47 protein-coding genes (1 of these 47 only partly in view) are annotated in these 57,671 nt (G+C 64.1%); 34 read left to right on the plus strand and 13 right to left on the minus strand.

All coding sequences use genetic code 11. The annotated features are described in order from the left end of the window. The 3 genes from JKL45_RS00505 to JKL45_RS00515 all read left to right on the plus strand — a co-directional run. Positions 1-33, plus strand: partial view of a Gfo/Idh/MocA family protein gene (locus tag JKL45_RS00505; RefSeq protein ID WP_201859157.1) — the 3' portion only. It extends 1,143 nt beyond the left edge of the window; only the last 33 of its 1,176 coding nucleotides appear in the window; its start codon lies beyond the left edge, outside the window; it ends in the stop codon at positions 31-33. A 118-nt stretch (positions 34-151) separates the two neighbouring features. Next, entirely contained in the window at positions 152-559 is a 408-nt protein-coding gene (locus JKL45_RS00510) for a Fur family transcriptional regulator (protein WP_201859158.1), read from the plus strand. A 195-nt stretch (positions 560-754) separates the two neighbouring features. Continuing rightward, a complete protein-coding gene (locus JKL45_RS00515) occupies positions 755-1,207 on the plus strand; it encodes a Fur family transcriptional regulator (RefSeq protein ID WP_196263625.1) in 453 nt (150 codons plus the stop codon). Between the two features lie 82 nt (positions 1,208-1,289). On the opposite strand, the gene JKL45_RS00520 is transcribed toward JKL45_RS00515, so the two are convergent. Both JKL45_RS00520 and JKL45_RS00525 read right to left on the minus strand, forming a co-directional pair. Then, positions 1,290-4,382 carry an efflux RND transporter permease subunit gene (locus JKL45_RS00520; RefSeq protein ID WP_201859159.1) on the minus strand — a complete coding sequence of 1,031 codons (3,093 nt, stop codon included), beginning with the start codon at positions 4,380-4,382 and terminating at the stop codon, positions 1,290-1,292. Between the two features lie 9 nt (positions 4,383-4,391). After that, positions 4,392-5,525, minus strand: a complete 1,134-nt coding sequence (locus JKL45_RS00525) for an efflux RND transporter periplasmic adaptor subunit (RefSeq protein WP_201859160.1) — start codon at positions 5,523-5,525, stop codon at positions 4,392-4,394. A 163-nt stretch (positions 5,526-5,688) separates the two neighbouring features. Here JKL45_RS00525 and JKL45_RS00530 point away from each other — a divergent pair, with 163 nt between their 5' ends. Next, positions 5,689-6,261, plus strand: a complete 573-nt coding sequence (locus JKL45_RS00530; protein WP_201859161.1) for a TetR/AcrR family transcriptional regulator — start codon at positions 5,689-5,691, stop codon at positions 6,259-6,261. A 12-nt stretch (positions 6,262-6,273) separates the two neighbouring features. On the opposite strand, the gene JKL45_RS00535 is transcribed toward JKL45_RS00530, so the two are convergent. Genes JKL45_RS00535 through JKL45_RS00545 form a run of 3 tightly spaced genes read right to left on the minus strand, consistent with a single transcriptional unit; the run spans position 6,274 to position 9,472 of the window. Then, positions 6,274-7,446 carry a CaiB/BaiF CoA transferase family protein gene (locus JKL45_RS00535; protein ID WP_201859162.1) on the minus strand — a complete coding sequence of 391 codons (1,173 nt, stop codon included), beginning with the start codon at positions 7,444-7,446 and terminating at the stop codon, positions 6,274-6,276. A 5-nt stretch (positions 7,447-7,451) separates the two neighbouring features. Next, complete coding sequence (gene dapB, locus JKL45_RS00540) at positions 7,452-8,258, minus strand: 4-hydroxy-tetrahydrodipicolinate reductase (protein ID WP_201859163.1); 807 nt, start codon at positions 8,256-8,258, stop codon at positions 7,452-7,454. 14 nt (positions 8,259-8,272) lie between these two features. Beyond that, positions 8,273-9,472 (minus strand): acyl-CoA dehydrogenase, encoded by a 1,200-nt coding sequence (locus JKL45_RS00545; RefSeq protein ID WP_201859164.1) that lies wholly within the window; start codon positions 9,470-9,472, stop codon positions 8,273-8,275. 143 nt (positions 9,473-9,615) lie between these two features. Here JKL45_RS00545 and JKL45_RS00550 point away from each other — a divergent pair, with 143 nt between their 5' ends. Then, positions 9,616-10,512 carry a LysR family transcriptional regulator gene (locus JKL45_RS00550; protein ID WP_201859165.1) on the plus strand — a complete coding sequence of 299 codons (897 nt, stop codon included), beginning with the start codon at positions 9,616-9,618 and terminating at the stop codon, positions 10,510-10,512. Here the strand turns inward: JKL45_RS00550 and JKL45_RS00555 are convergent. Next, complete coding sequence (locus tag JKL45_RS00555) at positions 10,503-11,690, minus strand: multidrug effflux MFS transporter (RefSeq protein ID WP_201859166.1); 1,188 nt, start codon at positions 11,688-11,690, stop codon at positions 10,503-10,505. The two genes, JKL45_RS00550 and JKL45_RS00555, sit on opposite strands and share 10 nt — an antisense overlap. Before the next feature lie 358 nt (positions 11,691-12,048). Between JKL45_RS00555 and bcsN the strand changes: the two genes are divergently transcribed. The 18 genes from bcsN (at position 12,049) to JKL45_RS00645 (ending at position 37,950) form a co-directional block, all read left to right on the plus strand. Further along, positions 12,049-13,017, plus strand: a complete 969-nt coding sequence (bcsN, locus tag JKL45_RS00560; protein WP_201859167.1) for a cellulose biosynthesis protein BcsN — start codon at positions 12,049-12,051, stop codon at positions 13,015-13,017. A gap of 164 nt (positions 13,018-13,181) precedes the next feature. Beyond that, on the plus strand, positions 13,182-15,377 hold the full coding sequence (bcsA, locus tag JKL45_RS00565) for a UDP-forming cellulose synthase catalytic subunit (protein ID WP_201859168.1): 2,196 nt from the start codon (positions 13,182-13,184) through the stop codon (positions 15,375-15,377). 9 nt (positions 15,378-15,386) lie between these two features. Next, positions 15,387-17,960, plus strand: a complete 2,574-nt coding sequence (locus JKL45_RS00570) for a cellulose biosynthesis cyclic di-GMP-binding regulatory protein BcsB (RefSeq protein ID WP_201859169.1) — start codon at positions 15,387-15,389, stop codon at positions 17,958-17,960. A gap of 62 nt (positions 17,961-18,022) precedes the next feature. Further along, on the plus strand, positions 18,023-19,069 hold the full coding sequence (locus JKL45_RS00575; RefSeq protein ID WP_201859390.1) for a family 8 glycosyl hydrolase: 1,047 nt from the start codon (positions 18,023-18,025) through the stop codon (positions 19,067-19,069). Further along, positions 19,045-21,156, plus strand: coding sequence for a tetratricopeptide repeat protein (locus JKL45_RS00580; protein WP_201859170.1), 2,112 nt, complete (start codon positions 19,045-19,047; stop codon positions 21,154-21,156). Before JKL45_RS00575 ends, JKL45_RS00580 begins: the two co-directional genes overlap by 25 nt. A 96-nt stretch (positions 21,157-21,252) precedes the next feature. Continuing rightward, complete coding sequence (locus JKL45_RS00585; protein ID WP_201859171.1) at positions 21,253-21,759, plus strand: chemotaxis protein CheW; 507 nt, start codon at positions 21,253-21,255, stop codon at positions 21,757-21,759. Beyond that, positions 21,759-23,201, plus strand: coding sequence for a CheR family methyltransferase (locus JKL45_RS00590; protein WP_201859172.1), 1,443 nt, complete (start codon positions 21,759-21,761; stop codon positions 23,199-23,201). Before JKL45_RS00585 ends, JKL45_RS00590 begins: the two co-directional genes overlap by 1 nt. After that, positions 23,198-23,803 (plus strand): chemotaxis protein CheW, encoded by a 606-nt coding sequence (locus JKL45_RS00595; RefSeq protein WP_201859173.1) that lies wholly within the window; start codon positions 23,198-23,200, stop codon positions 23,801-23,803. The genes JKL45_RS00590 and JKL45_RS00595 overlap by 4 nt, the downstream gene beginning before the upstream one ends. 1 nt (position 23,804) lies before the next feature. Beyond that, positions 23,805-25,478, plus strand: coding sequence for a methyl-accepting chemotaxis protein (locus JKL45_RS00600; protein WP_312896893.1), 1,674 nt, complete (start codon positions 23,805-23,807; stop codon positions 25,476-25,478). A 28-nt stretch (positions 25,479-25,506) separates the two neighbouring features. Further along, positions 25,507-27,723, plus strand: coding sequence for a hybrid sensor histidine kinase/response regulator (locus JKL45_RS00605; protein WP_201859175.1), 2,217 nt, complete (start codon positions 25,507-25,509; stop codon positions 27,721-27,723). A 10-nt stretch (positions 27,724-27,733) separates the two neighbouring features. Continuing rightward, complete coding sequence (cheB, locus tag JKL45_RS00610; protein WP_201859176.1) at positions 27,734-28,801, plus strand: chemotaxis-specific protein-glutamate methyltransferase CheB; 1,068 nt, start codon at positions 27,734-27,736, stop codon at positions 28,799-28,801. Then, positions 28,798-30,522 (plus strand): response regulator, encoded by a 1,725-nt coding sequence (locus JKL45_RS00615; protein ID WP_201859177.1) that lies wholly within the window; start codon positions 28,798-28,800, stop codon positions 30,520-30,522. Before cheB ends, JKL45_RS00615 begins: the two co-directional genes overlap by 4 nt. After that, positions 30,519-32,420 carry a response regulator gene (locus JKL45_RS00620; RefSeq protein WP_201859178.1) on the plus strand — a complete coding sequence of 634 codons (1,902 nt, stop codon included), beginning with the start codon at positions 30,519-30,521 and terminating at the stop codon, positions 32,418-32,420. Before JKL45_RS00615 ends, JKL45_RS00620 begins: the two co-directional genes overlap by 4 nt. A 258-nt stretch (positions 32,421-32,678) precedes the next feature. After that, positions 32,679-34,280: an ABC transporter substrate-binding protein gene (locus JKL45_RS00625; RefSeq protein ID WP_201859179.1), complete on the plus strand. Its 1,602-nt coding sequence runs from the start codon at positions 32,679-32,681 to the stop codon at positions 34,278-34,280. A 64-nt stretch (positions 34,281-34,344) separates the two neighbouring features. Next, positions 34,345-35,355, plus strand: a complete 1,011-nt coding sequence (locus JKL45_RS00630; RefSeq protein ID WP_201859180.1) for an ABC transporter permease subunit — start codon at positions 34,345-34,347, stop codon at positions 35,353-35,355. After that, on the plus strand, positions 35,352-36,266 hold the full coding sequence (locus tag JKL45_RS00635; protein WP_201859181.1) for an ABC transporter permease subunit: 915 nt from the start codon (positions 35,352-35,354) through the stop codon (positions 36,264-36,266). Before JKL45_RS00630 ends, JKL45_RS00635 begins: the two co-directional genes overlap by 4 nt. Positions 36,267-36,268: 2 nt before the next feature. Next, positions 36,269-37,126 carry an ABC transporter ATP-binding protein gene (locus JKL45_RS00640; protein ID WP_201859182.1) on the plus strand — a complete coding sequence of 286 codons (858 nt, stop codon included), beginning with the start codon at positions 36,269-36,271 and terminating at the stop codon, positions 37,124-37,126. Beyond that, the gene (locus tag JKL45_RS00645) at positions 37,123-37,950 is read left to right on the plus strand and encodes an ABC transporter ATP-binding protein (RefSeq protein WP_201859183.1); all 828 of its coding nucleotides are present in this window, start codon (positions 37,123-37,125) and stop codon (positions 37,948-37,950) included. The genes JKL45_RS00640 and JKL45_RS00645 overlap by 4 nt, the downstream gene beginning before the upstream one ends. Before the next feature lie 82 nt (positions 37,951-38,032). On the opposite strand, the gene JKL45_RS00650 is transcribed toward JKL45_RS00645, so the two are convergent. Beyond that, positions 38,033-40,051 carry an AI-2E family transporter gene (locus JKL45_RS00650; RefSeq protein WP_201859184.1) on the minus strand — a complete coding sequence of 673 codons (2,019 nt, stop codon included), beginning with the start codon at positions 40,049-40,051 and terminating at the stop codon, positions 38,033-38,035. 192 nt (positions 40,052-40,243) lie between these two features. Between JKL45_RS00650 and JKL45_RS00655 the strand changes: the two genes are divergently transcribed. Both JKL45_RS00655 and JKL45_RS00660 read left to right on the plus strand, forming a co-directional pair. Beyond that, positions 40,244-41,035, plus strand: a complete 792-nt coding sequence (locus JKL45_RS00655) for a dienelactone hydrolase family protein (protein WP_246498201.1) — start codon at positions 40,244-40,246, stop codon at positions 41,033-41,035. Between the two features lie 45 nt (positions 41,036-41,080). Next, entirely contained in the window at positions 41,081-43,159 is a 2,079-nt protein-coding gene (locus JKL45_RS00660) for a M3 family metallopeptidase (protein ID WP_201859185.1), read from the plus strand. A gap of 30 nt (positions 43,160-43,189) precedes the next feature. Here JKL45_RS00660 and JKL45_RS00665 read toward each other — a convergent pair whose 3' ends face one another. The 4 genes from JKL45_RS00665 to JKL45_RS00680 all read right to left on the minus strand — a co-directional run bounded on the left by JKL45_RS00665 (position 43,190) and on the right by JKL45_RS00680 (position 46,615). After that, entirely contained in the window at positions 43,190-43,363 is a 174-nt protein-coding gene (locus JKL45_RS00665) for a hypothetical protein (protein ID WP_201859186.1), read from the minus strand. An 85-nt stretch (positions 43,364-43,448) separates the two neighbouring features. Continuing rightward, on the minus strand, positions 43,449-44,462 hold the full coding sequence (locus JKL45_RS00670; RefSeq protein ID WP_201859187.1) for an aldose epimerase family protein: 1,014 nt from the start codon (positions 44,460-44,462) through the stop codon (positions 43,449-43,451). 5 nt (positions 44,463-44,467) lie between these two features. Continuing rightward, entirely contained in the window at positions 44,468-45,349 is an 882-nt protein-coding gene (locus tag JKL45_RS00675) for an SMP-30/gluconolactonase/LRE family protein (protein ID WP_201859188.1), read from the minus strand. A 78-nt stretch (positions 45,350-45,427) separates the two neighbouring features. Then, a complete protein-coding gene (locus JKL45_RS00680; RefSeq protein ID WP_201859189.1) occupies positions 45,428-46,615 on the minus strand; it encodes an amidase in 1,188 nt (395 codons plus the stop codon). A 159-nt stretch (positions 46,616-46,774) separates the two neighbouring features. On the opposite strand from JKL45_RS00680, the gene JKL45_RS00685 reads away from it, so the two are divergent. From JKL45_RS00685 to JKL45_RS00720, 8 genes are all read left to right on the plus strand, one after another. Continuing rightward, positions 46,775-47,980: an ABC transporter substrate-binding protein gene (locus tag JKL45_RS00685; RefSeq protein WP_201859190.1), complete on the plus strand. Its 1,206-nt coding sequence runs from the start codon at positions 46,775-46,777 to the stop codon at positions 47,978-47,980. A gap of 4 nt (positions 47,981-47,984) precedes the next feature. Next, a complete protein-coding gene (locus tag JKL45_RS00690) occupies positions 47,985-49,841 on the plus strand; it encodes an ABC transporter permease (protein ID WP_246498202.1) in 1,857 nt (618 codons plus the stop codon). Further along, positions 49,838-50,614 (plus strand): ABC transporter ATP-binding protein, encoded by a 777-nt coding sequence (locus JKL45_RS00695; RefSeq protein ID WP_201859191.1) that lies wholly within the window; start codon positions 49,838-49,840, stop codon positions 50,612-50,614. The genes JKL45_RS00690 and JKL45_RS00695 overlap by 4 nt, the downstream gene beginning before the upstream one ends. After that, the gene (locus JKL45_RS00700; protein ID WP_201859192.1) at positions 50,611-51,324 is read left to right on the plus strand and encodes an ABC transporter ATP-binding protein; all 714 of its coding nucleotides are present in this window, start codon (positions 50,611-50,613) and stop codon (positions 51,322-51,324) included. The genes JKL45_RS00695 and JKL45_RS00700 overlap by 4 nt, the downstream gene beginning before the upstream one ends. Before the next feature lie 119 nt (positions 51,325-51,443). Next, on the plus strand, positions 51,444-51,758 hold the full coding sequence (locus JKL45_RS00705) for a 2Fe-2S iron-sulfur cluster-binding protein (protein WP_201859193.1): 315 nt from the start codon (positions 51,444-51,446) through the stop codon (positions 51,756-51,758). A gap of 169 nt (positions 51,759-51,927) precedes the next feature. Next, complete coding sequence (locus tag JKL45_RS00710; RefSeq protein ID WP_201859194.1) at positions 51,928-52,971, plus strand: NAD(P)/FAD-dependent oxidoreductase; 1,044 nt, start codon at positions 51,928-51,930, stop codon at positions 52,969-52,971. A 65-nt stretch (positions 52,972-53,036) separates the two neighbouring features. Further along, positions 53,037-54,275, plus strand: coding sequence for an allantoate amidohydrolase (locus JKL45_RS00715; RefSeq protein WP_201859195.1), 1,239 nt, complete (start codon positions 53,037-53,039; stop codon positions 54,273-54,275). A gap of 10 nt (positions 54,276-54,285) precedes the next feature. Then, the gene (locus JKL45_RS00720) at positions 54,286-54,726 is read left to right on the plus strand and encodes a GNAT family N-acetyltransferase (protein WP_201859196.1); all 441 of its coding nucleotides are present in this window, start codon (positions 54,286-54,288) and stop codon (positions 54,724-54,726) included. Positions 54,727-54,729: 3 nt separating this feature from the next. On the opposite strand, the gene JKL45_RS00725 is transcribed toward JKL45_RS00720, so the two are convergent. Beyond that, complete coding sequence (locus tag JKL45_RS00725) at positions 54,730-55,245, minus strand: GNAT family N-acetyltransferase (RefSeq protein WP_201859197.1); 516 nt, start codon at positions 55,243-55,245, stop codon at positions 54,730-54,732. Positions 55,246-55,325: 80 nt separating this feature from the next. On the opposite strand from JKL45_RS00725, the gene JKL45_RS00730 reads away from it, so the two are divergent. Then, a complete protein-coding gene (locus JKL45_RS00730) occupies positions 55,326-55,631 on the plus strand; it encodes a hypothetical protein (RefSeq protein ID WP_201859198.1) in 306 nt (101 codons plus the stop codon). A gap of 50 nt (positions 55,632-55,681) precedes the next feature. On the opposite strand, the gene JKL45_RS00735 is transcribed toward JKL45_RS00730, so the two are convergent. Beyond that, a complete protein-coding gene (locus JKL45_RS00735) occupies positions 55,682-57,313 on the minus strand; it encodes an HAL/PAL/TAL family ammonia-lyase (RefSeq protein WP_201859199.1) in 1,632 nt (543 codons plus the stop codon). Between the last annotated feature and the right edge of the window lie 358 nt (positions 57,314-57,671).

A 57,671-nucleotide genomic window follows, 5' to 3' on the forward strand; every position in this document is an offset into this window, starting at 1 on the left:
TCGCAACGCAAGGCAGCCTGGGTGGATCTCTAAGAACAGCCTATTGCCCTGCCGGGATGTCTCCGGCAGGGCAATAGGCGCAAGTACCTTGAAATCGCTTCCGCAATCATGACGTATAGGGCACCACACCCGGCGGAACCGACGATTTCAGATGGCTCATACGCATCACCACAGCCTCGACGACCTCAACGAGACCCAGAAGCGGGTTCATCGGATCCTCTGCTCCGCCCAAAATCCGCTCTCGGCCTATGAGGTCCTCGACAAGATGCGCGGCAAGGGAGCGGTCACGCCACCGACGGTCTACCGGTCGCTGGACAAGCTCATCGAAAAGGGCCTTGCCCACAGGCTCGAGAGCCTGAACGCCTATGTCGCCTGCAAGCATCCCCATGACCATCAGGATATGGCAGCTTTTGCGATCTGCGAAAGCTGCGGTCTGGTGAAGGAATTCACGGACCCGCATATCAGCGAGCGCCTCTCCCACTGGAGTGAGGATCACGCCTTCTCGGCCAAGAAGGTGACGGTGGAGATCCGGGGTCTTTGCGATAGCTGCCAGAAGTAGACGCCCGCCGGAACCTTCCACTTTCGTATACGTTATTACGTATATATAGCCGAAATTTCCCTATTATGGGGTATTCCTGCCCCTTCCGTTGAGGAAAACGTGTAATTCTGGCACCTTTCGCAACGATAGCACATTGTCAGAGCCGTATTTTCCCTATATGAATATATAGGTTCCGTAATAACAGGAGTGTGGCTCATGAGCACCAAGGCCCTCAGGAAGGAAGAAGAGGACAACCTCCTCCGTCGTGCCGACGATGTGTGCCGGCAGAATAACCTCAGGCTCACGCCGATCCGGGAGCGCGTCTATCGCGAGCTGGTCCAGAGCGGCGGCCCGGTCGGGGCTTACGATCTGGTTGATCGCCTGAGCAACGAGAAGAAGCGTCTTGCTCCCGTGACCATCTATCGTGCCCTGGACTTCCTGCGTGACGCAGGGCTGGTCCACCGCCTGGCCACCCAGAACTCCTACGTCATCTCCCACGGCCAGCCGGACATGAACGCGATGAAGATCATGTTCGTGGATGCGAAGACCGGTGAAACCGTCGAGGTTCATTCGAGCGAGGTGGCCGAGGCCGTGCGCAAGGCTGCGGAGCAGGCCGGCTTCAAGTCGGTTTCGCCGTTCATGGAAGTCGAAGGCGAGATCGCCCAATAACGAAAGAAGAGGCAGGATCGATATCGACCTGCCTCTCAGGACGACATTAAAAAGGCCGGGCGTTGCCCGGCCTTTTTCTTTGTTACTCCGCCGCAACCGGCTGATGATGGTGCCTCTCGGGTGTCCTGTCTTCCGCCCGATGGGCACGGACCGTCTCCCGTGAGATGAAGGTGTAGAACATCGGCACCACGAACAGGGTGAAGATCGTCCCGATAGACATGCCGGACGCGATCACCAGGCCCATGGAGAAGCGGGCGGCCGCGCCGGCGCCGCTGGCATAGAGCAGGGGCGCGACGCCCAGCACCATGGCGGCCGTGGTCATCAGGATCGGGCGCAGACGAACGCGTGCCGCTTCCTCAATGGCCTCGCGCTTGCTGACGCCGTGCTTTTCCTTCTGCTCGTTGGCGAACTCCACCATCAGGATGCCGTGCTTGGTGATCAGACCCACGAGGGTGATCAGGCCCACCTGCGTGTAGATGTTGAGGGTCGCCAAGCCCAAGTTCAGGAAGATCATCGCGCCGAACATGGAGAGCGGCACCGACATCATGATGATGAACGGATCGCGGAAGCTCTCGAACTGCGCCGCCAGCACCAGGTAGATCACGATGATGGCGAGCCCGAAGGCCAGGAAGATCGAGTTTCCTTCCTGGATCTCCAGGCGCGACTGACCGGCGTAATCCTCATAGAAGCCCTGCGGCATGACCTCCTGGGCGATGGACCGCAAGGTTGCCAAGCCGTCCGACGTGGTCACGCCCGGGAGAGGCAGGGCCGAAATCGTCGCCGAGTTGAGCTGGTTGAACTGCTCGATGACAGCCGGCGCCGCATCCGTCTTGATGCTGATCAGAGAAGACAGCGGAACCATGGAGCCGTCGGAAGCACGGACATAATATTCGGCAAGCCGCTCCGGATTGAGGCGATCCTCCTGCCGGACCTGGCTGACGACGTCGTAGCTCCGGTTGTCCCGGTCGAACTTCGAGATCGGGGCGCCGCCGACGAGTGCGCCAAGCGTGTTGCCGATCTCGGACACGGGCACGCCCAACGCTGCAGCCCGATCACGGTCGACCGTGATGCGCGCTCGCGGCGACTCGTAGGAGATGGAGTTCTGGACAACAATGAACTTGCCCGACTTCATCGCCCGCTTGCGGATTTCGTCCGCGGTCTCATAAGCCTGCGAGGAATCGCCGATCGTGCGCAGAACGTACTGGATCGGCAGGCCGTCACCGGCTCCGGGGAGGGACGGAGGCGCGAAGGCGAAGGCCTGGAGGCCGGCATTCTGATTCAGAAGGTTCTGAATGTCCTGCTTGGTCTCGGCACCCTTCTTCTCGCGCTCGCTCCATTCCTTCAGCTTGAAGCCGAAGAAGCCGCCGCCGCCGCCGTCGATGCCGACGATGAGGAAGCTGTCGTCGATCTCCTTGATCTTCTCCGCCGCGTTGGTGAACTGCTTGGAGAAGGCCTGGGTATAATCGGCGGTCGCATATTTCGGCGCATTCAGGATGCCGAGATAGGCGCCCTGATCCTCTTCAGGAGCAAGCTCGGAGGAGGTTTTGGTGAACATGAACGCCGTGGTGCCGAGCAGGACGGCGACGATAACGAGCGTCACGCCGCGATAATCCAGCGAACCCTTCAGGCGCCGGGCATACCAGTTCTCGAGCCGGGTGAAGACCCGGTCGACGAAGGCAGCAAAACGCCCCTGGCCACCATGCCCCTTCAGCAGCTTCGACGACATCATGGGCGAGAGCGTCACGGCAACGATGCCCGAGATGATCACGGCCCCGGCCAGGGTGAAGGCGAACTCGCGGAAGAGCGAGCCTGTCAGGCCCTGTGTGAAGCCGATCGGAGCATAGACCGCCGCCAGGGTGACCGTCATGGACACGATCGGCAGGAAGATCTCCTTCATGCCGACGACAGCCGCATCGACCGGTTTCAATCCCTCCTCGATGTGCCGATGGATGTTCTCAAGCACCACGATGGCATCGTCCACCACGAGGCCGATGGCGAGCACCATGGCCAGCAGGGTGAGGAGATTGATCGAATAACCCAGCGCATACAGGAAGAAGCACACGCCCACGAGCGAGAGCGGGATGGTCACGATAGGGATCAGCACCGAGCGGAAGGAGCCCAGGAACAGCAGGATCACCACCACGACGATGAGCGCCGCCTCACCGATGGTCTTGAACACCTCCTCGATGGAAGCCGAGATGAAGTTCGACGCATCATAGACGATCTCGACATTCATGCCTTTAGGCAGCGTCGAACGAATTCCTTCGATGGCTTTCGTCACCTCTTCGGCAACGGTCAGAGGGTTGGCCGAGGGCGTCGGCACGATGCCGATGAAGGTACCCTGGCTGCCATTGAAGCTGACGATGGTGTCCGTGCTCTCGGGCCCGAGTTCCACATCCGCCACGTCGCGCAGACGCACGACCTGATCGCCGTTCGAGCGGATCGGCAGCATGCCGAACGTCTCAGGCGTCTGCAGGGTGGTCTGCATGTCGAGCCTGTAGGCCACGTACTCGCTCTGGGTCTTGCCGGGTGCCGCGAGGAAGTTGTTGGCTCTGATCGCCGCCACCACGTCGCCGGCGGTCACGCCGCGAGCCGCCAGGCGCACGGGATCGATCCAGACACGCATGGAGAAGTCGCGCCCGCCGAGGATCTCGGCATTGCCGACGCCTTCGAGGGTGGCGAAACGCGGCTGGACAACGCGGGTGAGGAATTCGGAGACCTGCTCCGGGTTCATCTCCGTGCTGCCGAAGGTGATGTACATGAGGGCGAAGCTCTGCCCCGTACCCTTCATGATCACCGGATCCTCAGCCTCGGAGGGAAGCTGCGCGCGGATCTGCTGCACCTTGGAGGTGACTTCGGTGAGTGCCGCGTTCGGATCGGTGTTGAGGCGCATGCGCACGGACACCGTGCTCACGCCCAGACGGCTCTGCGTCGTCACGTAATCGACGCCTTCCGCGCTCGACACGGACTTGGCGATCGGCGTGCTGATGAAGCCCTGAATCAGGTCGGCGCTGGCGCCCGTATAGGCCGTCGTGATCGTGATGGTGGTTTCCTCGACCTCAGGATACTGGCGCACCTGGAGGTTCATCAGACCCTGCGCACCCAGCAGCAGGATCAGGAGGCTCACCACCATCGACAAGACGGGGCGGCGGATAAAAAGTTCTGTGAAACTCATGGCTGATGCCTATTGCCCGTTCGCGAGCTTCGTCGTGTCGAGCTTGGTCACATCGATGGAGTTGTCGATCTTGACGGTTGCTCCCGCCTGCAGCTTGTTCTGCCCGGAGGCGACCACCTGCTGACCGGACTGAATGCCCGAGAGAATTTCGATTGCGCCGCCGCGGCGGCGGCCGGTCTTCACGAAGACCTGCTTGACGACCTGAACCTGCTGGCCCGCCCGCTCTTCCTGCTCGACGGTGTAGACATAATCACCGTAGAGGCTGGTGATAACCGCCGTCTGTGGCACGGTCATGACGTTAGGCTGCTCCGGCAGGACAACCTCCACGTGGAGGAATTGGCCGGGGAGGATGGCCCCGTCCTTGTTATCCTCGATGAGCGCCTGAACGGAGACCAGACGGGTCGCGGGGTCGACGCGAGGATCCTTGCCGATGACGCGCCCCTTGAAGGGCAGATCTGCCTCCGTCGTGCCGACACGGACTTCCTGGCCGAGCTTGACCTCGGCAGCCCGTTGCTCCGGAATCGTGAAATCGACCTTCATGGACGACAGATCCTGGAAACTCGCAATGACGGTCCCCGGCTGCAGATATTGTCCCACATCGATCCGCGGGATGCCGATCACGCCCGAGAAGGGCGCCTTCAGAGCCTTCTGCTCAATCGTGGCCTGCAGGCGTGCCAGGCGCGAGCGTGCCGCCGCGAGCAGGGCGCTTGCCTGATCGAAGTTCGCTTCGGTACCATAGCCACGAGACGAGAGGGTCTTCGCGCGCTCGAAGCTGCTCTCGGCTGTTTTCACGGCAGCCTGAACATCCTGGATGTCCGCACGCTCGACCGTATCGTCGAGTTGAACGAGAACTTCGCCCTTGCGCACTTCCTGGTTGGCTTTGAACTTGATCTGACTGACGATACCTGCCGTTTCGAAGGCGAGCTCGACGCCGTTGGCAGCCTTGGCCGTGCCGATGGCTCCGATACCCGGCGTCCAGGTCTTGGCCTCGACCTTGGCAGCCGAAACCGTTTGGGCCGGCTGCTGCATGGTGGCGAAGAACTGCGTGATCATCTTGTCGCGGAAGAAGTTGAACCAGATCAACCCGCCGCACAGGCCAACCGCGAGAATGAACACAAGACCGACTACAAGGCGCCGTTTCATAGGCTTCTTCCGACATTGCGAACCCATATCAACGGGCTCATCTAAGACTAAGGAGGTGCGGCATTAACGCGACTTTTCCTTGACGCCAATGCCGTGGGAGAATTTATATACCGTCTGGACGGTTCAGTCGCAAGTGCGGCAACGCACAAAACAAGAGTGATGAATGCTGTTTCCCTGTACCAGAGGCCGTAAGAGTTCCCGGGAAAAAATTCTCGATGCGGCCGCAGAACTTGTCGGCGAGATTGGCGCCGGCCGGCTGACGCTCGAGTCCGTGGCGGAGAAGGCCGGGCTCAGCAAAGGCGGGCTGCTTTACAATTTCCCCACTAAGGATGCGCTGTTGCAGGGGATGATTCAGCGCATGATCGACCAGGTTGCCTCTGAGAAGGAAGTTCTGCGCGAGCAGGCCGACCCTGGCCCTAATCTGGAAGCACGGGTCGTGACCAAGACCCTGCTGAACATCTGCTGCGGCGGCAAGATGCAGGACATGGCCACTGGAATGATGGCCGCCACGGCCGAGAATCCACGTCTTCTCGACCCCGTGCGTCAGGTGATCCGCACCACTCTGGAGCAGCTGAAGGACACCTCGGACGACCTCGATTCGGCCCTGCTGGCATGGTTGGCAACCGAAGGGCTGAGCAGCCTCGAGATGCACAATCTCAGCCCATTCTCGGATGAGGACCGTCAGCGCATCGTGAAAGCCATCGAGCGCCTCGTCACCAAAGGTATCGCCGAGTAGGCAGCCTTCCGCTCAGGCCATCCAGGACGGGTCGCTCAGCACCTCGTCCGTATGCTCACCGAGACGCGGCGAAGGCCGCTCCGCCGCCATCGGCTCCCCGTTCATCACGATCGGCGAGCGGACGGACGGTATGGCGCCGCCTTGGGCTGCGGCCGAAGGCAGGTCGATCCTCATGCTGCGGGCGATGACCTGCGGATCGGCGAACACATCCGCCACCGTGTTGATGGGACCGGCCGGGACACCCTGTTGCTCAAGCGCCGACAGCAGCGCGTCGCGCGTTGTCTTCAGGGTGCGTTCGGTCAGGATGGGCACGAGCTCGGACCGGTTGCCCACGCGACCCGCATTGCTCCTGAAACGCTCGTCCTGGGCCAGTTCAGGCCTGCCCAGCACCGATACGAACCGGGCGAACTGTCCATCGTTGCCCACCGCCACGATCACGTGACCGTCCGCCACCGGGAAAACCTGGTACGGCACGATGTTGGGATGGGCATTGCCCATGCGCCGGGGTGATTTGCCGGAGGCAAGATAGTTCATGGCCTGGTTTGCCAGCACGCTCGTCTGCACGTCGAGGAGCGCCATGTCGAGATGCGCTCCCTTCCCCGTGGCATCGCGCTGGCGAAGGGCGGCCAGAATGCCGACAACGGAATAGACGCCCGTGAAGATGTCCACATAGGCGACGCCGATCTTCTGCGGTTCGCCTTCGGGATCGCCGGTCAGGTCCATGATCCCGCCCATGCCCTGGATCATGAAGTCGTAGCCGGCGCGGGAGGCATAAGGGCCGTTCTGGCCGAAGCCCGTGATCGAGCAATAGACGAGGCGCGGATTGACCTTTTTCAGGCTCTCGTAATCGAGACCATACTTCTTCAGGCCGCCGACCTTGAAGTTCTCAATCACCACATCGGCATGCGCCGCAAGCTTGCGCACGAGTTCCTGACCTTCAGGCGTCTCGAAATCGGCCGCGATCGAGCGCTTGCCGCGGTTGCACGAGTGGAAATAGGCTGCCGAGAGATCGCCGCCATCGGCCGCCTCCACGAAAGGAGGCCCCCAGCCGCGGGTGTCGTCGCCCGCACCCGGCCGCTCCACCTTCACCACATCGGCGCCGAGATCGGCGAGCAACTGGCCGACCCAGGGCCCGGCGAGAATGCGCGCGAGTTCGAGGACTTTGAGGCCAGCGAGCGGTTTCATACGGATCAATCCATGATGGTGTCGAGGCCGCGCCGCAGGCCGGCGAACGAGCCGACGCGGCGGGCGGCCAGCAGGGTGCCGGCCACGTAGGGAGCTGCCGATGATCCGGCATCGTGACGGATCACGAGGCGCTCATTGTCGGCACCGAACACCGCTTCGCAGGACAGGACGAAGGAAGGCATGCGCAGGGAATGGACCTGCACCGGCTCCTTAGCGCCGAGCGCACCGCCACGGGTTTCCTGAACGCCGGTGAGTTCGGCGACAGGCTTGGAGGTCGCAGGCTGGCGCGCCTCGCTTAAGAGCTCGGCCAGCTCGCGGGCGGTGCCCGACGGCGTGTCCGGCTTCTTGGCCGAGGCGTAGTCGATCACCTCGACATCCGGCACGTAGCGCGCGGCCTCAAGGGCGAAGCGACGCAGCAGCGTCGCGGTGATCGAGAAATTGCCGGCCGCGAGCACGCCGCGACCCGCCTTCTGGGCCTGCACGTCGATCTCGGCGTAATCTTCAGCACTGAGCCCCGAGGTGCCGACGACCACGTGCCTGCCTTGAGCCAGAGCCGTGAGGGTGTTGGCCTTCACGACACCGGGCTTGGTGTAGTCGATCACCACATCGGACGGCTCGCGCAGTGCCTCCTCGAGGGTTGCGCTGATCGCAACACCGAGGCGCGTGAGGCCCGCAGCTTCTCCTGCATCCTGCCCCGCCGCGCTGCGGCTGACGGCGCCCGCCAGCACGAGGTCGTCTGAGGCGGCGATTGCCGCCACAAGGGCTTTGCCGACCCAGCCGGTCGATCCTGCCAGGGTGATCCGAAGAGCCATGGGCGCTGCCTCTCTTAGAAGAATGCCTGCAGGCCGGTCTGAGCGCGGCCCAGGATGAGAGCATGCACGTCATGCGTGCCCTCATAGGTGTTCACGGTCTCCAGGTTCTGCGCGTGGCGCATCACGTGGTATTCCTCCTGGATGCCGTTGCCGCCGTGCATGTCGCGGGCCACGCGGGCGATATCCAGAGCCTTGCCGACATTGTTGCGCTTGACCAGCGAGATCATCTCCGGCGCCACGCGGCCTTCATCAAAGAGGCGACCGACGCGCAAGCTGGCATGAAGGCCGAGCGTGATCTCGGTCATCATGTCGGCGAGCTTCTTCTGCACGAGCTGGGTGGCGGCGAGCGGCCGGTCGAACTGCTTGCGGTCGAGGGTGTACTGACGCGCCCGGTGCCAGCAATCCTCCGCCGCTCCCAGGGCACCCCAGGAAATACCATAGCGGGCGCGGTTGAGGCAGCCGAAGGGGCCTTTCAAGCCGGATACGTTCGGCAGCAGGGCGTCCTCGCCCACCTCGACGTTATCCATCACGATCTCGCCGGTGATGGAAGCACGGAGCGAAAGCTTGCCGCCGATCTTCGGAGCGGACAGGCCCTTCATGCCCTTGTCCAGCACGAAGCCGCGGATCTGGTTGTCATGCGCTTCCGACTTCGCCCACACGACGAACACGTCCGCGATGGGGGAGTTGGAGATCCACATCTTGGAGCCGGTGAGGCGATAACCGCCATCGGTCTTCACGGCGCGGGTCTTCATGCCGGCAGGATCGGAGCCGGCATCGGGCTCGGTGAGGCCGAAGCAGCCCACGAACTCGCCGGAAGCGAGCTTGGGCAGGTACTTGCGGCGCTGCTCCTCGGAGCCGTAGGCATAGATCGGATACATGACCAGGGACGACTGCACGCTCATCATGGAGCGGTAGCCGGAATCGACCCGCTCCACCTCGCGGGCCACGAGGCCGTAGGCCACATAAGACGCGCCGGCGCAGCCGTAATCCTCCGGCAGGGTGACGCCGAGAAGGCCGAGCTCGCCCATCTCGTTGAAGATGGCGCGATCCGTCTTCTCCTCGCGGTAGGCCTCGATCACGCGGGGCAGGAGCCTGTCCTGGGCGTAGGCACGGGCCGTGTCGCGGATCATGCGCTCGTCATCGGTGAGGAGATCGTCGAGGAGCAGCGGATCTTCCCACTTGAGCTTCGCGAGTTCCTGTTGAGCACCGGCCATGATGATCATCCTTCCCATGAAAGGTTGCGGGCGCCGGCATCAGGCCAGCCAAACCCATTGAATTTGAGCGGTAAAATCGCGCTGGACAGGCTAAAAGTAAATCGACATCTTTGCAGCAGGTTATTCTCAACCGGAATGAACAGGTGTTTCGTCGCGGCTTCCTGCCCAATGTGGGCAATCTCCTGGCCTTCGAGGCCACGGCCCGCCATGGCAGCGTATCGCGGGCAGCCGAAGAGCTGAACCTGACGCAGAGCGCGGTTTCGCGCCAGATCCAGCAGCTGGAGGAATCGCTCGGGGTCTCGCTGTTCAGCCGCTCGCGGCAGCGGGTGGTGCTCACCGATGTGGGGCGCCTCTATGCGTCCCAGGTGCGCGGCACCTTGTCCGAGCTGTCCGACGCCACCCATCAGGCCATCGCGCTCTCGGGCACGACCGGTGTTCTGAACCTCGCCACCCTGCCGACCTTCGGCACCCGCTGGCTGATCCCGCGCATTCCCGGCTTCTTCGCCCAGCATCCGGGCGCGACGGTCAATTTCGGCGTGCGGCTCGTGCCCTTCGACTTTGCCGCCGAGCCCTTCGACGCCGCCATCCATTTCGGCGAGCCGCACTGGCCTGGAGCCGTCTGCGAATTGCTGCGGACCGAGGAGGCGGTTCCCGTCTGCAGCCCGGCCTATCGGGAGCGCGAGAACCTGCGCTCGCCGCAGGACCTGACCCGCGCCACGCTGCTGCAGCAGAGCACGCGCCCCACTGCCTGGGCGGAGTGGTTCGCCAGCGTTGGGGTGGAGATTGGCAATCCCCTGCGCGGCCCGCGCTTCGAGCAATTCGCCATGGTGGCTCAGGCCGCCGCAGCGGGCCTCGGCGCCGCCCTGATCCCGCATTTCCTGATCGCGGACGAGCTGGCATCTGGACGCCTGGAGATCCTGTTCCCCAACAGCCTCGTCAGCGGCGGCGCCTATTACCTCGTCTACCCGGAGCATAAGGCGGAGACGCCGCTGCTGCGCTCCTTCCGCGACTGGATCCTGGACCAGACCCGTCAGGGATAAATCCGCTTCGGCTTCATGGTCCTGAAACTCAAGGTCAGGGCCACACAGGCACAGACGAAGATGGCGCTCACCATCGACACGGACGTACCGTTGTAGAGGGCGCTGACCAGCGCAATGACGGCAGCACCCGTGCTGAGCTGGAGAGTGCCCATGAGCGCCGAGGCTGTGCCGGCGATAGGGCCGTGCTCCTCGAGGGCCAGCACCGCCGTAGAAGGAATGACGAAGCCCAGGCAGCCGAAGGACAGGAACAGGAGACCCCACAGGACGAACGCATTGTCGACGCCGAGAAGCGTCAGCACGAACAGCAGCGTCACCGGAACGGAGAAACAGGAAATCGCGAACCGCACCACCCGTTCGGCGCCGAAGCGGCGCATGAACGTGCTGTTGAACTGGGCGCTGCCGATGAACGCGATGGCGTTCGACGCAAAGATCATGCTGTAGGCAGACGGCGTCATGCCAAAATGCTCGATGAAGATGACGGACGAACCGGCGAGATAGGCGAAGAAGCTCGCCTGGCTGAACCCGCCGATGAAGGCAAGGCCGAGAAAGCGTCGGTCTTTTAAGAGAGCACCATAGGTTCTGAAAGCCTGTCCGATGCCTCCCCTGCCCTGATCCTGCTTGTGTGTCTCGGGCAGAAGGAAGAGCACGACGGCAAGACCGCCGATGCCGATGAGCGCGATGGCCCAGAAAATCACGCGCCAGCTGAAGAACGCCGTCAGGGCGCTTCCGGCCAGAGGCGCGAGAATCGGGGAGACGCTGAAGACCAGCATGCTAGTGGCCATCAGGCGGGCCGCCTCATGGCCGGTATGCAGATCGCGAATGATCGCCCGGGGGATCACCATGGCCGCGCACGAGCCGACGCCCTGCAGGAAGCGGAAGGCGATCAGCGTCTCGACATTCGGGGCGAAGCTGCAGCCGATGCTCGCCAGCGCGAATAGTCCAAGTCCGGCGTAAAGCGGCGGCTTGCGCCCGAACCGATCCGAGAGCGGCCCATAGGCGATCTGGCAAATGGCAACCGCCAGGAAGAAGCTCATCAGGCTCATCTGTACGCCGCTCACATCAACCTGAAGCTCCCGGGCAATCGCCGGAAAGGCGGGCAGGTACATGTCGATGGCAAACGGCCCGACGGCGGAGAGCATCCCGAGAATGAGCGCGTTGCGCAAAAAGGCGGACTTCATCGAAAAGGCTTTCTTCAAACCGGCCCATGGCCAGGACCGAGACATTGGCCTACCCGCTTCGGCGGAAGGGCTCAGCAATATCATCAGGAGATCCGGGAGGCGCCCGGAGCTGATCGTTCCTGAGGGCGATGGGCCGTTTGTATGCCGTCCAATGGGCAGGTCAAGGCGAAGCCTCTACCGAGGCCGGATTATAGTCCGCGTCCCCGAAGATGCTTACTCTTCGTTAACCATGAATGGTCATAGCTGGTTAAACATCCAGCCGAATGGGCCTTCCGCTCCGGGGTTCGCCCCTGGAGCCGAACCTGCCTCGGCTGGTCGGCTGGCCACCAGAGGTTCCGCGTTCCGCATGATTGCTTCGATGCCTGGGAATCAGATGCACTTCGGCGCTGCAGCGTCCGAGGCCTGCATGACCTGTGGCCATCGGCGCCCGGGAGGCCTTGGCCGGTTCCTGAAGTTGCTCACCGCCGCAGCCGCTCTGATGAGCCTTGCCGCGTGCGCAGGCCGCTCCGATCTCGACTATGCGACCCTGAACTCTGAGGTTCCTGCAACCCGCGCGATCGTCGTCCCTCCACCGGGAGGTCCCTCCGTCGTGGCTGCTCTGCAGCGGACCTACCAGAACGGCATCTCGCAGGAGATCGCCCTGTCGACGGCCTCGCGGACGAGCGGACAGAACGCCTTCTACGTGAGCCTGCTCAACAACACGGCGAGCAGCATGGAGATCCCGGAAACGCTCTCACTGTCTCCTCTAACTCCTGATCGGATCGAGAGAGAGATGGAGGAGCGGATCCCCGGGGTCGAGATGCAGACGTCCCTGGTCTACGTCCAGAACAAGTTCGGCCCCTTCGGATTTGCCACGGGACGCTCCGCTTCGGGCGACCTTTGCCTTTACGCCTGGCAGCAGATCGAACCCGACAAGCCCGCCATTCTGGTGCCGGGCGGGGCGATCTCGGTCCGCCTGCGTCTGTGCGATGCCGATGCCAGCGTCGATCAGCTCCTGCGGGTCATGTATGGCTACACGATCGCGGCCTATTACCGCCAGGAATCGTGGAATCCCTACGGTGATCCGCCGTCACCGCCCGCCGGCTTCGGGCAGGCCGACGCGCCGATGTATCCGCTGGGCCTCAACGCCCGAGAGGACGCTACTGTGATCCGCCGGCGTGTCTTGTCCACGGAAACCCGCCGCTCGCCTATGCGAGAGGAAATGTCCGGACGCGTGATCGACAAGGATACGGTCGAGCCTGCAATTCCTACCCCGTCCGTGCCACAGAATACAGCGCCCTTGGGCGGCTACCCCGTGGTGCCACCGCCACCGCCACCGAGCGAGTAAAAGCCAAGTCTAGTTATATATATGTAATAACGTTATATATCGATTTATTTACCGATGTGACAATAGGCCTAAGCAAAGATAGAGATATATTAATAGACCTGGCTCCAGGGTTGAATTAAGCGTGCACTCTCCCACGCGAACACTCAAGCCGAGAATCCGGACAAATGCGAGCAGGTCTTATCGTGGCCCTTTGGGCAGTGGCGGCGATCCTGATTGTCTCGCTTGTCGTTCTTCCCATCAGCCTTCAGGCGCATCTCGTTGCGGGCCTCACCGTCGTGGCCTGCATGATCATCATCAAGTTCTTTCGAGCCCAAGGCATCTGGCGCCAGATCGCCCTGGCGCTGGGCACCGCAATTGTGCTGCGCTACGTCTTCTGGCGGACCACCAGCACCATCCCGCCGATCACAGAAGTGGCGAACTTCATCCCCGGCTTTCTGCTGTACCTGGCCGAGATGTACAGCGTCATGATGCTCTTCTTGAGCCTCTTCGTGGTCTCCAGCCCGATGCCCTCGCGCAAGGCGCCCCAGATCGACCCGCATAACCTGCCCACCGTCGATGTCTTCGTTCCAAGCTACAACGAAGGCGCCGACCTTCTGGCCACGACGCTTGCGGCCGCCAAGGCCATGACCTATCCGCAGGCCAAGCTGACGGTCTGGCTTCTGGACGATGGTGGCACGGATGAGAAATGCAGCTCTCCGAATGCGCTCGCCGCGCAGCAGGCCAGGGAACGCCGCGCGGAGCTGCAGGCCCTGTGCGCTGCGCTCGACGTCCGCTACCTGACCCGCGCCCGCAACCTGCACGCCAAGGCCGGCAACCTCAACAACGGCCTCGATCATTCCACGAGCGATCTGGTTGCCGTCTTCGATGCCGACCATGCCCCGGCCCGGAACTTCCTGACCGAGACCGTCGGCTACTTCACGGCCGACAAGAGCCTGTTTCTGGTCCAGACGCCCCACTTCTTCATCAACCCCGATCCGCTCGAGCGCAATCTCGGCACGTTCCAGACCATGCCGTCGGAGAACGAGATGTTCTACGGCGTCATCCAGCGCGGCCTGGACAAGTGGGATGCGGCCTTCTTCTGCGGCTCGGCCGCGGTGCTCCGGCGCGAGGCATTGCAGGAGACCAACGGTTTCAGCGGCGTCAGCATCACGGAAGACTGCGAAACCGCTCTCGAGCTCCATTCCCGCGGCTGGACGAGCGCCTATGTGGACAAGCCCCTGATCGCCGGCCTGCAGCCGGACAGCTTCGCCAGCTTCATCGGCCAGCGCTCGCGCTGGGCTCAGGGCATGATGCAGATCCTCCGCTACAAGTTCCCGCCCTTCAAGCGGGGCCTGAAGCTGTCGCAGCGCCTGTGCTACATGTCGAGCAGCATGTTCTGGCTGTTCCCGTTCTCGCGGTTCTGCTTTCTCATTTCGCCGCTCTGCTATCTGTTCTTCTCGCTGGAGATCTTCACGGCATCGGGAGGCGAGTTCTTCGCCTACACGTTCACCTACATGATGGTGAACTTCATGATGCAGAACTACCTCTATGGCCGCTATCGCTGGCCATGGATTTCGGATCTCTACGAATATGTGCAGACGATCTACCTTCTGCCCGCCATTCTGTCGGTGATCGCCAATCCGAGCAAGCCCACCTTCAAGGTCACGTCGAAGAACGAGACCATGGACGAGAGCCGGGTGTCGGAACTAGGAACGCCCTATTTCATCATCTTCGGCATCCTGCTCCTCGGGGTCGTGGCCACAGGTGTGCGGGTCTGGGCGGAGCCCTACAAGGCCGACCTGACCCTCGTCACGGGAGCCTGGAACATCCTCAACCTGATCATCGCAGGCTGCGCTCTCGGGGTCGTGTCGGAGCGGGCGACGCGCCGCCTGAGCCACCGGGTCCGGGTCGAGCGGCCTTGCCGTTTTGTCATGGGCGACGAGGTCATCGATGCGGTTCTGAAGGACGTGTCGGTCGGCGGCGCACGGCTTCATGTGCCTCCCTCGGTCGAGCCCAGGTTGAAGAAGGGAGCCGCCGGCACCCTCGAGTTCCAGCCCTTCGCCAACCTTCCGGTTCAGCATCTGCCGGTGGAGATCCGCAAGGTCGGTATGGACGACAAAGGGCTGCTGCTGGGATGCCGTTTCGTGACCGAGAAGGCCGAGCACCGGAAGATGATTGCCGACCTCGTCTTCGCCAATGCGGATCAGTGGAGCGATTTCCAAAGGAACCGGCACTACGATATCGGCGTGCTGCGCGGAACGCTCTGGTTCTTCATGGTGGCGTTCTATCAGACCGGCCGGGGCCTCTCCTACTTCTTCGGCCTGCAGCGGATCGGCAGCTCCTCCCCTCCGGCCCCCTCCGTCGCCGTAACCGTCAAGTAGAGGTGTGCCGTGCGCCGCGTTCTGATCCTCTTCCTGCTCGGTCTGCAAGCCATGGGAGCAGAGAGCGCCTTCGCCCAGGCGACGCCGTTCAACATGGCGCCCGGCGGCACGAGCGCCCCTCAGGCGGCCCCCGCTCCTGCGCCAAGTCAGGCTGCGCCAGCCTCACCCTTCGACATGCGCCAGCCCGGCTCGCCCCCTTCCGCAGCACCGGCTCCACGACCGGCAGAACCGCAGCCGGCTCCACCCGCCGGCACAGCCGCACCGTTCAGCATGGGACCGCGCAATACAGCTCCTCCGGCAGGAGCCGTTGGAAGTGCTTCCCCGCCTGTCCCGCCCGTTCGCGCGCCGGTCGCCACGAATGCTCCGGCTGCGCGTAGCGCCGTGCGCATCGAGCGGCCGATCCTTCCCTTCGAGACGCTCCGCTTCGAAGGTGAAACGGACGCCCGGTCATGGACCTTCCATCTCACGCAGGACGAAGCCGCGAGCGGAACCACTCTCTCGATGGGTTACAAGAACGCGGTTGTGGTCATGCCCGAGGGCTCTCGCCTGAGGATCGCGATCAACGGCGAATCCGTGCTCGACACGCCGGTCTCCTCGTCGAACGACATCAAGCGCGTGACGGCTTCGATCCGCCAGGGCCTGCTCCGTCCGGGGCAGAACATCATTCGCATGGAAGCCCTCCAGCGCCATCGGACGGACTGCACCGTCGCGGCCACCTATGAGCTCTGGACCGATGTGGACTCAGCCTCCACCCGTCTCATCTTCGCCGAGGGCGCGACCAAGACCCTGCGCGGCTTGGACGATCTGCCGGCCGTAGGCGTCGACACCGCAGGCGTCACGACGATCCGGGTGGTTGCGCCCAAGATCTACAGGCCCGAGATCCGGGACCGGCTGCTGCGTCTCGTGCAGACGGTTGCCCTGCGCGGACGCTATGCCCATCCGGAGATCCAAGTCATGGAATCCGATCCGGGTCCCTCGCCCGTCGGGACGATCAAGGTCGCCATGGGTCTTGCCGGCGAGCTGCGCGGCCTCGTGCCCGGCATTCCGGATGCCGCCATGACGCAACCCCTGACCATGATGATGCAGGAGCCCGGCTCCATCGGCTCGACCCTGGTGGTCGCAGGCCCCACATGGCAGGATCTCGACACGGCGATCGGGATCGTCAGAGCTCAGGGCGTCAATCCTCTCAACGCCGAGCGCGGGGTGATCGACACGGCTTCCTGGCACTGGCCCGAGGTTCCAACAGCCTTCGGCGATCAATCCTTCCGCTTTGCCGATCTCGGCGTGCCGACGCAGGAATTCTCTGGCCGACGCTTGAAGGCGGATATGGCCATCAATCTCCCGTCCGATTTCTATGCCACCGAGTACGGAGAAGCGATCCTGCATCTCGATGCGGCCTACACGTCGGCGGTTCGGCCCGGCAGCCATGTGAACGTGTTCGTCAACGGCATGATCAGCACGCAGATGACGATCACCACGCAGGGGGACATCGTCCGCCGGCATACGGTTCGGGTGCCGCTCAAGAACTTCAAATCCGGATTCAACCGCGTCACCATCGAGGCGGCCCTGATGACGGACGCGGACGCGCGCTGCGCACCGGGCGAGACTCTCTCCGAGACGAACCGCTTCGTGCTGTTCGACACGACCACGCTGGAGTTCCCGAATTTCGGGCGGATCGGCCGTCTGCCCGATCTGGCGGTTCTCGGCGCCGGTCGTTTCTCGGACGAGGACCTCCCCACGACCGTCGTCCTTGCGCGCCCCGACGCGCTGAACCTGTCCGCCGCCGGAACCCTGCTCGCCCGCATGGCGCGCAACGCCGGCCAGCCGGTGCGGGCGCAATTCGCCAATGCGGCTTCCGCGGAGGACGAGTCGGTTCTGTTCATCGGCGCCGTCGACCAGATCCCGCCCGGCATGCTCAGCCGCGTGAGGGTGACGGAGCATCTGCGCATGATGTGGCCCTCGACGCCGGTCGCAGGCAAAGGAGCGCCACAGACGGCAAGCGCGGATTTCACCATGCCCCTAAGCGAGGCATCGCCCGACCGCGTGGCCACGGCCTCGACCGACGAGGTCCGCAGGCGCTGGTCGGATACGTTTCAGCGCCGCGGCATCATTCAGCAGACGGTCGGCGCCGTGCAGGATTGGCTGGAAAAGACCTTCAGCCTCTCCATGTCATCGCTGAGGCTGGAGGAGCGCACCGACGCTCCTTATGAACCGCCGCAGCGAGCCTCCCTGCTCATGGCGCAGAGCCGCACGGAAGGTGCAGGGGTCTGGACTCTCGTCACCGCCCGTACGGATCGTGCGCTTGCGGACGAGATGGCCCGTCTGGCCAATCCGATGCTCTGGTCTCAGGTCTCGGGACGCGCCATCGCTCTGGAGCCGAGGGAAGTGAAGCTGCAGATCGAGCCCATCAGCGATTATCGCTTCGTGCAGACGCAGCCGCCCTCGCTGACGAATCTTCGCCTCGTTGCGGCGAACTGGATGTCCGCCAACATCCTCCAATATGCTCTCGTCATGCTGGCGTGCTGCACGTTCCTCGGCGTCGCAACCGCCCTGCTCCTGAGCCGATTGGGCCGTCGCTCATGACGCGCCGGGTGCCGCGCCTTGCTCCGCTCCTGCCGTGGCTCCTCGCCATGTTCTCCCTCGTCATGGCCCCGATGGCATCTTCCCAAAGCCTCTCCGTGCAGCCGCCGAAGATTGCAGGAACCGTCTCATCGGAGGATTGGGAGGCCTACCGCTCCCGTTTCGTCGAGGACAGCGGCCGTGTGGTCGACACGGCCAACGGCAATATCAGCCACAGCGAGGGTCAGGGATACGGTCTTCTTCTCGCCCTGGCCGCGTCCGACCGGCGCTCCTTCGAGCAGATCTGGAGCTTCACCTTCACCGAACTGCTTATCCGGGATGACGGTCTGGCGGTCTGGAAGTGGGATCCCGGCGCAAAGCCCAGGGTGACGGACCGCAACAACGCCACCGACGGCGATCTCCTCATCGCCTATGCGTTGGCAAAAGCCGGCGAGGTCTGGCAGGAGCCCCGTTACACCACTGCGGCGCAGAAACTCGCCAAAGCCATCGGCAAGAACACGTTCGGTCGCAGCAACCGCTCCCTCATCCTTCTGCCAGGCGCCCACGGCTTCGGTGCAGGCGATCGTCCCGATGGTCCGGTGGTGAACCTCTCCTACTGGGTTTTCGAGGCTTTCCCCGTGATGGCGGCGCTCGCGCCGGAATATGAATGGAACCGCATCTGGCGCGACGGGGTCATGCTTCTGCAGCAGGCGACCTCAGGCCGCGTGCGGCTTCCGGCGGACTGGCTCTCCCTTCAGAGCGGATTGCAGCCGAAGCCCGCGGACGGTTTCCCGCCGGAGTTCGGTTACAACTCCTTAAGGATACCGCTTTACCTGTTGAGAGCAGGGATGACTGATTTGGAGTGGTTGAGAGCCCTCAAGCAGCGCTGGTCTGCGGAGAATGAAGGGGTTGCCGTAGTCAACGTGGTGACCGGACAGATCCGGGAACGGTTGATGGACCAAGGCTACGCCATTCTGCCTGCCGCTCTGGCCTGTGTGCTCGAAGGAACGCCTGTTCCGGCAGCGCTGAGGACGTTTGAGCCGAGCCTCTATTATCCGTCCACCCTGTATCTTTTGGCGAAATCCCTGCTGGGTGAGAAATATCCGCAATGCGTCTCGTCGGCAGCGCCATAACGACTGCGATCCTGATCCTGGGCTTTGCAGCCATCGCGCAGCAGACCGGTCCCGGAGGTTCCCAGCCGCCCGCCGGATCGCCGCAATCCGAGGCGCCTCCCGCCAATGGCTCCCAGCCGCAGGTCGACGAGTCCGCTCTTCGCTACTTCGCATCCCAGGGCGATACCCGAAGGGTCAATGCGGAGATCGCCCGCTTGCGGGCGCTCTATCCCAACTGGAATCCGCCCAGCGACCTGTCGCAGCTCTCAGCCGGTGCCGCAGCGCCGCCGCCCGATCCGATCATCGAGCGCCTCTGGAATCTCTATCGCGAGGACCGGATCGCCGAAGTCCGCGCCGCCATCGCCGAGCGCCAGGCCTCGGACGCAAACTGGAAGCCCCCGGAGGAACTGGTCACGGCTTTGGAGACCGTGGAAGCGCGCCGCCGCCTGGTCAATGCTTCCGATTCCGGCCAATGGCAGACCGTGCTGTCGGTGGCCACCGAGTCGCCCGGACTTCTCACCTGCACCAACGTGGACGTGCTCTGGCGCGTGGCGGAGGCCTTCGCTCGCACGGATCAGCCCACCCGGACCCGGGATGTCTATACCTACCTTCTGATGAACTGCGCCAACCCGGCCGAGCGCCTCGCGACTCTGCAGAAGGCCCTGACCCTTCTGCCCGAACAGCAGGTGACCGATCTGCTCCAGTTCGAGCGCAAGACCGGCGAGACCCCGGACGATTTCGGCTCCATCCGCGACGAGCTGGCCCGCCGCCGGGTCGAACGGGCCTCACTCGACAGCAAGACCACTGCATCGGCAGAGGATCTCGCGGCAGTAGAGCGGCTGATCCGGAACACCAATGAGGCCGGCCCCGTGCTGATCCTCGGCTGGTACAACTACCACCATGGCAATCCGGCGCGGGCGCTCGAGCTGTTCAAGACGGCCCTCGACCGCAACGGCGCCGCCAAGGCGGCGGAAGGCTATGCCATGTCCCTGCGGGCACTCGAGCGGCTGAACGACGCCGAAGCCTTTGCCTATGAGTGGCGCGAGCGCGCGCCCGAAAACATGAAGATCTACCTGGACATTGCCACGGCGCTCCTCAGCCAGGATCCGGCGCCGCGGCTCGATTCTCAAGTGGTAGCCAGGATCGTCCCGGTCGTGACGACGCAACGCTTCTCCGACGGAGCACAGGCGCTGGGCTGGTACTCCTACAACACGCAGCAGATCCGAACCGCGCGGGACTGGTTCCGCACCGCTCTCGGCTGGAAGCCCGAGAGCGAACCCTCGGCCTATGGCCTTGCCCTGTCCACGCAGCGCCTGAACGAGCGTGCCGCGTTCAACGCCGTTGTCGCCCAATGGCGGGGGCGTTCTGAGCGCATTGCCGATCTCGCGGACGGCACCAACCCTGGCTCCAGGCGGCAATCGGCTCCGGCCCAGCCCCGGGCCGAGGTGGACGTCGCGCCGCCTGCCCCGTCACGCCCAGCCGCTCCGCGCCAAATGACCGTGGAGCGTGTCGAGATCGAACAGCCACTCGTCCGGACCGAGACAGCGGCGCGGCAACGGCAGTCCGAGGCCCGCTCCGTCCTGGGGCGCAGCTGCGCCATGACGGCCAATCCCGCCGGTCTCTCGGGCGATGCGGCTCTCACCCGCGCCTGGTGCCTCATGGAGATCAACCGCCCCCTGGAGGCCGTTGCCGCCTTCGACCGGGCGATTTCCACCGGCAGCGGGCGCGCCCGCGAGGAGGCAGCCTACGGCAAGTCCCTGGCTTACCTGCGCAAGAACCTGACATCGGAGGCCGCCATCGCGGCCGCCGAGGCGCCGCAGACCCGGTCACGCCAGGTGGAGCTCGGGGCGTCAATCCTGACCCAGCGGGCCCTGGCCGCCTATCGCGACAAGCGCTACGTGGAAACCCTTCTCGCCCTGAGCGAGCGGGCACGGCTCGTGCCGGAGCAGAACGATCTGCTGCTGATTCGCGGCTGGTCGTATTTCAATCTCGGCCGCTACAAGGATGCCGAGCAGGTCTTCCGGGCCGTCCAGCGGACCGGTCACTCGGAAGAGGCCAGCATCGGCCTGAACGCCGTTTTGGAAGTCACCGACCAGGTGTCCCAGTAGCCCGTCAACGAGGTTGCCGGAGGCGGCCTGTTGCCTATCTAATGCTCACCAAGGGCTTCACCCCTCCTCCGGAACCAGCGTCCAGCAATCTGATCCATGGCGAGCCTGCAGATCATCATCTTCGACGTGTGCGGCACTGCCTGTGCCCTGCATCGGAGCGCCGTGCGCGAGTTCCTGCCGCTCCCCCGGCTGTGGCGTCCGCCAGTCCTGCCCCGGCCGGTGGCCGGGTTCTTCAATCTTGCCGGCGATGCGGTTCCTGTCCTCCGGCTCGACGTGCTGTTCGGCCTTCAGAAGGGCGAGGACGAGGCGGAGTCCGATCTCTACCGCCACCTGATCCTGATCGGAGCCAGTGGCTCAACCGGCCCGAATGCGCTTCTTGTTGATCGCGTTCTGGATGTCGCCACGGTGAATGCCACGCAACTCTCGGACGTGCACCAGGCGGAGACCCTGAACGGCTGCATCGAGGCCGAGGTCACCTGGGGCGATAGGCTCGTTCATCTCCTCTCCGCCGAGCGGATCCTGCTGGCGGAAGAACAGCAGGCGCTGGCTGAGCTCGGACGTCAGGCGCAAAACCGTCTCGACGAATGGGCGGTGCCGGCCTGATGGCCGCACGACCCGATCCTGTTCCCCTGCTCGACGCCGGCTTTCCTCACCTGAAAAGCCGCGTGATCGAGCGCACGGGACATTTCTACTACCAGGACAAGGACGACCTCCTGTGGGAGCGCGTGCGCAAGCGTCTGCGCGCCACGGGCCTGTCCGACTCTAGCGCCTACCTGACCCTGCTGGAGGATCCCATCTCGGGTCCGGCGGAATGGGGAAAGCTCGAGGCCGAGATCACCATCGGCGAGACCTTCTTCTTCCGTTACGCGGAGCAGTTCGCAGCCCTGCGCGCGACCATCCTGCCCGAGATCATCGAAAGAAAGGCCGCCACCCGGCGGCTGCGGATCTGGAGCGCCGGATGCTCGACCGGAGCCGAACCCTATTCTCTCGCTATTCTCGCGAATGAGATCCTGGGCGAGAGCCTCGGAACCTGGCGCGTCAGCATTCTCGGAACCGACATCAACGACAATGTTCTGAAAGCGGCCCGTCAGGCCCGGTTCGGCAAATGGGCGTTGCGCTCCATGCCGGATGAGCAGCGTGACCGATACTTCCTGAACACCGGCAAGGAGCAGTGGGAGGTGCGGCGGGAGTTCCGCTCCATGGTCCGCTTCGAGCGGCACAACCTGCTGAGCCTTCTCGACGGGACATCGCCGCTGGAGTTCACCGACTTCGACCTGATCCTGTGCCGGAACGTCCTCATCTACTTCCATCCCGACACGGTGACGCAAATCGTCGGGGCCCTACGCGACCGCATGGACGAGGATGGCTGGATGCTGCTGGGCCATGCCGAGCCCAATCCTGTCTTCTCGACGATGATGCAGACCCTGAACCTGCCGGGAACGGTCGCCTACCGGCGTGGCGCCGGCACGGCGCCGCTGTCAACATCTGCTCCGCTGCAATCCAAGGCCACCCTGCAGGACTGGAGGCCGCTTGTGCCTGAGCCGAGGCCTGCAGCGCGGGCCCAAAGCTCAACCCAGCCGCGCCTTGCGAAGGCGGCACAGAAAACATCATTTCCTTTCCTTCCTGAAGCCAAAGGGGACCTCCTCGGCGATATCAGGACACGGGCCAATGCGGGCGACTTCGCCGCGGCGGCAGTTCTGTGCGGCAAGGCTCTCGCCACCGAGCCGCTGAACGCCGCTCTGCATTTTTACCAAGGCCTCATCCTGCGGGCGCTCGGGCGCTCTGCGGAGGCTGAGAAAAGCTTCCTTAAAAGCCTTTACCTCGATAAAAACTTCGCCATGGCTCATTACAACCTCGGACTTCTGCTGCTCGATGAAGGGAAACCGGCCCCCGGACGGCGCTCCCTCACCCACGCAGCCCAGAGCGTCGCAGCCATGGCTGACGACCACCCGCTCGACGAAGGGGATGGGATGACGGCGAAGGAGCTGCGTGACCTGGTCCGCATCCACCTCGACATGGCAACGCCTTCCAGGCGGAAGGCATGACCATGGCAAGATCGGCGCGCCGCCAGTTGAAACAGATCGCCAGGGGCGGCATCCGCTCAGCCGAGGAGCGGGTGCAGCATATCCTCGATGAGAGAACCGAGGGCCTTGCGTCGCGGCGCAAGGATGCGGCTTCTCCGGCGCAGGCGCTGCCGCGCGCCCTCGTCTGCGGCTCAGGCAGCGAGCGCTTCGGAATCCCGATCGAGGCAGTGGCCGAAGTGCTGCCGCCTCAGAAGTACATGCCTGTTCCGGATGGACCGCCGGCCCTGGTCGGCCTGTTCGGCCGAGGCGGGCGGCTGGTGAGCGTGATCGATCTGGCGCTCGCGCTGGGCATCGAGCCATCCTCGGATAAGAATGAAGACCATCATTTCGTGCTGCTCCGCCGGGAGCAGCCGCAGGTGGCTCTCAGGGTCGAACGCGCCCATGCGGTCGCCGACATCCGTCTCCTGACCGATGAGGATGCCACAGGCTTCCGAACCGATGCGGTGACCGGCTATGCCCGCGTGCAGGATACCGCCGGCGACCCGGGCGACACCCTGTCCCTTCTCGATACCGAGCGCCTTCTGCGCCCTTTCCTGTCCTCTTCCTCTGTTCCTGGAGTCTGACGTGACGATCTCGATCGCCAACCGCATTCTTCTCGGCTTCGCCGCCATTGTCGCTCTGATGATCGGGCTGAGTGTCTACTCCATCAACCGGCTCGACGAGGTCCGCCAGACTGCGGAGCGGATCGTCTCGCGCGATATTTCCCTGATACGCCAGCTGGAACTCGTCGACGACGATCAGAATGTCATGCGCAGCCTGCGCGAGCAGATCATGGCGGGTTACCTGCTTCGTGCCCTCGGACAGCAGGCGTCCTTCGAGACCCTCGTTCAGGAATGGACCCGCATGGCCGCGAAGGCCGAAACGGACATCGCCCAAGCCACGACCATGGCGCGCGGCTTCGCTGCACAATCGATTTCCACGGAGCGCGGAGCCGCCTGGCAGCGGATCGTGGAACTGCTCAGGGAGGCCAACGAAGGCCTTCGCCAGTTGAGAGCCTCCAGCGAACGTCAATTCGCCGAACTTCAGAGCGGCGATCTCGCTACCATGCAGAGAACCCAAGCCACGCTGAATACCCTGCGCAGTGAATGGGTTAGAACCCTCGACAGCGCTAGAGCCGTTCTGGCAGAGGCCAATGTCGTCGGGCAGCGGCAGGCCGGCGAGATCTACGAACGAGGCAGAACCTCGATCATCATCGCCCTTGCGGGCACGGCGCTGCTCAGCCTGATCATCAGCTATCTCCTGCGCTCGTCCATCATTACACCGCTCAATGCCTTCATGGGCTTCGTCGAGCGGGTCGGTCGCGGCGAATTGGGCGGCCAGATGGCCGTGGCCGGCAAGGATGAGATCGGGCATCTCGGATCCACGCTCAACTCCATGGTCGAAGGCCTGCGGCAGCTCGCGCGACAGAGCCGCGAGGCGACCGAAAACCTGAACGCGGCCGCAGCGGAGATCCGCGCCTCGACCCAGGAGCAGGCCGCCTCTGTCGAGGAGCAGCTCGCTGCCGTTCAGGAGACCGCCGCAACCGTCGATGAGATCACCCATTCGGGTGCGCAGATCGGCAAGCGAGCCCAGGAGGTCATCGCCTCCGCCCAGGCTGCCGCGCAGACCAGCATGGCGGGCCTTCAGGCGGTCGACGACACTGCCCGCGCCATGGATGCGATCCGCGAGCAGGCGGAGGCGGTGGCGGAAAACATCGTGGCGCTCAGTGAGAAGACGCAGGCCGTCGGCGAGATCATCGCTTCCGTCAACGACATCTCCGAGCGCACGCATCTTCTGGCGCTGAACGCCGCCATCGAAGCGGCAGCCGCCGGTGAGAACGGCCGCAGCTTCGCGGTGGTCGCGTCCGAGATGAAGACGCTTGCCGATCAGGCCAAGGACGCGACCACGCAGGTGCGTTCGATCCTGGGCGACATCCAGCGTGGGATCAACTCGTCGGTGATGCTCACCGAAGAGGCCGTCAAGCGCGTGACCGCCGGCAAGGAACGCACCGACATCACGCAGCAGACGATCACCGGCATCTCGGGCCAGATCCAGGAAAGCGTGCAGACCTTCCAGCAGATCGTGGCATCGACGAACCAGCAGCAGCTCGGCATCGAGCAGGTGATGGGCGCGCTCCAGAACATCCGTCAGGCGAGCCAGCAGACGGCCGCTGGCACCCGCCAGCTCGACACGGCGGCGGCCAATCTCTCCCAGCTCTCACAGCAGCTCCTCGGCCTGGCCGAGCGCTACCGCTTGTAACGGGACGGAACCGGGGTTTGAGCGCATCGTGACGGATATCCGCAAACAGCTGCTGGCGGCCTTCGACGCGGAACATCGGGAGCATCTCGATGCGATCCGATCTGCGCTCGATCATGCCGGCCGTGGCGAGATCGACATGACGGATGTCTTTCGCCGGGCGCACAGCCTGAAAGGTGCGGCCCGAGCTGTCGACATGCCTTCCGTGGAGGAGGTTGCGCACCAGCTCGAAACACTTTTCTCGCAGATTCTCGAAGGGCAGCAATCTCTCGACGAGCCGACAATCGTCACGGTGCGCAGAAATCTGGACACGATCGAAGATCTCGTGGCCGATATCTTGAATCCGCCTGCTTCTCAGGCGCCCGTGCAGCCCGCGCCGGCCTCGGCAGCAGGACCTCGCGAACCGGAGCCCGCACTTCCGAAAGCCGACCTGGCTACCGACACCGGCAGCAGCTCATACCTGCGCGTCTCGGCCGAGCAGATGGAGGAACTCTCCACCTCCATGCACCAGCTTCTGACCATGCTGCAGGCGAACGAGCGCCTGGATGATGACTTGCGGCAGATCGAACTCGATATCCGTGGCTTGAGGCGGGGCTGGGATCAGCTGCATGAACAGATGAACGCATCGGGCGCGGCCGCGCAGCAGGGATTTGACCCCACCCGGCGCAGCGCCGCTTCGTTCGCCCCGCGCCTGCGCGATTTCGATCAGGGCTTGAAGGGATTGTTCCGCAGAGTCTCCGCCCTGACCCGCGAGAGGCGGCATTCGAGCTGGTCCATCGATCAGACCGCCCGGCAGGTCCGCGAGAACATCGACCGGGTGTCGCTCGTCTCAGCCGAGACGGTGTTCGGCGGCTTCGGGCAGATGGTGCGAGAGATCGCCCGCAAGGCCAATCGGGATGTGCATGTGCGCAGCATCGGCCTCGACATCCAAGTGGACCGGCAGGTGCTTCAAGCGCTCAAGGATCCCGTGATGCATCTTCTGCGCAATGCGGTGAGCCATGGCGCGGAGCCCTTGGAGGAGCGTGTCGCCAGGGGCAAGCCCGAGCAGGCCGAGGTCACCCTGGAACTGGCCTCACGCGGCGGCCGGCTCGTCATCAGCATCCGCGACGATGGACGCGGCCCCGATCTCGCCCGCATCGAGCAGGTGGCCGTCGAGCGCGGATTGCTCCAGCCCAGAGCGCCGGGGCACCCGCCGCCGATGATGGATCAGCTCCTCGCCCTCGTCTTCACGCCGGGTTTCTCGACCGCAGGCGAAGTCGACAGCCTGTCGGGCCGCGGCATCGGCCTGTCCGTGGTGGCAGAAGCGGTCCGCAAGCTGCAGGGATCCGTTCTGCTCCGGCCCCGCTACCCGCACGGCACGGAGGTTCTGCTGAACGTGCCGTTCACGGCCGCCCGCCAATCCCTGCTGCTGCTCGAGGCGGAGAGCCGCATGCTCGGGCTGCCGGCCCATGCGGTGGAGCGCCTCCTGCGCCTGCGTGCCGATTCCCTGGAGAGCGTGGAAGGCCGTCCGGCAGCCCGGATCGAGATCGGGGGGCAGGACGTTGTCGTTCCGGTTGTCGCCCTTGCCGCTCTGACAGGATCCCCCAATGCCCCCCTCCCCACCGAGGCCGGACACGTGAAGGCCGTTCTCGTGCGCCACGGCTCCCGAACCTGCGCCCTTGCGGTCAACGCCTTCCACGACGTGCGGACGATGCTCGTCAGCGACGTCCAGGCCATCGGGTTGAACGACATGGTCTCCGGAACCGTGCTCATGGAAGACGAGATGCCGGCTCTCGTGCTCAGCCCGGACCGGCTGATCGAGCACTGGATTGGGAACGAAGGCAGCCTTGCGGCCGCCAGCCCGGGTTTCGCCAGATGGGCCCAGGAGGAGGAGCGCCAGGCCCGGACGATCCTCGTGGTCGACGATTCGATCACCACCCGTACCCTGGAAAAGAGTATTCTGGAGGCGCAGGGCTACGAGGTTGTCCTCAGCGTCGATGGCATCGACGCCCTCCATGTGCTGCGCTCGGGCGAGGCCCTGATCGATCTGGTGATCGCCGACGTGGAAATGCCGCGCATGGACGGCTTCGGCCTGCTGCAGGCGATCAAGAACGACCCGAGGCTTTCCGCCCTTCCGGTGATCCTGATGACGTCCCGCGCCGACCCGGAGGATGTGCGCAGGGGCCTCGATCTCGGCGCGAGCGCCTATATTACCAAGCAGAAGTTCGATCAGCGCGAGTTGCTGGCCACGATCGGACAGGTGTTGTGAGTTCCGGGTGATGAGTATGGCGCCGCAGTCTCGGGTTCGGGTGATGGTCGTCGAGGATTCCCTCGTCGTCCGTCAGCTGCTCGTCCACATCATCGGCAGCGACCCGCGCCTTGTGGTGGCGGCCGCCGTCAGCTCGGCGGAAGAGGCCCTGCAGGAGATCGGCCGTATCCAGCCGGATGTGGTCTCCATGGATATCCGCCTTCCGGGAATGGACGGACTGGAGGCCACCCGCAGGATCATGGCGGATCACCCGACGCCGATCGTGGTGATTGCCAGCAGCATCGAGGATTCCTCCCTCAAGATTTCCATGAACGCGCTGCGGGCCGGCGCGCTCACGGTGGTGGAGAAGCCCGTCGGCCTCTCCAGCGACGGCTATGCCGCCATCGCCAGCACCATCTGCACCCAGCTCTTCATCATGAGCCAGGTGCCCGTGGTCCGGCAGCGCTCGTTCGCGCCCTGGCGCGAGGCAGCCGCCCCGAAGCGCGAGCCGGAATGGAGCGCGATGCGCCCGAGCATCATGGGGATTGCGGCATCGACTGGCGGACCGCCGGCGCTCGCGAAGGTTCTCGGCGCCCTGCCACCGGACTTTCCGCTGCCGATTTTCCTTGTTCAGCACATGGGTGCTCCTTTCCTGGAAGGTTTCGCCTCCTGGTTAAACGGGCTTGTGCCCCTCGAAGTGCGGCTCGCCCAAGACCAGGAGATCCCAAAACCAGGCCAGGTCTACGTTGCGCCCGGCGACCGGCATCTGCTTCTCTCCTCCGCAGGCACCCTGAAGCTGAGCGCCGAGCCGCCGCTGGGCAACCAGCGCCCCTCGGCCACCATGCTGTTCCAGTCCATGGCGCGCTCGCTCGGCCGCAGAGGCCTGGGGGTGATCCTCACCGGCATGGGCGAGGACGGCGCGCAGGGCCTCGTCGAGCTGCGTCAGGCCGGCGGCTATGTGGTGGCGGAGGATGAGAGCACCGCCGTCGTCTACGGCATGCCGGCAGCCGCCGCGCGCATGGGCGGCGTCAATGTCAGCCTGCCCCTCGACCTTATCGCGCCCCGCATCCTACGCATGGCCCGAGGAGAGAGCGAATGAGCGCAGGGTCCATGGTGCAGGCTGCCGAAATCCTTCTCGTCGAGGATTCGGAAACCCAGGCGCTGCAGCTGCGCCACATGCTGGAGACGAACGGTTTTCATGTGTCCTGGCGCTCGACCGCGGAGGCCGCTCTCGACGGGCTGAACGAAAAGCTTCCCGACCTCGTCATCGCCGATTATCACCTGCCCGGCATGAACGGTGACGAGCTGACCCGGCAGATGCGCCTGAACGTTCGCACCCGTGCCATCCCGGTCATCATGCTCACGCAGGCCCAGGAACGCACCGTCGAGCGGCAGGGGCTCGAGAGCGGGGCCGACGCCTACATCTCCAAATCCGCCGAGCAGGAGCTGATCATCCTACGAATCAAGGCTCTGCTACGCCGGCGCCCGTCCCTCATCAGCGATGAGCAGGAAGAGCGGCAATCGCCCAGCTTCGGGGCCTTCCGCCGGGCCTGCATCCTGATCGTGGACGACAGCCTCACGCAGCGCACCTATCTCCAGAACATGCTGGTCCATGAAGGCTATGCGGTCACGACAGCGGCAAATCCCGCCGAGGCGCTCCGGCTGATGCGCTCGGCGGACGCGAACTGGGACTGCGTCCTGGTCAACCTTCTGAGCCCGCATTTCGACGGCATCGAGCTGTGCCGCCAGTTCAACGTCCACCGGGGCCTCGCGCCCCTGCCCGGAACGGACGCTCCGAGCTTTGCCATCGTGGGCCTCGGCAACGAGGAAGGCGGGCAGCTCCTCGCCCGGGCCTTTACCGCAGGCGTCGACGATATCGTTCCCACGAGTATCGAGGCCGACGGGATGCGGGTGCGCATCCGCGCGCTGGTCCGGCGCAAGCTCATGCAGGACGAGAACTGGCGCATCGAAGCGGAGCTGCGCGAGCGCGAACTCGCCCTCGCCCGGGCTCGGGCCGAGGCCGCCTCGGCCGAGGCGCTCGCCAAGGCGAACCGAGAGCTGGAAGAAGCCAACGACCTCCTGAAAGGAACTCAGGCCCAGCTGGTCCAGGCCGCCAAGATGGCCTCTCTCGGAGAACTGGTGGCGGGCATCGCCCACGAGATCAACAATCCCCTGGCTTTCATCCAGGCGCACCAGGGAACCGTGGAGCGGCTGCTCGCCGAGATCGCCGCCAAACTTCCCCCGGAGTCGGGACTGGAGCGGCAGGTTCAGAAATCCCGCGACCGGATCGGCGCCATGAAGCTGGGGTTAGGCCGGATTCAGGAACTCGTCCTCAACCTTCGGCGCTTCTCGCGACTCGACGAAGGCGATTTTCAGACCGTCAACGTGCCCGAATCGATCGAGACCGTGCTGGCGCTGCTGGGCCACAAGCTGGGCACCCGAATCGACGTGCGCCGACGCTACAATGCGGTTCCGGATCTCTACTGCTCACCCGCCCTGCTCAACCAGGTTGTCATGAATATCGTCGGCAATGCCGCCGATGCGATCAAGGGGACGGGCGGCATAGACATTGAAACCGAGAGCGACGAGACAACCTATACGATCAGGATCAGCGATACGGGACCGGGAATCTCTCCGGAATTGCGGGAGCGCATCTTCGAGCCTTTCTTCACCACCAAGCCCGTCGGGTCTGGAACTGGACTTGGCCTAGCCATCGCCTATAGCGTGGTCCAGGCCCACAAGGGATCAATCACAGTAACGGCCGGGCCGGCGGGCGGCGCCAGCTTCGTCATCACGATCCCGAGGCAGATTGTTTCATGACCTTGCCGAGCGAGATGAACCCAACGAATGGCACGATCCTGGTCGTCGACGACGAGCCGGACATCCTGATCGCCCTCGAAGACCTCTTCGAGAACGATTACCGGGTGCTGACGGCCTCGTCTCCCACCCAAGCCCTGGACATCCTTCGGCTTGAGCCGGAAATCGCCATCATCATCTCGGACCAGCGCATGCCGGAGATGCAGGGCGACGAGTTCCTGGCGAAAGCCCGAAACGTCTCGGATGCGGAAGCCATTCTTCTCACCGGATATGCGGATCTGAAGGCGGTCATCGGCGCGGTCAACAAGGGCCGCATCATGGCCTACGTGCCCAAGCCCTGGGATCCCGCCGCCCTCTCCAACATGGTTGCCACCGCCTACCAGCGGCGCATGCTGGCGCGGGAGCTCGACACCGAACGCGCGCTCCTGCACGGATTGATGGAGAGTACGGGCGATCTGATCTCGTTCAAGGATCTGGAAGGCCGCTTCGTGCGCCTGAATGCCGGCAAGGCCAAGAGCCTCGGATGCAGAGCCGGCGACTGCCTGGGCCACAGGGAAAGGGATTACATCGCGCCCGAGCGGGCCGCGATGATCGAGGAGGCGGAGCGCCGCGCTATTCAAGCGCGCCAGCCCGACGAGGTGATCGAGGAGCGCACCCTGCCCGACGGCAAAACGCAATGGTTCCTCATCAATCACATTCCGATTCTGGATGAGCAGGGCAGCGTCACCAATCTGGCCACCATCGAGCGCGACATCACGGAGCGCAAGCTGATGGAAATGCGCCTGCGTCAGGCCGACAAGATGCAGGCGCTCGGCACCCTGGCCGGAGGCGTGGCTCACGACTTCAACAACCTGCTGATGGCGGTGCTCGGAAGCCTGGACCTCGCCTCGCGCCGGGCGCCCGACGATCCGCGCCTGACCCGCCTTCTGCAGAATGCCACTTATGCGGCCGAGCGGGGCGCATCCCTGACCCAGAGGCTCCTGAGCTTCAGCCGCCAGCGGGACCTGAGATTGCAGGCCGTGGACGTGAACCAGGTCATCACCGGGATGAGCGACCTGCTGACCCGCACGCTCGGCGGCGTGATTCGGATCGAGCGGCATCTCACGGAAGAGCTTTGGGCCGCCATGGTCGACCCGGACCAGCTCGAACTGGCCATCCTGAACCTGTGTATCAATGCCCGCGATGCCATGGCCGAGAACGGGGTTCTCACCCTGTCGACGCGGAAAGAGGCCGTCGAGGAAGGCCGGATCACCGATCTCACCAGCGGGGATTATGTGGTTATCTCGGTTGTAGATACCGGCAGCGGCATTCCGCCCGAGGTGTTGGCGCGGGTGCTGGAGCCCTTCTTCACCACAAAGGAGGTGGGCAAGGGGACAGGCCTGGGCCTTCCCATGGTCTACGGTCTGGCGCAGCAATCCGGCGGCACGGTCACGATACAGAGCACGGTTGGCGTCGGCACGACGGTGGAACTCTATCTCTCACGCGCCGTGGAGGCACAGGACGACAGGCACCAGGAGGAGCAGTCCATCGCCCACGATGCTCCCAAGGTCCGTATCCTGCTCGTTGATGACGATGCGGAAGTTCGCACGGTGACGGCGGCCTACCTTAGCGAGATGGGCCACCGGGTCGTGGAAGCAGCCGACGGATCCTCAGCCCTGGACATTCTGAAGGCCGACGACCACCTCGACGTGCTGATCGCTGACTTTGCCATGCCGGGCATGACCGGAACCGACCTCGCCTGCAAGGCCCGTGAAGTCCGTCCCGACGTCGGCATCCTGCTCGTGACCGGATACGCCGATCCCAAGCGCGTTCCGGACGGATATCTGATGCTGCACAAGCCGTTCAGCCGCGCCGACCTCGCCACGAAGGTCAGCGAGGCCACCGGGCAAAAGCAGCGATGATGGCTCTCCCAGCCTGACGGATCCCTTGCCCGATTGTGGACAAACCTGCCCTGGACGACCACTGACCCTATACTGGTAAGAATCGCGGAAATTTGACCGTTAAAAGCCATCTTTCAGGCTGCCCCACGGGCAGAAAATGGTTAATTTCCTCTAAAAATTATCCATTGTTGCATCGACAGATTGACAATATCGGGGCTTCGCACCTTAACTCCGTCACAGAACGGCCATGAGTAGAGCCGTCTCAGAGGACCAAAGGTAATGAAAAAATCAGCCCTTTTCGCAGCCATCTGCGTTCCGGCCTTCCTGGCCGCCGCTCCGCTGGCCGCCAAGACCCTCGTTTACTGCTCCGAAGGCAGCCCGGAGAACTTCTACCCCGGCATCAACACCACCGGCACCTCGTTCGACGTGAACGAGCACATCTACGACAACATCGTGGATTTCGAGCGCGGCGGCACCAAGGTCGTTCCGGGCCTGGCCGAGAAGTGGGACATTTCGGCTGACGGCACGGTCTACACCTTCCATATCCGCAAGAACGCGAAGTTCCACTCCAACAAAGGCTTCAAGCCAACCCGCAACGTGAACGCCGACGACATCGTATTCATGTTCGAGCGTCAGTGGAAGGAAGAGAATCCTTACTTCAAGGTCACGAGCCCGAACCACTCCTACTTCACCGACATGGGCATGCCCAAGCTGCTGAAGTCGGTCGAGAAGGTTGACGACTACACCGTCAAGATCACGATCAACCAACCTGAGGCTCCGTTCCTCGCCAATCTCGCGATGCAGTGGGCTGGCGTGCAGTCGAAGGAATATGCCGATGCGATGCTGAAGGCCGGCACCCCTGAAAAGGTCGACCAGGACCCCATCGGCTCCGGCCCGTTCTTCCTGGTGCAGTACCAGAAGGACGCCATCGTTCGCTTCAAGGCTTTCCCTGAATATTGGGGCGGCAAGGCGAAGATCGACGATCTCGTGTTCGCCATCACGCCTGATGCTTCCGTCCGCTGGGCGAAGCTCCAGAAGGGCGAATGCCACGTCATGCCGTACCCGAACCCGGCTGACCTCGAGGCCATCAAGAAGGACACGAACGTCACGCTGATGGAACAGCCTGGCCTCAACGTTGGCTATCTGGCGTACAACACCACCAAGAAGCCCTTCGACGATGTACGCGTCCGCAAGGCGCTCAACATGGCGATCGACAAGAAGGCCCTCGTCAAGGCGATCTACCTCGACTCGGGCGTGCCCGCCACCAACCCGATCCCGCCGACGATGTGGTCGTACAACAAGTCCATCAAGGACGACGAGTACAACCCGGAAGCGGCCAAGAAGCTCCTGGCAGAGGCCGGCTATCCAAATGGCCTCGAAACCGACCTGTGGGCTATGCCCGTCCAGCGCCCATACAACCCGAACGGCAAGCGCATGGCCGAGCTGATGCAGGCCGACCTGGCCAAGGTCGGCGTGAAGGCCGAGATCAAGTCCTATGAGTGGGGCGAGTATCGTAAGCGCGCCCAGGCTGGCGAGCACCAGACAGTGCAGCTCGGCTGGACCGGCGACAACGGCGATCCGGATAACTTCCTGCACACCCTGCTCGGCTGCGCCTCGGCACAGAGCGCCTCCGGCTCGAACGTTGCGAAGTTCTGCTATAAGCCTTTCGACGATCTGGTCACCAAGGCGAAAGTCGTGACCGATCAAGCTGAGCGCACGAAGCTCTACGAGCAGGCCCAGGTGATCTTCAAGGAGCAGGCTCCCTGGTTCACCGTGGCTCACGCCGTGCAGCTGAAGCCGGTCCGCAAGGAAGTCGTCGACTTCAAGCTCTCGCCTTTCGGTCGCCACACCTTCTACGGCGTGGACATCAAGGGTAAGTAAGGCTTTTCCATTGGCCTCCGGCGGAGCAGTCTCTGGCTGCTCCGCCTTTTTCCGTTTTTAAGACATGATCCGCTTCATCCTCACACGTCTGAGTCTCCTCATTCCGACCTTCATCGGAATTACGCTGGTGGCTTTCTTCCTAATCCGGCTCGTCCCTGGCGACCCGATCGAAACCATGGCCGGTGAGCGCGGCATCGATCCTGCGCGTCACGAGCAGTTGAAAAAGGATTTCGGCTTTGATCAGCCCCTGCTGGTCCAGTATGGAATCTATATCAGCCGCGTCCTGCAAGGTGATCTCGGCAAATCGATCGTCACGCGCGAATCCGTCCTGACAGAATTTCAGAGCCTATTCCCGGCAACGGTCGAATTGGGCGTCTGCGCCATTCTGTTTGCCTTGCTGCTCGGGATTCCGGCCGGCATTCTGGCAGCCACACGGCGAAATTCGATCTTCGATCACGGCGTAATGGGCTTGTCCCTCACCGGTTATTCCATGCCGATCTTCTGGTGGGGCCTGATCCTCATTCTGCTGTTCTCCGTACAGCTCGGATTGACACCGGTTTCCGGCCGCATCGATGTTCTCTATTATATCGAACCGGTGACAGGCTTCCTGTTGATCGACTCTCTCCTGTCGGAGGATGAGGGAGCGTTCCTCTCAGCATTCGAGCACCTGATCCTGCCGACTATCGTTCTCGGGACCGTGCCGCTTGCGGTCATTGCCCGCATGACGCGCTCGGCCATGCTCGAGGTTCTGGGAGAGGACTACATCCGTACGGCGAAAGCCAAGGGTCTTTCGCGTTTTCGCGTGATCGCCCTCCATGCCCTGCGCAATGCCATGATTCCGGTTGTGACCGTGATCGGCCTGCAGGTGGGCGTGCTCTTCACCGGCGCCATCCTGACCGAGACGATCTTCTCCTGGCCGGGCATCGGCAAGTGGCTGATCGAGGCGATCTTCCGCCGCGATTATCCTGTCCTCCAAGGGGGCCTCCTGCTCGTTGGCGCCATCGTCATGAGTGTGAATCTGCTTGTCGATTTGACTTATGGCCTCATCAATCCGCGCATTAGGCATACGCGATGACCACTGAAACCATGGAAGCTCCGGCTGTCGCCGCGCCGACGGCCACCCCTCCCCATCCTTTGCGCGAGTTCTGGGGCTATTTCAGCGCCAATCGAGGAGCCGTTGCCGGCCTTTTCGTAATCGTTGGCGTGGTGCTGATCGCTCTCCTCGCGGATGTGGTGGCCCCCCACTCTCCTTACATCACGGACACGACAATCGCCCTGAAGCCGCCATTCTGGCAGGAGGGCGGATCGATCGCCTATCCTCTCGGCACGGATCCGATCGGACGCGATATGCTCTCGCGTCTCATCTACGGCGCGCGCCTCTCGCTGCTGATCGGCATCGTCGTCGTGATGGTCTCGATTGTTGTCGGCACAATCCTCGGCCTCATCGCCGGCTATGTGCGCGGCGTGACCGAGATCGCAATCATGCGCCTGATGGACATCATCCTTACCCTGCCAAGCCTTCTGCTCGCAATCGTGATCGTGGCGATCTTAGGTCCCGGCCTCATGAACTCGATGATGGCGGTAGCGTTGGTGATCCTGCCGCATTACGTGCGCCTTGCACGCGCGGCCGTCATCACCGAGGTTTCGAAAGATTACGTGATGGCCGCTCGCGTCAGCGGTGCCGGACCCTTGCGCCTGATGTTCAAGGAAGTGCTGCCGAACTGCACAGCGCCCCTGATCGTGCAAGCCTCGCTCGGCATCTCCACAGCGATCCTGGATGCCGCCGCGCTCGGCTTCCTCGGCCTTGGCGCGCAGCCGCCCTCCCCCGAATGGGGAACCATGCTGGCCGATGCCCGCGAGTTCGTGCTCCGCGCCTGGTGGGTCGTGACCTTCCCGGGCCTTGCCATCCTCATCACGGTGCTTGCCTTCAACCTGCTGGGCGACGGTCTGCGCGACGCCTTCGATCCGAAACTGAAGAGGTCCTGATCATGGCACTTCTTGAAATCGAGAATCTCGTCGTCGAGTTTCAGACCTCCGGCGGCATGTTCCGGGCGGTCGACGGCGTGTCGCTCAAGGTTCACGAGCGCGAGGTCCTGGCGATCGTGGGCGAGTCGGGCTCGGGCAAATCCGTGTCGATGCTCGCAGTGATGGGCCTCCTGCCGTGGACGGCGAAAGTCACGGCCGACAAGATGACCTTCAATGGTCGCGACCTTCTGACGTTGTCCGATTCCGAGCGCCGCAAGATCGTCGGCAAGGATATCGCGATGATCTTTCAGGAGCCGGTGGCAAGCCTCAATCCCTGCTACACGATCGGCTTCCAGATCGAGGAAGTGCTGCGCTTCCACCTCGGCCTCGGGCGGAAGGAGCGGCAGGCGCGTGCCATCGAGTTGCTGACCGCGGTCGGCATCCCGGATCCCGCCGAGCGCCTGGAATCGTTCCCGCATCAGATGTCTGGCGGTCAATGCCAGCGCGTGATGATCGCCATGGCCATCGCCTGCAACCCGAAGCTCCTGATCGCCGACGAGCCGACCACCGCGCTCGACGTCACGATCCAGAAGCAGATCCTCGACCTTCTCGTGAAGCTTCAGGCCGAGCACGGGATGGGCATGATCATGATCACCCACAACATGGGCGTGGTCGCAGAGACCGCCGACCGTGTCGTGGTTCAGTACAAGGGCCGCAAGATGGAAGAGGCGGACGTTCTGTCGTTGTTCGAGAACCCGCGCAGCAACTACACGAAGGCGCTTCTCGCCGCCCTGCCCGACAATGCGACGGGCGATCGCCTGCCTACCATCGCGGATTATTTCAAGGACGGAAGCGAGATCTCCGGAGCAGCCGTATCATGAGTGTCGTTCTCGAAGCCCGGAACATCGTCCGGGATTACCACATGCCCGGAGGCCTCTTCTCCAAGGGCAGGACCGTTCATGCCGTGAAGGGCGTGAGCTTCACGGTCGAAAAGGGCAAGACCCTTGCCATCGTCGGCGAGAGCGGCTGCGGCAAGTCTACGCTGGCACGCATTCTGACGCTGATCGACCCTGCGACCTCCGGCGATCTCCTCATCCAGGGGAAGAAGGTCGACATCGCAAAGGGAGACTTGACGAAGGACCTGCGGCGCGAGGTGCAGATCGTCTTCCAGAACCCTTACGGCTCACTCAATCCGCGCCAGAAGATCGGTGACGTGTTGGCGACACCCTTGGTGATCCACGGCAACGTCTCGGCAGGCGAGCGCCGGGATCGGGCCATGGCGATGCTGAAGAAGGTCGGGCTCAGTGAAGAGCATTACGGCCGTTATCCGCACATGTTCTCCGGCGGCCAACGGCAGCGCATCGCGATCGCGCGGGCGCTTATGCTCAACCCGAGCCTGCTCGTTCTCGACGAGCCGGTCTCGGCGCTCGACCTTTCGGTTCAGGCGCAAGTGCTCAATCTGCTGGCGGATCTCCAGGACGAGTTCAACCTCACGTATGTCTTCATCAGCCACGACCTGTCAGTGGTTCGCTACATCGCCGATCATGTGATGGTGATGTATTTCGGCGAAGCGGTGGAGTACGGCACCCGAGACCAGGTGTTCACCGATCCGAAGCACGACTACACCAAGACGCTGTTTGCCGCGACGCCGCGTGCGGACCCTGCGAGCATTAAGGCGCGACTGGCCCGGAAGAACGCGGCCTGACGGAAGCAGACTTAAAGCCTCGGACCCAAAAGTGGACTTGCACTTTTGGAATCAATCCGACGCTTTCTTCTTGATGAGAGCATCAAGCTGGCAACGGCAGCCGTTTGGCTGCCGTTGTCTTATCGGCACTCGCCGAATCCACAGCTTCCGGCAGCTTCTCCTCGCCGGTCGCCACCTTCAGGCACTGCACCACCGTATCGCGCAGGGACGAGACGTAGTGATCGGCGCCGAGCGTAGCGCGCATGGTTTCGCTTTTCAGCACCGCATCCTCCGCAGGCCAAAGGCCGACCAGGGTCGGAGCCTTGGCCTTCTGCTTCAGCCGCCGCAGCAAGTAGCGCAGATGCGCCGGCGTGCCGCTGATCTCCAGATAGCTGATGCACACCATCTGCACGCCGGTCATATCGAGGTTGAATATCTGCCTGCGCGACACGGCCTCATGCGGCACCACACGCGTGCCGAGCCCGTGCTTGCTCAGGAGCTGCGCCAGCATCTCGGAAGCCGCCTCGTCGAGAGGTCCGCGACCTGCGACGCACAGCACCGCTCCCTCCGCCCTCCAGGCCTCCGGAATGCGGCTCTCCTCCGGCAAGGACTCGGGCATTGCCGGTTCCTTGTTGACTGGCTTCTCGCTGGCAGGAGCCGCCACCGGATTGTCCTCGGTATCCTCCGGCTCAGGCTCCACATCATCGTGCCCGCCCAGATCCTGCACGAGGGCCCGAATCACATCCTTGACCTGCTCGAGCTGGCGCTGGGTGAGAACGCCGCGCGTCGCATCGTTGGCCGCGAGCTGGAGCCCTCTCAGGGCAACTTCATCGTAATAGGACGTCAGCGAGCGTTCCTTCAGGAGGACTTCCGCAGACTCCAACGATTCGTCCGGGTCGCCGGCGAGCATGCGTTGATAGAGGTTCTCGGCCGGCGTCAGGGCAGGCCTGTCGCCAAGCAGCACGTCGAGAAACTCGAGCCGTTCCACATGCCGACCCAGCACCACGAGGCAGAGAGTGAGGGGCGTTGCGATGAGGAGGCCGACCGGTCCCCACATCCAAGTCCAGAAGATGGCCGAGATAACGACCGAGAAGGGGGAAAGACCTGTGCTCTGCCCATAGACGATAGGCTCGACCACATGCCCCATCAGGGGTTCGCCGATGGCGTACAGCGCAAGCGTCATGAGGGCCATGGACCAGCCGGGATCGACGGAAGCGGCCAGCAGGATCGGCGGCACGGCAGCGAGAAACGACCCGATATAGGGCACGAAGCGCATGAGGGCCGCAAAGACCCCCCACAGGATCGGGCTCGGGACCCCGATCAGCCAGAGGCCAGCCGCTGCCACGACGCCGAAAGATGCATTCAGCGCGAGCTGGGTCAGGAAGTAACGGCTGAGGCGCCGGGCGGCATCGTCCATGGCGGCTGTGGCGCGATGCAGGTCGCTGGCTCCGAACAGGCGGATCATCCGGTCACGCAAATCCTCGCGCTGCATCAGGATGAAGACCAGAACGACGAATACGATGCCCATGGTGGCCAAAGGCTCGAGCAGGGGCAAGAGCACATTGCGAGCGACTTGGGCCGGGGTTGGATCCGGCTCGTGCACCTCCACCGGAAGAGGGTTCGGCTCCGCAGGCGGCGGGGGCGTAGCGACACTGGGAGACGCCGGCGCCTTCTGTTCCGGCGGCGGCTCCGCGACGGCCTGATCGAAACGGCGGCCGAAATCCTTCAGGAGCGCCGGCAGCTTGCCGAGAGAGCCCTCGCGCAGGTGGCCGATCTTGGTCTCGATCGTGCTCTGATAGCGCGGCAGATCGGACGCCAGACCCGCCACCTGGAAGCCGATGACGGTGGCCAGGGACACGATGATCCCTAAAGCCACCAGCACGGCAATGATGACGGCGGGCACCCGGCCGAGGCGCCACCGGCGCAACAGCTCGACGAAGGGCGCGAGCACGAACGCCAGCAGGATGGCGAGCACCACGGGCAGGAACACCTCGCGCCCGACATAGAGCGCAGCCAGCACGACAACACACACGGCCAGGGTCAACAGGCCGGAGAGCCCCGGAACGCCCGGGGGCTGGATCTCCGTCTCCGGAGGGGGCGCAGGGGTAGGTGCGGGGCGCATTCAGGTGATCTCTGCAGGCCAGCGAGACAATCCCGCTGGCCTGCAAACAACGTGCTCAAGCCTGAAACGATCCTTAAGCTTGGCCGAAAGCTTGTCCGCTCGAAATGCTGGGACCTTTTGCCATCTGCAAGCGGCAGGCATGCGCACCCATCTCAAGGGTACGAAATTCCCGCCGAGCGGCTCCAATCTCCCATGTCGATCACCAGACGCAACCTTCTGATCGGGGCAGCCCTTGCTGTCTCTTCCAACGCTCAGGCCCAACAGGACAAGTCTCTCTCGATGCCCCTCACCGCACAGCGCAACGCGTTCAAGAGCGGCGGCAAGGCGATTGCCGTCGAAACCTTTCAAGGGCCCGGCGCCTCACCCCGCCCCACGCTCCTCATGCTGCATGGAGCCGATGGCTTGGGCTATAACGGCCAGTATCGCGAAGCGGCCCGCACAGTGGCGGCCGCGGGCTATCAGGTTCACCTGGTCCACTATCTCGACCGTACGGGCGAGAAGCGGGCTTCGTTCGGCACCCTGTTCCAGAACTTCATGCCGTGGATGAGCACGGTCCAGGATGCACTCGCCTTTGCGGCAAAGCATCCGGGCGCCGACCCGAGCCGTATCGGCATCGTGGGCATTTCCCTGGGCGCAGCCTTGGGGCTCGCCGTGTCGAGCACCGATCCGCGCGTGAAGGCGCTGGTGAACTATTTCGGCCCCCTGCCGCAGGGCGCGATCGCCACCACGTCGCGGCTGCCGCCGACCCTGGTGCTGCACGGCTCGGCCGATCCCATCGTGCCGGTGGCCAATGCCTATGCGGTGGAAGCCCTGCTGCGCCAGCAGAACGTGCCGCACGAGGTGAAGGTCTATCCCGGTCAGGGGCACGGCTTCAGGGGCGCGGCGGAAGAGGATGCAACGCGCAGGGCACTGGCTTTCCTGCAGCGCCACCTTGCGGGCAGCCGAGCGTCGATGGAGGCAGGCCCTCTTTCCGTCGACGGCTGACACGACTAAGACTTGAGGTCACTTCATCAATAGGCAGGAGCAACCATGACGGCTTCCGACGCGGCCCTCGCGGGCAATCCCCTTCTCACGCAGTGGTCGACCCCATTCGGTCTACCGCCCTTCGAGAGCATCGCACCGGAGCATTACAGGCCCGCCTTCGACACCGCGCTCGCCGAGCAGCAAGCGCAGATTGCGGCGATCGCCGAGAGCACGGAAGCTCCCTCCTTCGCCAACACCATCGAGGCCCTGGAGCGCAGCGGCCGGACGCTCAAGAAAGTGGGCGGCGTGTTCTTCAACCTCGCCGGCTCGCACACCAACGACGCGCTGCAAGCCATCGAGCGCGAGATGGCGCCAGTTCTGGCCAAGCACCGCAACAGCATCTTCATGAACGAGGCGCTCTACAGGCGCGTGGCCGCGCTCTACGACAGGCGCGAGAGCCTCAGCCTCGATCCTGAGCAGATGCGCGTTCTCGACCGCTATCACACCATCTTCGTGCGCGCCGGCGCCAAGCTCGGGACTGAGGAGAAGAAGCGCCTCGCCGCGATCACCGAGCGGCTTGCGAGCCTCGGCACGCAGTTCTCGCAGAACGTGCTGGCGGACGAGAAATCCTATCAGCTCGTTCTCGACGGCGAGGCGGATCTCGAAGGTCTGCCCTCCTTCCTGCGCGAGGCAGCCGCCCAGGCTGCCGAAGAGCGTGGGCTCAAGGGCAAATATGTCATCACGCTGTCCCGCTCTAGCATCGAGCCGTTCCTGCAGTTCTCCAAGCGGCGCGACCTGCGCGAGCAGGCCTTCAAGGCCTGGGCAGCGCGCGGCGACAATGGCAATGCGACCGACAACAAGGCCATCATCGCCGAGACGGCGTCCCTGCGTGCCGAGCGGGCGAAGCTTCTCGGCTACGAGACCTTCGCGGACTTCAAGCTCGCCGACACGATGGCGAAGACGCCCGACAACGTGCTGAAGCTCCTGAACGACGTGTGGACACCGGCCCGCGCCCGTGCGGAGTGGGAGCGCAACGACCTGCAGGCGCAGGCGCAATCCATCGGCGACAACATCGCCATCGAGCCGTGGGACTGGCGCCATTATGCGGATCAGGTCCGCATGGCGCGCCACAATCTCGATGAGGCTGTCATCAAGCCCTACTTCCAGCTCGACCGCATCATCGAGGCCTCCTTCGAGACGGCGCATCGACTCTTCGGCCTGAGCTTCCAGGAGTTGAAGGATTTCCCGAAGTATCATCCCGATATCCGCGCCTGGAAGGTGGTGGATGCCGGTGGGCAGGATATCGGTACCTTCATCGGCGATTATTTCGCGCGCTCGTCGAAGCGCAGCGGCGCTTGGATGAGCGCCTTCCGCTCGCAGGAACGGCTCACCGGCGACATTCGCCCGATCATCGTCAACGTGATGAACTTCGCGAAGGGCGGCACAGGCGAGCCGTCGCTCCTCAGCTTCGACGATGCACGCACGCTGTTCCATGAATTCGGTCACGGCCTGCACGGTCTCCTCTCAAACGTGACCTATCCGCTTCTGGCGGGCACGGCCGTGTCGACGGACTTCGTGGAGCTTCCCTCGCAACTCTATGAGCACTGGCTGTCGCAGCCCGATATCCTTCGCCGCTACGCAACCCATTACCGGACGGGCGAGCCGATCCCGGAAGAACTGCTTGAGCGTCTCATGGCGGCGCGCAACTTCAACCAGGGTTTCGCCACGATCGAGTATCTCGCCTCGGCCTTCGTCGATCTCGAACTGCATCGCCGCAAGGATCTGAGCAATCTCGACGCATCCGCCTTCGAGGCTGAAACGCTGAAGAAAATCGGCATGCCGCGCGAGATCATCATGCGCCACCGCACGCCGCATTTCACGCACGTGTTCTCGGGCGACGGCTATTCGTCAGGCTATTACAGCTATCTCTGGTCGGAGGTGCTCGACGCGGATGCCTTCACGGCTTTCGAGGAAACGGGCGATGCCTTCAACCGCGATATGGCCGATAAGCTGAAACGCTTCATCTACTCCGCCGGTAACCTGCGCGATCCAGCCGAGGCCTACACGGCCTTCAGGGGACGCTTGCCAACGGCAGACGCTCTCCTGGCCAAGCGCGGGCTAGTCGGTGCAGGTGCGGATGCTTGATGGAGAACAGTGGCGGGCTCGAAGAGCCCGTCACGCCAGACTGGCGGCCTCGCGTGTTCGCCTCGGCAGGTGAAGCCGGATTCGAATGCTGCGGGAACTATCCTTCGGGGTTACCTCGGAAGAGGCGAGCGGGCGCAGGATGCTTTTCAGGAAAACCATTCCCTTGGGATCGATTTCCAAGGCCTTCGCATCGAGCACCGGCATGGGCGCCCTCCCCTACTGTTTGTGTTTGTCTGGAAACGCAACGCCTACAAAGAAGAACCCGCACACATGAGCAAAGTTCCTTGCATCAGCGAGTGAACCTCAGCTCGCTGATCTGGCGCGACACCTGTCCTGGCATCAGTAGAGACGACGGAAAATGGGCTTTATTGGGGCTGTCGGGGAAGCGCTGCGGCTCCAGGCAAAGCCCTCCATGCCGGCTGTACTTCACCCCATCCAGGCTCTGTACTGGCATGTCCATCAGGTGCCCGTCATAGAACTGAACGCCGGGCTCCGTGGTCCAGAGTTCCATGGACACCCCGCTCTTCATCGACGCGACGGTCGCGGCGTGGCGAATGTCCCCGTAGGGTCCATGAAGCACGTAGTTGACGTCGTAGAGAATGCGCTCCTGCGTGAACTCGGCCGCGCCGATAGGCCTCAAGGTGGTGAAGTCGTAACCGGTATTCGCCACGCGTCGGATCTCTCCCGTGGGAATGAGATCCGGGCGGGTCGGCGTGGTGTAGTCGGCGGCGATCATCAGGTGGTGCGCAAGAATGTCCGCGCTGCCATCGAGGTTGAAATAGCCGTGGGTGGTGAGGTTTACCGGCGTGGGCTGGTCACAGGTGGCCTCCAGCATGATCCGCAAGCCGCATGAGGGCAAGAGCGTATAGGTGCAGGTGGCCACAAGCCGGCCCGGATAACCCATGTCGCCATCCTCCGATACGAGGCTCAAGGTGACGCTGGTGGCGCTGTGGTCAATGATGCTCCACAGCCGCGTGCCGAAGCCCATCGTGCCGCCATGGAGTTGATTGCGGCCCTCATTGGCGTCGAGACGATAGGTCTCTCCGTCTAGGGTGAAGCACGCGCCTCCGATGCGATTGGCGTGGCGCCCGACGATGGCGCCGAAATAGGGGGAATGGGCGACGTAATCCTCGACGGAATTGAGCCCGAGTACCACGCGCTGCTGGCCTGCCGCGGCGGGCACGACGAGATCGCGCACCACGGCGCCCCAGGTCAGGACCTTCATCTCCATGCCGTCAGGGCCTGTGAGCGAAACCTGCAGAACATCCTGCCCGTTGAGGGAGCCGAAGCGCTCGATGCTCATGGTGCCTATCCCTCGAAGATATTGGTTTTAAGCCCGCGGATGCCGCTGGTCTCCACCTTGAAGAGGTGGCCCGCCATCACGTCGATATGCGGATCCCGGCCGATGGCCGCGGTGGTGATGTAGAGCGTGGTGAGATCGGGACCGCCGAAGGCGCATTTCGTCACCTGGGCGGTCGGCACCGACACGGTGCGCTCCACCGTGCCATCGGGGGCAAAGCGCGTGATGCGTGAGGCGCCCCAGTGGCAGACCCAAACATGGCCTTCCGCATCGACTGCCATGCCGTCCGGATGGCCCCAGCTCTGCTCGAAACGGGTAAAGTGGCGCGGCTCGCCGATCCGGCCACCGCCCGCGTCGAGGGCGTAGATCGTCTGGCCCGTCGTGTCCGTCGCGTAGATCCTCTGCCCGTCATGGCTGAAGGCCGGACCGTTGGTGACCACGATGCCGGAATGGAACTGGGTCAGCTCCTTGCCGTCCCAGCGCCAGAAGGCCCCGGAGGCATTCTCCTCCTCGTCATCCATGGTGCCGAAATAGATCGCCCCGTCCGGGCCCACATGGCCGTCGTTGATGCGATTATTGGGCTTGTCTTTGTCCGGCGACACGATGGGCTCGACCGCACCGGTCCTGAGATTGAACCGGGCAAGTCCGGACTTGAAGCCGGCGACCACCACATCCTCGTCAGGGGTCAGGGCGATGAATCCGATCCGCTCAGGCGCATCGACACGGAAATGCTCCTTTGTGTCAGGACGATAGCGCCAAACCCCCGGGTTCTTGATGTCGACCCAGAACAGGGTGTTCGAGCGGTGATCCCACACCGGTCCTTCCCCCAGCACACAGGCGCTGGCCACCGCCACATGCGGCGTTTCCGGGTGAACGGCTGGATGGGTCATGGCTTTCCCTTGAATAAGTCTCGTGATGTGCGTCTCGCTCTGCCGGTAACTCCGGCGGCGTCCGATGGGTCCGTCAGGTTACGCGCTCTCCGCGATGCGGCGCGCCAGCCTCACGAGGCTCAGGTCCGACCCGGCAGGCCCCATCAGGGACAGCCCCAGCGGAGCGCCCAACCGGGAGGCGAGCGGGATCGACACCTGCGGCAGGCCGGTCAGCACCGACAGGCAGAGCAGGTTCAGAGCGTTGTTGCGGTAATCGTTCAGCGATTCGTCGCTCTCGGTGAGGAGCGGGGCGATGTCGGGCATGGTCGGCAGGATCAGCACCGCATCCGTGCCGAGCAGAGCGTTGAACCGCTTGCGGAACGCGGCGCGAATCACCTGGGCTTCCGTGAACTGGCTATCGGTCACGGCTTTCGAGAATTCGAACCGGTCGGCTACGCCAGGGCCGAGGGGCGGATTGTAGCGCTCGATCATCGGTCCATCGACCGCCCAGGCCTCCCGGCTCTGGATGTAGCGCATGGCCCAGTAGAGCGCCGTGAAGCCCTCGGTCGCCACATCGGCCTCCTGCGCCTCGCCCAGCACCGCTTCGGTCTGGCGCAGGGCCGGCGCGAGCGCCTCCCGCACTGGCCCGTGGAGCAGTCCGAAGGCGTCCCGCGCCAGGAGCACCCGACGCTTCTGCGGCAGGGGCGTCGCATCTTCGCCCAGCAGCACCGCGCCGACCCGTTCGAAGGTGGCGCCATCCCGGGTGAAGTAGCCGCAGGTGTCGAAGGACGGAGCCAGATCGTGGCAGAGTTCGAGACTCACCCGGGCATGGGTCGGCCGGATGCCGAAGAGGCCGCAATGGTTGGCCGGCGCCCGCACGGAGCCGCCTGTATCGGTGCCCAGCGCAAAATCGCACAAGCCATTCGAGACGGCGGCCGCCGAGCCGGAGGACGATCCTCCAGGGATTCGGTCGGGCGCGCCGCCGTTCACCGGCGTGCCGAAATGGGCGTTCTTGCCGCTCATGGAGAAGGCGAGCTCGTCCGTGATGGTCTTGCCCACGAGCCGCGCACCGGCATCGAGAAGCTTCTGGACGGTCGGCGCCGTCCGGGTCCTGATGCCTGACATGGCGAGCATATGCGGCGATCCCGCACTCGTCGGATAGCCCGCTACATCGAACAGATCCTTGGCCGCGAAGGTCAGGCCGGACAGCGGCCCTGCTGGCGCATGGGGAACCGAAACGGCCGGATAGGGCATGAAGGCATGGGCGGGATCATGGTCAAGAAGCATGGCTCTGCTGCGCTTGGAGGAACAGAAAGAACCGCGAATGTGTCATCCTCTCCCGGTGAGGGGCAAGGCAGGATTTCGCGAACCTTGGCAGTTTGTGTCTTTCTTCTCGGCCCAGTTGGCCCTAAATCCTCGCACGTTCTCGATTGAAGGGATGCCGTGATGGCGACAACATCGACGATCCGCTGGCTGGCTTTTGGAGCGGCTCTTGCCCTCGGGGCTCCGGCGGCTCAGGCGCAGCAGGCCCCGATCAAGATCGGCGAACTGAATTCCTATGCGCAATGGGCGGCCTTCACCGTTCCCTACCGCAACGGCTGGCAGATGGCCTTGGACGAGATCAACGCTAAGGGCGGCGTGCTCGGCCGCAAGATCGAGATCGTCTCGCGCGACGACGGCGCCACCACGGGCAGCGCCACCCGCGTGGCCGACGAACTCGTAAGCCGCGAGGGCGTTTCGCTGCTCTTCGGTTCGTTCCTGTCCAATGTCGGCGTCGCCATGGCCGACTACGCCAACCAGAAGAAGATCGTCTATATCGCGGCCGAGCCGCTCACCGATGCCGTGACGATGGCTCAAGGCAACCGCTATACCTTCCGCATCCGGCCCAACAACTTCATGCAGGTCGGCATGCTGGTGGATCAGGCCAAGGCCTCCGGGGCCAAGCGCTGGGCCATCGTGGCGCCGAACTACGAGTACGGCCAGTCGGCCGCCGCCGTGTTCAAGCGCCTGATCCAGGAGCGTGTGCCCGGCGCCCAGATCGTCGCCGAGCAGTACCCGGCCCTCGGCAAGATCGAGGCGGGCGCCACCGCGTCCGCGATCGAGCAGGCAAAGCCCGACGGCATCTTCAACGTACTCTTCGGCCCCGACCTCACCCAGTTCGTGCGCGAGGGCAACACCCGCGGGCTCTTCGAGGACACGACCGTTCTGTCCCTCCTGACCGGCGAGCCCGAATGGCTCCTGCCGCTGAAGGACGAGGTGCCCGAGGGCTGGACCGTGACCGGCTATCCCTGGGACGAGATCAAGGAGCCCAAGCACAAGGCATTCATCGACGCCTATCGCGCCAAGTACAACGACACGCCGCGCCTCGGCTCGCTTCTGGGCTACATGGTCATGACCATGATTGGCGATTCCATCGAGCGCGCCGGCTCCACGGAGACGGATGCCATCATCAAGGCGCTCGAGGACGCAAAGTTCGACACCGTGATCGGCCCCGTCACCATGCGCGGCATCGACAACCAGGCCACCATGGGCGCCTGGGTCGGCAAGCTCGTGCTGAAAGGTGCAGCTGGGGGCATGACCGACTGGACCTACCAGGACGGCGCCTCGTTCATGCCGACGGAGGCCGAGGTGAAGGCGGTTCGGAAGGACTAGCACATTGCCGGCGCTGGACCCCGCCTTCCTGGCTGTTCAGGCCCTCAGCGGCCTGTCCAGCGCCTCCTCGCTCTTCATCACCGCCTGCGGTCTGACGATCGTCTTCGGCGTCACACGGATCGTGAACTTCGCGCACGGTTCGCTCTACATGATCGGTGCCTATACGGCCGCGACCCTGGTGCCGCGGCTGCTCGAACTCTCCTTCGGGCCCGTCACCTTCTGGGCCGGCATTCTCATCTCGGCCATCATCGTCGGTCTCATCGGCGTGATCATCGAGGTCCTTCTCCTGCGCCGCATCTACGGCGCGCCGGAGCTCTTCCAGCTGCTGGCCACCTTCGGCGTGGTGCTGGTGGTGCAGGATCTCGTGGTGCAGGTCTTCGGCCCGCAGGACATTCTCGGGCCGCGCGCTCCCGGTTTGCGCGCGCCGGTGGAAATCCTCGGACGGCGCTTCCCATCCTACGAACTTGTCTTGATCGCCGCCGGCCCCATCGTGCTGGGGCTCGTATGGCTTTTGTTGCGCAAGACCCGCTTCGGCGTGCTGGTGCGGGCCGCCACGCAGGATCGCGACATGGTGGCATCGCTCGGTGTCAATCAGGCGCTGCTGTTCACAGGTACGCTGTTTCTCGGCGCCTTCCTTGCGGGCCTCGGCGGCGCGCTCCAGATCCCGCGCGTCTCGGCGAATACGGGCATGGATCTGTCCATCATCGCCGAGGCGTTCGTCGTCACGGTGGTCGGCGGCATGGGCAGTGTGCCGGGTGCTTTTCTCGCGGCGCTCATCATCGGGCAGTTGCAGGCCTTCGGCATCCTGATCTTCCCGAAGAGCACCCTCGTCGTCGTCTTCCTGCTCATGGCAGTCGTGCTGGCGATACGGCCGTATGGCTTCTTCGGACGGGCCGAGATCGGCGGCGGAACGCATGCGGTGGGCATCGCCAGTCGCTCTCCCCTGCCCGGTCGTGGTCTCATCCTGCTGATCGTGATCGCTGTTCTTGCCGCCTTCCCGCTGGTGGCAGATGCATATCTCCTAAAGGTCGCCACCGAGATCCTGATCTTCGCGCTCTTCGCCTTCAGCCTGCAGTTGCTCATCGGCGTCGGTGGCATCGTGAGTTTCGGGCATGCGGCCTTCTTCGGTCTCGGCGCCTATGGGGCGGCGCTTGCCGTTAAATGGTACGGGGTCTCGATGGAGGCGGCGCTGCCGCTCGGCCTTGCACTCGCGGCCCTCGGCGCGGGCTTGGCCGGCGCGTTCGTGGTGCGCCTGTCGGGCATCTATCTCGCCATGATGACGTTGGCCGCAGCCCAGATCCTCTATGCGGTCGCGTTCCAATGGGTCGAGGTGACCGGCGGAGATAACGGCATCGTCGGCGTTTGGCCATCATCCTGGGCCAGTGGGCCAATCCCCTATTACCTGCTGACCGCAGCGCTGACCCTCATCACGGTTCTGCTCCTGAAGCGCATCATCGATGCGCCGTTCGGCTATGCCTTGCGCGCTGCCCGCGACTCGGAAGCCCGCGCCGAGGCCATCGGGCTGAAGGTTCGTCAGCATCGCTGGCTGGCCTTCATGATCGCCGGCGCCGCGGCAGGCCTTGCGGGTGGCATCTATGCGTTTTCCCGCGGCTCGGTGGATCCGAGCCTGCTCGGCATCTCCACCTCCGTAGACGCGCTCACCATGCTGTTGCTCGGCGGCATCCAGACCGTGGTGGGGCCGCTTGTGGGCGCCGCCGCCCTGCATGGCTTACGCGATTGGATCATGCCGCTCACGTCGCTCTGGCGCCTGCTCCTGGGCCTGAGCATCATCGCCATGGTGCTCATCTTCCCGCGCGGCCTCGTCGGCACCGTCCGTGACTGGTGGGGGGCGCGGGCATGACGCTTCTTGCCGTGAACGGCCTGCACAAATCCTTCGGCGGCGTGGTGGCGGCCCGCGACGTGACCTTCACGGTGGCGCGCGGCGAAATGCTGGCGATTATTGGACCCAATGGCGCCGGAAAATCCACGGTGTTCAACATGGTCGGTGGCCAGCTGCGCCCGGATCGCGGCCAAGTGCTGCTCGACGGGCAGGACATCACCCACGCCTCGCCGCAAAAACGCTTCCGCCGTGGCGTTGGACGCACCTTTCAGGTGGCGCAGACCTTCCTGTCCATGTCTGCTGCCGAGAACGTCCAGATGGCGCTGATCAGCTGCAACCGGCAGAGCAACGGCCTCTGGCGCCCGGCAAGTGAACGCCACCGCGACAAGGCCGTCGAGCTGCTCTCGCGCGTCGGCATGGCGGAGGCGGCGGATACCCCTTGTTCGGCTCTCGCCTATGGCGACGTGAAGCGGGTGGAGCTCGCCATCGCGCTGGCCGGCCAGCCCAAGCTGCTCCTCATGGACGAGCCCACGGCCGGCATGGCGCCACGTGAGCGGGCAGCGCTGATGGACCTCACGGCCTCCATTGCCGAAGCCCAGGGCATCGGCGTTCTCTTCACCGAGCACGACATGGACGTGGTCTTCGGCCACGCGGCCCGGGTGCTGGTGCTCCTGCGCGGCCAAATCATCGCCGCAGGCACGCCTGACCAGGTCCGGCAGGACGAGCAGGTGAAGCGCGCCTATCTTGGCGACGCGCGCGCCCTGGAGCCCCTGAGAGGAGTGAGCCCCGCATGACCGCGCCGCTCCTCGAGGTTTGGAACCTCTGCGCTTTCTACGGCCGCGCCCAGGTGCTGTTCGACCTGACCTTCCGGCTTCAGGCCGGAGAGGTCATGGCCTTAGTCGGCCGCAACGGGGCAGGCAAGACCACTACTCTGAAAGCGATCATGGGGCTGGTCGCGGCCTCGGCCAGGCAGGCTACCTTCAAAGGGCAATCGCTGGCTCGGCTGCCCACCTACAAGATCGCCCGGCTGGGCCTCGGCTACGTGCCCGAGGACCGGCGCATCTTCACGGATCTTACCGTCGAGGAAAACCTGGAAACGGGGCGCCGGCCGGCCCCCGCCGGTCGCTCGCCCTGGACCCCGGAGCGCCTGTTCCGGCTCTTTCCCAACTTGGCCGAGATGCGCACTCGGCGGGGCAACCAAATGTCCGGCGGCGAGCAGCAGATGCTGGCCATCGCCCGCACCCTCATGGGCAACCCGGATGCGATCCTGCTCGACGAGCCCTCCGAGGGCATCGCCCCGGTGATCGTCCAGATGATGGCCGAGGCGATCCGGGCCATGAAGGCGGAGGGGGTGGCCGTGCTGCTCTCCGAGCAGAACTGGGCTTTTGCAGCCGGCATCAGCGACCGGGCCTGCGTGATCGAGCGCGGCGAGATCCGCTTCCAGGGCTCCATGGCCGAGCTCATGGCGAACGAGGCCCTGCAGGCGGAGACGCTGGGGGTCTAAGCGGGAAACAAACGAGGCCCTTAAACCATTGACGGGGCGGACCGAAAGTCCGATATCCAGCCCATCGGCGCACCCTCCTGCGCCCCATCCCAGAATCCACACGAAGGAATTCCCGCTTCATGGGCGTCATCCATGTGACCGACCGGGCCGGCCAGCGCCACACCCTCGACGCCATCGAGGGCTGGCGGGTCATGGAGATCATCAGGGATTGGGGCCTGCCCATCGAGGGCCTGTGCGGCGGAGCCTGCGAATGCGCCACCTGCCATGTCTTCGTGGCCGAGGAGTGGATGGACAAGCTCTTTCCTCCCACGGACGAGGAGGAGGACCAGCTCGACACGGTGGTGACGAAGCCGAGTTCCCGCCTGTCCTGCCAGATCCTGTGGACCCCCGAACTCGACGGCCTGGAAGTCACCCTGGCCCCTACGGGCGACTGACCGCCAAGCATTTTCAGGCGAAGCGGATCCCGGTTCGCCGCCCGAAAATGCGTCAATAAGAGACCTGCGGAACAGATGAGGATCCGCTAGATCCTCATCTGTTCCGCCTGCCACATTGCCAAGACGGAGAGGCCATGCTTTCGAAACGGCCTCTCGAAGGAGCCTGTTTATGACCGACCATATCGAAACCGACGTCGTCATCATCGGTGCCGGGCCCGTGGGCCTGTTCGCGGTGTTCGAACTGGGCCTCCTCGACATCAAATGCCATCTCATCGACATTCTGCCGAAAGTGGGCGGTCAATGCGCCGAGCTCTACCCTGAGAAGCCGATCTACGACATCCCGGGCTTCCCGATGGTGACGGGCCAGGGGCTGGTCGACAACCTGATGGCGCAGATCGAGCCGTTCAACCCCACCTTCCACCTCAACGAGATGGTGGAGAGCCTGGAATCCATCGGCACGCCCGAGGCGCCCCTGTTCCGGGTCAGGACCTCCGAGAACGGCACCACGTTCGTGTGCAAGTCGGTGATCATCGCGGCCGGCGGCGGCTCGTTCCAGCCCAAGAAGCCCCCGATCGACAACATCGAAGCCTACGAGGGCACGAGCGTGTTCTATGCCGTGCGCAAGATGGAGATGTTCCGGGGCAAGAAGGTGCTGATCGTCGGTGGCGGCGATTCCGCCCTCGACTGGACCGTGAACCTGCAGCCCATCGCCAAGCGCCTCACCCTGCTCCACCGCCGTGACGCCTTCCGCGCCGCACCGCATACGGTCGAGAAGATGCGCTCGCTCGTCGCCTCCGGAGACATGGACCTTCACCTCGGACAGGTGAGCGCGATCAAGGGCGACAATCACGTGCTGGAAGGCGCCGTGATCCGCAAGGACGACGGCTCGGAGCACTTGGTCGATTGCGACGTGATGCTGCCCTTCTTCGGGCTCACCATGAAGCTTGGGCCCATCGCCGATTGGGGCCTGAACCTGCACGAGAACCTCGTCCCGGTCGATACGGAGAAGTTCGAGACCAACGTTCCCGGCATCTTTGCCATCGGCGACATCAACACCTATCCGGGCAAGCTGAAGCTCATCCTCTCCGGCTTCCATGAAGGCGCGCTGGCGGCGCAGAAAGTGCACCGCTACGTGTATCCGGAGAAGAAGCTCCTGTTCCAATACACGACCTCGTCCACGAGCCTGCAGAAGAAGCTCGGCGTCGCGGCCTAACGATGCTTCCGCAACCGGCTTGCTTCCCCTTGCGAAGCAGGCCGGTTCCTGAAACTCTCGGGCCTATGACAAACGCCACCGATCTCACCCTCGGCCGCCGTGTGATGGCGATGATCGAGGAACTCGCCCAGCACACGGACGAACCCGGCCGTATCACGCGACTTTATCTGTCCCCCGCTCATCGCAAGGCCGCCGAAGCGACGCTCGGCCTGATGCAGGCTGCCGGGCTCGATGCCCATATCGATGCGCTCGGCTCAGTTGTCGGTCGCGTCGAAGGAACTGACCCCGACGCTCCCGCCCTTCTGATCGGCTCCCACATCGATTCCGTCGTCGATGCCGGGCGCTATGACGGCAATCTCGGCGTGGTGCTCGGCATCGCTGCGGTCGAGGCTCTGCGCCGGCAGGGGATCACGCCTTCCTGCCCCATCGAGGTGGTAGCCTTCGGCGACGAGGAGAACGTTCGCTTCCCGACCAACCTCTCCACCTCGTCTGCGCTCGCCGGCCGCTTCAACCCGGCATGGCTCGACGGCCGGGACCAGGACGGCATTGCTTTGCGCGACGCGCTGATTGCTTTCGGAGGAGATCCGAACGGTGCTGCGGCGCTCGCTCGCGACCCGGCGCGTTACCGCGGGTATCTCGAGGTGCATATCGAGCAGGGCCCTCAGCTCGAGGCAAAAGATCTTTCTGTCGGAATCGTGTCCGCCATCAACGGAATCACCCGGGCCCGCGCTTACGTGATCGGCGAGGCAGGACACGCGGGCACCGTGCCGATGACCATGCGCCGCGACGCGCTGGCGGCTGTGGCCGAGATGATCGGGATCGTGGAACGTGCCGGCTCCACGCGCATCGATACGGTAGCGACGGTGGGCGTCGCCCAGGTGCAGCCCGGCGCAATCAACGTCATTCCCGCGCGGGTCGACTTCACCCTCGATGCGAGAGCGCCGGACGATGCGGTGCGCGAGGCCATGGTGCAGGACATCCTGGCCGAGTGTCAGGCGGCGGCGCAAAGGCGCGATGTCGAACTCGTCATCGAACCGTTCATGGACTCGCCCGCCACGCCCATGGACACGGGCCTGATCGAGCTTTTGGAGGCCGCCGTGCGGGGCTTGAACATCGAGCCGCTCCATCTCGCCTCCGGGGCAGGCCACGATGCGGTCGCCATGGCCAATCTCTGCCCCTCGGCCATGCTCTTCGTACGCTGCAAGGGCGGCATCAGCCACAACCCGGCGGAGTCGATCACGGTCGAGGATGCGGATGCGGCTGCGCGCGTTCTGCTCGCGGCGGTGAAGCAGGTCGCCGCGTGAGATCCATGCGATGACGCAGACGCCCACAATCGCGTTCGTCGATGACGACTCCGCGCTTCAGAAAGTTGCTGTCGAAGGCATCCGTGGATTCAATGCGGCCCTGTTCCCGGACCATCCGCAAGGCCAGGATCTTGCCATCGCCATCCACGATCCCGAGACCCATGAGCCGGTCGGAGGCCTCTGCGGCCGCACGGCTGGCGGGTGGCTCGCGATCAACTTGCTCTTCGTGCCCGACGCATTGCGCGGCATGGGCCTCGCCACACGGCTCATCGCCATGGCGGAAGACGAGGCGAAGCGGCGCGGCTGTCACGCGGCCTGGCTCGACACGCTCAACCCGCAAGCGCTCCCGCTCTACCAGCGTCTGGGCTATCAGATCTTTGGTGAGCTCAAGGATTATCCTGCAGGCAACAACCGCTTCTTCCTGCAGAAGAAGCTATCGACCATCGCCTGAGCATCATCCTTTCCACTCGTCAGCCAGCACCGCCCAGCGCTCGTGATCGCGCCACTCGCCGTTGATCTTGAGATAGCGCGGCGAGAAGCCCTCCTGGCGGAAGCCCAGGCTCTGCACGAGAGCGCGGGAGGGCTTGTTGGCGGGCTGGATGTTTGCCTCCACCCGATGCAGTCCGAGGCTGTGGAAGGCATGCGTGACCACGAGGCCCACGGCCTCCCTCATCAGCCCGCGCCCGTTCATGCCGGCCATGCCGTAATAGCCCATATAGGCGCTCTGGAAATAGCCACGCACGATCTCGCTGAGGTTCACCACGCCGACGATCCGGCCGCTCTCCCACTCGCGGGCAATGAAGCCGATGGAGCGCTCTCCGTCGCAGCGGGCGAGATAGCCGAGAAAGCTCGGATGATCGCGGCAGGGCGACACCCAGGGCTCGTGCAGCACGATGCTGGCGAGATTGGCCGTCACCAGCTCGGCGCCATCCGAGATCTCGACGGGGCGAATCGTAACGCGTGACAACATGAGGTTCATTCCGGCTTCAGGAACCATGGCATAGACCTGCCGTTGTCGTCAGCCCCTCCTCGAACCATAAGGAATGGACCATGCGCGCCATCATTCTCCCCGCTTTCGCCCTCGCTCTCGGTGCAGGCTTCCTCGCCGCTCCGCAGGAAGCTCATGCGCGTTTCAGCCCCGAGCAGATCCAAGCGCCGTCGCTTGTGGACAATGTCGCCTGCGTGACCCGCCGTTTTCGCACCGTGCAGCCCAACGGCCGCGTGGTTTATCGCACCGTACGCCGCTGCGGCGTTCCTGCCTGGCAGGGCCGGGTGGACCGTTGCCGCACGGTGCGCGAGCGCGTCGTTACGCCGAGCGGACGCGTGATCTACCGCACCATTCGCCGCTGCCGCTGATCGGCATTGCCTCCAACAATCAAAGGCCCGGTGATCCCGGGCCTTTTCGTTTACTCCAGCTCGCCGATGGCGCTCTCAACCGCCTCGACAACCACGCCGGAGCGCACAAGGTCGAGGGCCTGACGCATTTCGGTGGCATACCAGCGGTCGCCGTCGAGGGCTGGCTGGATGACGGCGCGGATTGCTTCCATCGCGGCGCGAGAACCCTTGCCCAGCGGGTGATCACCCGCAAGCGGCTCGACCAGCGTCAGCGCCTGGGCGGCCATCAGGAGTTCGCCCGCCACGATCTGCTCCACGTTCTCCACGATGATGCGCGCCTTTCGCCCGCACCACGTGGAGTTGGAGATGTGATCCTCAGCATTCGACTTGCCGGGAATTGAATCGACCGAGCCCGGTGTCGCGAGCCCGCGGTTTTCCATCACCAGCGCCGACATGGAGCACTGCACGGTGGCAAAGCCCGTGTTGAGCCCGCGCTTGCCGGCAAGCAGGTTGCGCGGCAGCCCATAAGACATGGTAGGATCGATGAGGCGCGCGAGGCGCCGCTCGGAGATGGTGCCGAGATCCGCCATGGCGATGGCGAGAAAATCCATGGCCTGCGCCATGTACTGCCCGTGGAAGTGGCCACCCGAAATCGACACGTAGCCGCCCTGCCCATCGTCGAAGATGAGCGGGTTGTCGGTGGCGGAGTTCATTTCCGTGCTGATGATGCGCTCCACATATTCCAGCGCCTCGATCACCGGCCCATGAACCTGCGGCGTGCAACGCAGGGAGTAGACATCCTGCACGCGCGGCGATGCAGGCCCGCCGGGCTGACGCGGCTCGTCCGGGAAGACGATGTCGCGTGCCGATTGCGAGCAGCGCTTCGTGCCGTCCAGAATGCGCAAGAGATTGCGCGCGACCTTGGCCTGGCCCGGATGCGGACGCGCCTTGTGCACGCGCGGATCGAAGGCAGCCAGCTCGCCGCGCATGGCCTCCAGCGACAGGCACATGGCGATATCGGCGTGCTTGAGCAGGCGGCGCGCGTCGTGGGTTGCGAGAGCACCGAGCGCGAGCGAGGTGGTGGAGCCGTTGATGAGCGCGGACGCATCCTTGGCGCCGAGCTCGAAATCCGGATCGAAGCCCGCGAGACGAATGGCGTCGCGGGCCGGCATGACGCGGCCCTGATAGATCATGTCGGCTTCGTCGAAACCGCAGACGGCACCGGCCATGTGCGCCAGCGGCGCTAGATCGCCCGAGGCGCCGACAGACCCTTTCTGCGGGATCACCGGATGCAGGCCTGCATTGAGGAAGGCAATGAGGCGCTCGACCAGTTCGACCTGCGGGCCGGAATAGTTGGATGCGAAAGCGTTGGCGCGCAGCAGCATCATGGCGCGCGTGACATCCTCGGCGAAGGGCTCGCCAACGCCGGTGGCGTGGGCATAGACGGTCTTGCGCTGGTAGGCGGCCATGTCGCTGATGAGGACGCGCTGGTCCTTGAACAGGCCGACGCCGGTGTTGAAGGCATACATGAGCGGCGCGTCGTCATGCATCCAGGTGCGGTCGATGTAATCGCGCGTCGCGGCGATCCTCTCGCGGGCTTCCTGAGCCAGGGCTGCCTGAGCATAGGCCCCTTGAGCATCGCGGCGCGCCACGCGCACCACGTCCTGAATGCCGAGAGTGGCCCCGTCGAGCTTGACCGTCATCGCTGTACCTCACGTTGAAGCAAAAGGGATACCGGGGGTTCATGCCCGGTGCAACCGCCACTTCACGGCGATATTCCCGACGTCATCCCGGACGCCGCAGGCGATCCGGGATCGGGCAAACCAGCCCAGCACTGTCATCCCGGGGCTGCGCAGCAGAGCCCGGGATCCATAACCACGACTGTGCAGAACGAGGCGCAACGCTGCTCACCCTCCTTGAGGCGTTGGCGGTTATGGATCCCCGCCTGCGCTGGGATGACAGTTGAGGTTCGGGCGCTCCGTCCTACGCACGATCCCGGATCGGCTCCGCCGTCCGGGATGACGCTGGTGGGGTGTCAAAGAGCCAGCACATGTGGGCCCG

Source organism: Microvirga soli (assembly GCF_016734765.1).
Lineage (GTDB): Bacteria > Pseudomonadota > Alphaproteobacteria > Rhizobiales > Beijerinckiaceae > Microvirga > Microvirga soli.

Bases quoted from the DNA above. Each gene is read 5' to 3' on its own strand.
- JKL45_RS00590 (WP_201859172.1), top strand. From the start codon at position 21,759: ATGGCCGCACGACCCGATCCTGTTCCCCTGCTCGACGCCGGCTTTCCT.
- JKL45_RS00655 (WP_246498201.1), top strand. From the start codon at position 40,244: ATGTCGATCACCAGACGCAACCTTCTGATCGGGGCAGCCCTTGCTGTC.
- JKL45_RS00680 (WP_201859189.1), bottom strand. From the start codon at position 46,615: ATGCTTCTTGACCATGATCCCGCCCATGCCTTCATGCCCTATCCGGCC.
- JKL45_RS00615 (WP_201859177.1), top strand. From the start codon at position 28,798: ATGAGCGCAGGGTCCATGGTGCAGGCTGCCGAAATCCTTCTCGTCGAG.
- JKL45_RS00645 (WP_201859183.1), top strand. From the start codon at position 37,123: ATGAGTGTCGTTCTCGAAGCCCGGAACATCGTCCGGGATTACCACATG.
- bcsA (WP_201859168.1), top strand. From the start codon at position 13,182: ATGCGAGCAGGTCTTATCGTGGCCCTTTGGGCAGTGGCGGCGATCCTG.
- JKL45_RS00710 (WP_201859194.1), top strand. From the start codon at position 51,928: ATGACCGACCATATCGAAACCGACGTCGTCATCATCGGTGCCGGGCCC.
- JKL45_RS00675 (WP_201859188.1), bottom strand. From the start codon at position 45,349: ATGACCCATCCAGCCGTTCACCCGGAAACGCCGCATGTGGCGGTGGCC.
- JKL45_RS00635 (WP_201859181.1), top strand. From the start codon at position 35,352: ATGACCACTGAAACCATGGAAGCTCCGGCTGTCGCCGCGCCGACGGCC.
- JKL45_RS00630 (WP_201859180.1), top strand. From the start codon at position 34,345: ATGATCCGCTTCATCCTCACACGTCTGAGTCTCCTCATTCCGACCTTC.
- dapB (WP_201859163.1), bottom strand. From the start codon at position 8,258: ATGGCTCTTCGGATCACCCTGGCAGGATCGACCGGCTGGGTCGGCAAA.
- JKL45_RS00595 (WP_201859173.1), top strand. From the start codon at position 23,198: ATGACCATGGCAAGATCGGCGCGCCGCCAGTTGAAACAGATCGCCAGG.
- JKL45_RS00580 (WP_201859170.1), top strand. From the start codon at position 19,045: ATGCGTCTCGTCGGCAGCGCCATAACGACTGCGATCCTGATCCTGGGC.
- JKL45_RS00660 (WP_201859185.1), top strand. From the start codon at position 41,081: ATGACGGCTTCCGACGCGGCCCTCGCGGGCAATCCCCTTCTCACGCAG.
- JKL45_RS00715 (WP_201859195.1), top strand. From the start codon at position 53,037: ATGACAAACGCCACCGATCTCACCCTCGGCCGCCGTGTGATGGCGATG.
- JKL45_RS00735 (WP_201859199.1), bottom strand. From the start codon at position 57,313: ATGACGGTCAAGCTCGACGGGGCCACTCTCGGCATTCAGGACGTGGTG.
- JKL45_RS00525 (WP_201859160.1), bottom strand. From the start codon at position 5,525: ATGAAACGGCGCCTTGTAGTCGGTCTTGTGTTCATTCTCGCGGTTGGC.
- JKL45_RS00640 (WP_201859182.1), top strand. From the start codon at position 36,269: ATGGCACTTCTTGAAATCGAGAATCTCGTCGTCGAGTTTCAGACCTCC.
- JKL45_RS00695 (WP_201859191.1), top strand. From the start codon at position 49,838: ATGACGCTTCTTGCCGTGAACGGCCTGCACAAATCCTTCGGCGGCGTG.
- bcsN (WP_201859167.1), top strand. From the start codon at position 12,049: ATGCCTGGGAATCAGATGCACTTCGGCGCTGCAGCGTCCGAGGCCTGC.
- JKL45_RS00585 (WP_201859171.1), top strand. From the start codon at position 21,253: ATGGCGAGCCTGCAGATCATCATCTTCGACGTGTGCGGCACTGCCTGT.
- JKL45_RS00665 (WP_201859186.1), bottom strand. From the start codon at position 43,363: ATGCCGGTGCTCGATGCGAAGGCCTTGGAAATCGATCCCAAGGGAATG.
- JKL45_RS00700 (WP_201859192.1), top strand. From the start codon at position 50,611: ATGACCGCGCCGCTCCTCGAGGTTTGGAACCTCTGCGCTTTCTACGGC.
- JKL45_RS00670 (WP_201859187.1), bottom strand. From the start codon at position 44,462: ATGAGCATCGAGCGCTTCGGCTCCCTCAACGGGCAGGATGTTCTGCAG.
- JKL45_RS00515 (WP_196263625.1), top strand. From the start codon at position 755: ATGAGCACCAAGGCCCTCAGGAAGGAAGAAGAGGACAACCTCCTCCGT.
- JKL45_RS00620 (WP_201859178.1), top strand. From the start codon at position 30,519: ATGACCTTGCCGAGCGAGATGAACCCAACGAATGGCACGATCCTGGTC.
- JKL45_RS00520 (WP_201859159.1), bottom strand. From the start codon at position 4,382: ATGAGTTTCACAGAACTTTTTATCCGCCGCCCCGTCTTGTCGATGGTG.
- JKL45_RS00575 (WP_201859390.1), top strand. From the start codon at position 18,023: ATGGCCCCGATGGCATCTTCCCAAAGCCTCTCCGTGCAGCCGCCGAAG.
- JKL45_RS00720 (WP_201859196.1), top strand. From the start codon at position 54,286: ATGACGCAGACGCCCACAATCGCGTTCGTCGATGACGACTCCGCGCTT.
- JKL45_RS00555 (WP_201859166.1), bottom strand. From the start codon at position 11,690: ATGAAGTCCGCCTTTTTGCGCAACGCGCTCATTCTCGGGATGCTCTCC.
- JKL45_RS00730 (WP_201859198.1), top strand. From the start codon at position 55,326: ATGCGCGCCATCATTCTCCCCGCTTTCGCCCTCGCTCTCGGTGCAGGC.
- JKL45_RS00545 (WP_201859164.1), bottom strand. From the start codon at position 9,472: ATGGCCGGTGCTCAACAGGAACTCGCGAAGCTCAAGTGGGAAGATCCG.
- JKL45_RS00625 (WP_201859179.1), top strand. From the start codon at position 32,679: ATGAAAAAATCAGCCCTTTTCGCAGCCATCTGCGTTCCGGCCTTCCTG.
- JKL45_RS00530 (WP_201859161.1), top strand. From the start codon at position 5,689: ATGCTGTTTCCCTGTACCAGAGGCCGTAAGAGTTCCCGGGAAAAAATT.
- JKL45_RS00650 (WP_201859184.1), bottom strand. From the start codon at position 40,051: ATGCGCCCCGCACCTACCCCTGCGCCCCCTCCGGAGACGGAGATCCAG.
- JKL45_RS00725 (WP_201859197.1), bottom strand. From the start codon at position 55,245: ATGTTGTCACGCGTTACGATTCGCCCCGTCGAGATCTCGGATGGCGCC.
- cheB (WP_201859176.1), top strand. From the start codon at position 27,734: ATGAGTATGGCGCCGCAGTCTCGGGTTCGGGTGATGGTCGTCGAGGAT.
- JKL45_RS00705 (WP_201859193.1), top strand. From the start codon at position 51,444: ATGGGCGTCATCCATGTGACCGACCGGGCCGGCCAGCGCCACACCCTC.
- JKL45_RS00510 (WP_201859158.1), top strand. From the start codon at position 152: ATGGCTCATACGCATCACCACAGCCTCGACGACCTCAACGAGACCCAG.
- JKL45_RS00535 (WP_201859162.1), bottom strand. From the start codon at position 7,446: ATGAAACCGCTCGCTGGCCTCAAAGTCCTCGAACTCGCGCGCATTCTC.
- JKL45_RS00685 (WP_201859190.1), top strand. From the start codon at position 46,775: ATGGCGACAACATCGACGATCCGCTGGCTGGCTTTTGGAGCGGCTCTT.